The organism is Enterobacter sp. A103, from assembly GCF_034427535.1.
Taxonomy (GTDB): domain Bacteria; phylum Pseudomonadota; class Gammaproteobacteria; order Enterobacterales; family Enterobacteriaceae; genus Enterobacter; species Enterobacter asburiae_B.
This window is the reverse complement of the sequence record NZ_JAXQPQ010000014.1, coordinates 1-53,004: the sequence shown is the minus strand read 5'-3', so window position 1 is coordinate 53,004 and position 53,004 is coordinate 1. Positions and strand designations below refer to the sequence as shown.

At 53.8% G+C, this 53,004-nt stretch carries 58 protein-coding genes and 5 pseudogenes; 9 read left to right on the top strand and 54 right to left on the bottom strand.

All coding sequences use genetic code 11. The features are described 5' to 3' along the window. Positions 1-342 precede the first annotated feature (342 nt). A pseudogene (locus SPH27_RS21720) lies at positions 343-716 on the top strand (Rpn family recombination-promoting nuclease/putative transposase); the annotation flags it as partial. Here SPH27_RS21720 and SPH27_RS21715 read toward each other — a convergent pair. The 3 genes and pseudogenes from SPH27_RS21715 to SPH27_RS21705 all read right to left on the bottom strand — a co-directional run. After that, positions 717-924: pseudogene (locus SPH27_RS21715) on the bottom strand (AAA family ATPase); the annotation flags it as partial. Then, positions 878-1,051 (bottom strand): annotated as a pseudogene (locus SPH27_RS21710) (IS481 family transposase); the annotation flags it as partial. The pseudogenes SPH27_RS21710 and SPH27_RS21715, both read right to left, overlap by 47 nt. A 116-nt stretch (positions 1,052-1,167) precedes the next feature. Continuing rightward, positions 1,168-1,599, bottom strand: a complete 432-nt coding sequence (locus SPH27_RS21705) for a cupin domain-containing protein (RefSeq protein ID WP_322435828.1) — start codon at positions 1,597-1,599, stop codon at positions 1,168-1,170. 472 nt (positions 1,600-2,071) lie between these two features. Between SPH27_RS21705 and SPH27_RS21700 the strand changes: the two are divergent. The 3 genes and pseudogenes from SPH27_RS21700 to SPH27_RS21690 all read left to right on the top strand — a co-directional run bounded on the left by SPH27_RS21700 (position 2,072) and on the right by SPH27_RS21690 (position 4,681). Continuing rightward, positions 2,072-3,194, top strand: a pseudogene (locus SPH27_RS21700) (IS3 family transposase). Between the two features lie 32 nt (positions 3,195-3,226). Next, a pseudogene (locus SPH27_RS21695) lies at positions 3,227-3,355 on the top strand (Bor/Iss family lipoprotein); the annotation flags it as partial. A 211-nt stretch (positions 3,356-3,566) separates the two neighbouring features. Then, a protein-coding gene (locus SPH27_RS21690) for an IS3 family transposase (RefSeq protein WP_416208287.1) occupies positions 3,567-4,681 on the top strand; the annotation gives its coding sequence in 2 pieces (ribosomal slippage) (positions 3,567-3,780 and positions 3,780-4,681; 1,116 coding nt in all). A 15-nt stretch (positions 4,682-4,696) separates the two neighbouring features. Here the strand turns inward: SPH27_RS21690 and SPH27_RS21685 are convergent. From SPH27_RS21685 to SPH27_RS21675, 3 genes are read right to left on the bottom strand one after another with little or no spacing between them, the layout of a single operon-like run. Further along, on the bottom strand, positions 4,697-5,062 hold the full coding sequence (locus SPH27_RS21685; protein ID WP_322435827.1) for a molecular chaperone: 366 nt from the start codon (positions 5,060-5,062) through the stop codon (positions 4,697-4,699). 16 nt (positions 5,063-5,078) lie between these two features. Then, entirely contained in the window at positions 5,079-5,255 is a 177-nt protein-coding gene (locus SPH27_RS21680; protein WP_322435826.1) for a type II toxin-antitoxin system RelE/ParE family toxin, read from the bottom strand. Continuing rightward, positions 5,242-5,502 (bottom strand): type II toxin-antitoxin system ParD family antitoxin, encoded by a 261-nt coding sequence (locus SPH27_RS21675; protein ID WP_322435825.1) that lies wholly within the window; start codon positions 5,500-5,502, stop codon positions 5,242-5,244. Before SPH27_RS21675 ends, SPH27_RS21680 begins: the two co-directional genes overlap by 14 nt. A 141-nt stretch (positions 5,503-5,643) precedes the next feature. Here SPH27_RS21675 and SPH27_RS21670 point away from each other — a divergent pair, with 141 nt between their 5' ends. From SPH27_RS21670 to SPH27_RS21660, 3 genes are all read left to right on the top strand, one after another. Beyond that, complete coding sequence (locus tag SPH27_RS21670) at positions 5,644-6,162, top strand: hypothetical protein (protein ID WP_322435824.1); 519 nt, start codon at positions 5,644-5,646, stop codon at positions 6,160-6,162. Positions 6,163-6,534: 372 nt separating this feature from the next. Further along, on the top strand, positions 6,535-7,305 hold the full coding sequence (locus SPH27_RS21665) for a TraX family protein (protein ID WP_322435823.1): 771 nt from the start codon (positions 6,535-6,537) through the stop codon (positions 7,303-7,305). A gap of 14 nt (positions 7,306-7,319) precedes the next feature. Further along, positions 7,320-7,643: a hypothetical protein gene (locus SPH27_RS21660; RefSeq protein ID WP_322435822.1), complete on the top strand. Its 324-nt coding sequence runs from the start codon at positions 7,320-7,322 to the stop codon at positions 7,641-7,643. Here the strand turns inward: SPH27_RS21660 and SPH27_RS21655 are convergent. From SPH27_RS21655 to SPH27_RS21460, 40 genes are all read right to left on the bottom strand, one after another. Further along, positions 7,621-8,424 carry a DUF4225 domain-containing protein gene (locus SPH27_RS21655; RefSeq protein WP_154878200.1) on the bottom strand — a complete coding sequence of 268 codons (804 nt, stop codon included), beginning with the start codon at positions 8,422-8,424 and terminating at the stop codon, positions 7,621-7,623. The two genes, SPH27_RS21660 and SPH27_RS21655, sit on opposite strands and share 23 nt — an antisense overlap. A gap of 889 nt (positions 8,425-9,313) precedes the next feature. After that, positions 9,314-10,327: a plasmid replication initiator RepA gene (gene repA / locus SPH27_RS21650; protein WP_322435821.1), complete on the bottom strand. Its 1,014-nt coding sequence runs from the start codon at positions 10,325-10,327 to the stop codon at positions 9,314-9,316. 580 nt (positions 10,328-10,907) lie between these two features. Continuing rightward, on the bottom strand, positions 10,908-11,696 hold the full coding sequence (locus tag SPH27_RS21645) for a DsbA family protein (protein ID WP_322435820.1): 789 nt from the start codon (positions 11,694-11,696) through the stop codon (positions 10,908-10,910). Between the two features lie 28 nt (positions 11,697-11,724). Beyond that, positions 11,725-17,214 (bottom strand): conjugative transfer relaxase/helicase TraI, encoded by a 5,490-nt coding sequence (gene traI / locus SPH27_RS21640; protein ID WP_322435819.1) that lies wholly within the window; start codon positions 17,212-17,214, stop codon positions 11,725-11,727. Continuing rightward, entirely contained in the window at positions 17,211-19,811 is a 2,601-nt protein-coding gene (traD, locus tag SPH27_RS21635; RefSeq protein WP_322435818.1) for a type IV conjugative transfer system coupling protein TraD, read from the bottom strand. The genes traI and traD overlap by 4 nt, the downstream gene beginning before the upstream one ends. A 114-nt stretch (positions 19,812-19,925) precedes the next feature. Continuing rightward, on the bottom strand, positions 19,926-20,108 hold the full coding sequence (locus tag SPH27_RS21630) for a hypothetical protein (RefSeq protein ID WP_322435817.1): 183 nt from the start codon (positions 20,106-20,108) through the stop codon (positions 19,926-19,928). Positions 20,109-20,429: 321 nt separating this feature from the next. Beyond that, the gene (gene traT, locus SPH27_RS21625; protein WP_322435816.1) at positions 20,430-21,161 is read right to left on the bottom strand and encodes a conjugal transfer complement resistance protein TraT; all 732 of its coding nucleotides are present in this window, start codon (positions 21,159-21,161) and stop codon (positions 20,430-20,432) included. A 281-nt stretch (positions 21,162-21,442) separates the two neighbouring features. After that, the gene (locus tag SPH27_RS21620) at positions 21,443-22,015 is read right to left on the bottom strand and encodes a hypothetical protein (protein ID WP_322435815.1); all 573 of its coding nucleotides are present in this window, start codon (positions 22,013-22,015) and stop codon (positions 21,443-21,445) included. An 8-nt stretch (positions 22,016-22,023) separates the two neighbouring features. Beyond that, positions 22,024-25,335, bottom strand: coding sequence for a conjugal transfer mating-pair stabilization protein TraG (traG, locus tag SPH27_RS21615; RefSeq protein ID WP_322435814.1), 3,312 nt, complete (start codon positions 25,333-25,335; stop codon positions 22,024-22,026). Further along, positions 25,335-26,699, bottom strand: a complete 1,365-nt coding sequence (gene traH, locus SPH27_RS21610; RefSeq protein WP_148577026.1) for a conjugal transfer pilus assembly protein TraH — start codon at positions 26,697-26,699, stop codon at positions 25,335-25,337. Before traH ends, traG begins: the two co-directional genes overlap by 1 nt. Beyond that, complete coding sequence (locus SPH27_RS21605; protein WP_322435813.1) at positions 26,692-27,096, bottom strand: hypothetical protein; 405 nt, start codon at positions 27,094-27,096, stop codon at positions 26,692-26,694. Before SPH27_RS21605 ends, traH begins: the two co-directional genes overlap by 8 nt. Further along, positions 27,093-27,356: a hypothetical protein gene (locus SPH27_RS21600; RefSeq protein ID WP_032641305.1), complete on the bottom strand. Its 264-nt coding sequence runs from the start codon at positions 27,354-27,356 to the stop codon at positions 27,093-27,095. The genes SPH27_RS21605 and SPH27_RS21600 overlap by 4 nt, the downstream gene beginning before the upstream one ends. A 17-nt stretch (positions 27,357-27,373) precedes the next feature. Beyond that, positions 27,374-27,982, bottom strand: a complete 609-nt coding sequence (locus tag SPH27_RS21595) for a type-F conjugative transfer system pilin assembly thiol-disulfide isomerase TrbB (RefSeq protein WP_234651807.1) — start codon at positions 27,980-27,982, stop codon at positions 27,374-27,376. Beyond that, the gene (locus SPH27_RS21590; protein WP_149289624.1) at positions 27,972-28,190 is read right to left on the bottom strand and encodes a hypothetical protein; all 219 of its coding nucleotides are present in this window, start codon (positions 28,188-28,190) and stop codon (positions 27,972-27,974) included. The genes SPH27_RS21595 and SPH27_RS21590 overlap by 11 nt, the downstream gene beginning before the upstream one ends. Beyond that, a complete protein-coding gene (locus SPH27_RS21585; RefSeq protein WP_322435810.1) occupies positions 28,187-28,675 on the bottom strand; it encodes a hypothetical protein in 489 nt (162 codons plus the stop codon). The genes SPH27_RS21590 and SPH27_RS21585 overlap by 4 nt, the downstream gene beginning before the upstream one ends. A 9-nt stretch (positions 28,676-28,684) precedes the next feature. Further along, complete coding sequence (gene traF / locus SPH27_RS21580; RefSeq protein ID WP_063409494.1) at positions 28,685-29,467, bottom strand: type-F conjugative transfer system pilin assembly protein TraF; 783 nt, start codon at positions 29,465-29,467, stop codon at positions 28,685-28,687. Continuing rightward, complete coding sequence (traN, locus tag SPH27_RS21575) at positions 29,464-31,323, bottom strand: type-F conjugative transfer system mating-pair stabilization protein TraN (RefSeq protein ID WP_322435809.1); 1,860 nt, start codon at positions 31,321-31,323, stop codon at positions 29,464-29,466. The genes traF and traN overlap by 4 nt, the downstream gene beginning before the upstream one ends. Continuing rightward, positions 31,320-31,943, bottom strand: coding sequence for a type-F conjugative transfer system pilin assembly protein TrbC (trbC, locus tag SPH27_RS21570; RefSeq protein ID WP_322435808.1), 624 nt, complete (start codon positions 31,941-31,943; stop codon positions 31,320-31,322). Before trbC ends, traN begins: the two co-directional genes overlap by 4 nt. A 10-nt stretch (positions 31,944-31,953) precedes the next feature. Further along, complete coding sequence (traU, locus tag SPH27_RS21565; protein ID WP_032656090.1) at positions 31,954-32,952, bottom strand: conjugal transfer pilus assembly protein TraU; 999 nt, start codon at positions 32,950-32,952, stop codon at positions 31,954-31,956. Continuing rightward, positions 32,949-33,272: a hypothetical protein gene (locus SPH27_RS21560; protein ID WP_322435807.1), complete on the bottom strand. Its 324-nt coding sequence runs from the start codon at positions 33,270-33,272 to the stop codon at positions 32,949-32,951. Before SPH27_RS21560 ends, traU begins: the two co-directional genes overlap by 4 nt. A 54-nt stretch (positions 33,273-33,326) precedes the next feature. Then, positions 33,327-33,542 carry a hypothetical protein gene (locus tag SPH27_RS21555; protein ID WP_047650740.1) on the bottom strand — a complete coding sequence of 72 codons (216 nt, stop codon included), beginning with the start codon at positions 33,540-33,542 and terminating at the stop codon, positions 33,327-33,329. Positions 33,543-33,645: 103 nt separating this feature from the next. After that, positions 33,646-34,659, bottom strand: a complete 1,014-nt coding sequence (locus tag SPH27_RS21550) for a hypothetical protein (RefSeq protein ID WP_322435806.1) — start codon at positions 34,657-34,659, stop codon at positions 33,646-33,648. Further along, the gene (locus SPH27_RS21545) at positions 34,650-34,928 is read right to left on the bottom strand and encodes a hypothetical protein (RefSeq protein WP_181368458.1); all 279 of its coding nucleotides are present in this window, start codon (positions 34,926-34,928) and stop codon (positions 34,650-34,652) included. Before SPH27_RS21545 ends, SPH27_RS21550 begins: the two co-directional genes overlap by 10 nt. After that, on the bottom strand, positions 34,919-35,311 hold the full coding sequence (locus SPH27_RS21540; protein ID WP_032638128.1) for a hypothetical protein: 393 nt from the start codon (positions 35,309-35,311) through the stop codon (positions 34,919-34,921). Before SPH27_RS21540 ends, SPH27_RS21545 begins: the two co-directional genes overlap by 10 nt. Further along, positions 35,308-35,943 carry a type-F conjugative transfer system protein TraW gene (traW, locus tag SPH27_RS21535; protein ID WP_322435805.1) on the bottom strand — a complete coding sequence of 212 codons (636 nt, stop codon included), beginning with the start codon at positions 35,941-35,943 and terminating at the stop codon, positions 35,308-35,310. Before traW ends, SPH27_RS21540 begins: the two co-directional genes overlap by 4 nt. Beyond that, complete coding sequence (trbI, locus tag SPH27_RS21530; RefSeq protein ID WP_322435804.1) at positions 35,940-36,353, bottom strand: type-F conjugative transfer system protein TrbI; 414 nt, start codon at positions 36,351-36,353, stop codon at positions 35,940-35,942. The genes traW and trbI overlap by 4 nt, the downstream gene beginning before the upstream one ends. Continuing rightward, entirely contained in the window at positions 36,350-38,959 is a 2,610-nt protein-coding gene (gene traC, locus SPH27_RS21525) for a type IV secretion system protein TraC (protein ID WP_247825556.1), read from the bottom strand. The genes trbI and traC overlap by 4 nt, the downstream gene beginning before the upstream one ends. Further along, positions 38,956-39,210 (bottom strand): hypothetical protein, encoded by a 255-nt coding sequence (locus SPH27_RS21520; protein WP_247825555.1) that lies wholly within the window; start codon positions 39,208-39,210, stop codon positions 38,956-38,958. Before SPH27_RS21520 ends, traC begins: the two co-directional genes overlap by 4 nt. Further along, a complete protein-coding gene (traV, locus tag SPH27_RS21515) occupies positions 39,207-39,761 on the bottom strand; it encodes a type IV conjugative transfer system lipoprotein TraV (protein WP_322435803.1) in 555 nt (184 codons plus the stop codon). The genes SPH27_RS21520 and traV overlap by 4 nt, the downstream gene beginning before the upstream one ends. Before the next feature lie 58 nt (positions 39,762-39,819). Next, positions 39,820-40,215, bottom strand: a complete 396-nt coding sequence (locus tag SPH27_RS21510; protein ID WP_322435802.1) for a hypothetical protein — start codon at positions 40,213-40,215, stop codon at positions 39,820-39,822. Between the two features lie 165 nt (positions 40,216-40,380). Continuing rightward, positions 40,381-40,842, bottom strand: coding sequence for a hypothetical protein (locus SPH27_RS21505; protein ID WP_248223900.1), 462 nt, complete (start codon positions 40,840-40,842; stop codon positions 40,381-40,383). A gap of 10 nt (positions 40,843-40,852) precedes the next feature. Continuing rightward, positions 40,853-41,233 (bottom strand): hypothetical protein, encoded by a 381-nt coding sequence (locus SPH27_RS21500; RefSeq protein WP_149289612.1) that lies wholly within the window; start codon positions 41,231-41,233, stop codon positions 40,853-40,855. A 267-nt stretch (positions 41,234-41,500) separates the two neighbouring features. Continuing rightward, positions 41,501-41,980, bottom strand: coding sequence for a hypothetical protein (locus tag SPH27_RS21495; RefSeq protein WP_322435801.1), 480 nt, complete (start codon positions 41,978-41,980; stop codon positions 41,501-41,503). Positions 41,981-41,993: 13 nt separating this feature from the next. Next, positions 41,994-42,434, bottom strand: a complete 441-nt coding sequence (locus SPH27_RS21490; RefSeq protein WP_322435800.1) for a hypothetical protein — start codon at positions 42,432-42,434, stop codon at positions 41,994-41,996. Continuing rightward, positions 42,431-42,724, bottom strand: coding sequence for a hypothetical protein (locus tag SPH27_RS21485; protein WP_322435799.1), 294 nt, complete (start codon positions 42,722-42,724; stop codon positions 42,431-42,433). Before SPH27_RS21485 ends, SPH27_RS21490 begins: the two co-directional genes overlap by 4 nt. Before the next feature lie 13 nt (positions 42,725-42,737). Continuing rightward, entirely contained in the window at positions 42,738-44,141 is a 1,404-nt protein-coding gene (gene traB, locus SPH27_RS21480; protein WP_322435829.1) for an F-type conjugal transfer pilus assembly protein TraB, read from the bottom strand. 2 nt (positions 44,142-44,143) lie between these two features. After that, positions 44,144-44,884, bottom strand: a complete 741-nt coding sequence (gene traK, locus SPH27_RS21475) for a type-F conjugative transfer system secretin TraK (protein WP_322435798.1) — start codon at positions 44,882-44,884, stop codon at positions 44,144-44,146. A gap of 11 nt (positions 44,885-44,895) precedes the next feature. Continuing rightward, positions 44,896-45,477, bottom strand: a complete 582-nt coding sequence (locus SPH27_RS21470) for a TraE/TraK family type IV conjugative transfer system protein (RefSeq protein ID WP_322435797.1) — start codon at positions 45,475-45,477, stop codon at positions 44,896-44,898. Between the two features lie 6 nt (positions 45,478-45,483). Then, the gene (traL, locus tag SPH27_RS21465; RefSeq protein WP_322435796.1) at positions 45,484-45,786 is read right to left on the bottom strand and encodes a type IV conjugative transfer system protein TraL; all 303 of its coding nucleotides are present in this window, start codon (positions 45,784-45,786) and stop codon (positions 45,484-45,486) included. A gap of 2 nt (positions 45,787-45,788) precedes the next feature. Beyond that, complete coding sequence (locus SPH27_RS21460) at positions 45,789-46,142, bottom strand: type IV conjugative transfer system pilin TraA (RefSeq protein WP_029403783.1); 354 nt, start codon at positions 46,140-46,142, stop codon at positions 45,789-45,791. 196 nt (positions 46,143-46,338) lie between these two features. Between SPH27_RS21460 and SPH27_RS21455 the strand changes: the two genes are divergently transcribed. Beyond that, positions 46,339-46,980, top strand: coding sequence for an Arc family DNA-binding protein (locus SPH27_RS21455; RefSeq protein ID WP_322435795.1), 642 nt, complete (start codon positions 46,339-46,341; stop codon positions 46,978-46,980). Positions 46,981-47,018: 38 nt separating this feature from the next. Here SPH27_RS21455 and SPH27_RS21450 read toward each other — a convergent pair whose 3' ends face one another. Continuing rightward, on the bottom strand, positions 47,019-47,405 hold the full coding sequence (locus SPH27_RS21450) for a relaxosome protein TraM (RefSeq protein ID WP_322435794.1): 387 nt from the start codon (positions 47,403-47,405) through the stop codon (positions 47,019-47,021). 644 nt (positions 47,406-48,049) lie between these two features. On the opposite strand from SPH27_RS21450, the gene SPH27_RS21445 reads away from it, so the two are divergent. Then, positions 48,050-48,589, top strand: coding sequence for a lytic transglycosylase domain-containing protein (locus tag SPH27_RS21445; protein ID WP_063444073.1), 540 nt, complete (start codon positions 48,050-48,052; stop codon positions 48,587-48,589). Positions 48,590-48,617: 28 nt separating this feature from the next. Here SPH27_RS21445 and SPH27_RS21440 read toward each other — a convergent pair whose 3' ends face one another. From SPH27_RS21440 to SPH27_RS21410, 7 genes are all read right to left on the bottom strand, one after another. After that, positions 48,618-49,439: a DUF932 domain-containing protein gene (locus tag SPH27_RS21440; protein ID WP_322435793.1), complete on the bottom strand. Its 822-nt coding sequence runs from the start codon at positions 49,437-49,439 to the stop codon at positions 48,618-48,620. Positions 49,440-49,455: 16 nt separating this feature from the next. Further along, positions 49,456-49,749, bottom strand: coding sequence for a hypothetical protein (locus tag SPH27_RS21435; RefSeq protein WP_072049643.1), 294 nt, complete (start codon positions 49,747-49,749; stop codon positions 49,456-49,458). A 689-nt stretch (positions 49,750-50,438) separates the two neighbouring features. Next, a complete protein-coding gene (locus SPH27_RS21430; protein WP_045409790.1) occupies positions 50,439-50,774 on the bottom strand; it encodes a hypothetical protein in 336 nt (111 codons plus the stop codon). Between the two features lie 43 nt (positions 50,775-50,817). Next, a complete protein-coding gene (locus SPH27_RS21425) occupies positions 50,818-51,609 on the bottom strand; it encodes an N-6 DNA methylase (protein ID WP_322435792.1) in 792 nt (263 codons plus the stop codon). Positions 51,610-51,649: 40 nt separating this feature from the next. Continuing rightward, positions 51,650-51,850, bottom strand: a complete 201-nt coding sequence (locus SPH27_RS21420) for a hypothetical protein (RefSeq protein ID WP_031494497.1) — start codon at positions 51,848-51,850, stop codon at positions 51,650-51,652. Between the two features lie 89 nt (positions 51,851-51,939). After that, positions 51,940-52,401, bottom strand: coding sequence for a DUF1419 domain-containing protein (locus SPH27_RS21415; protein WP_232946125.1), 462 nt, complete (start codon positions 52,399-52,401; stop codon positions 51,940-51,942). Positions 52,402-52,461: 60 nt separating this feature from the next. Continuing rightward, positions 52,462-52,776 carry a hypothetical protein gene (locus SPH27_RS21410; protein ID WP_322435791.1) on the bottom strand — a complete coding sequence of 105 codons (315 nt, stop codon included), beginning with the start codon at positions 52,774-52,776 and terminating at the stop codon, positions 52,462-52,464. Positions 52,777-53,004 lie beyond the last annotated feature (228 nt).

Sequence of the window (53,004 nt, the reverse complement as noted above, 5' to 3'; positions counted from 1 at the left end):
AAATTCAGGAGTGTGCTGCTTGCGGATCTTTTTGATAGTTGATGCTGGTTTTGTCATGTGAGCTACCTCTGGTTGAGAGTTTACTCACTTAGCCGCGTGTCCACTATTGATGGGTATGATCAGACTGCTTCAATTTTAAACTCTTCGGGATAATGCTTACCACTCATGGGCACCTCTCTTTAAGCCATCTTAAATGACTCAACCCGTAGCGATTTGAAAGGAAAAAGGGGACAGAACCACCCCGGCACTGTCCCCTGAAGGAATTGCAATTCCATTCTCCGCCAATGTTAGCATTTTTTGTCTGTGATACTATGAACGAGTCATTTTTCAGAGCATGGACTGATGAAAAAGAAAAATACTACACCAACTCCCCACGACGCCACATTCCGGCAGTTTCTGACTCAGCCGGACATTGCATGTGATTTTATGGAGTTGCATCTGTCGGCAGAGTTGCGTGCCATCTGCGATCTCAGCACACTGAAACTTGAATCCGGTTCGTTTGTTGAGGATGATCTCCGCTAGTATTTCAGCGACGTACTCTACAGCCTTAAAACTACTGCTGGTGACGGTTACATACATATCCTGATTGAGCTCCAGTCAACGCCAGACAGACATATGGCCTTTCGCCTTATCCATTATGCGGTGGCTGCCATGCAGCGCCATCTGGAAGCTGGTCATAAAAAAATTTGCCACTGGTGATACCTGTGCTGTTCTATACCGACCACGCCATAGACGGCCTATCAGTCGTCCTTCGCGTATAGCCCCTTTAATATCTTTCATCAGCTGCTTATGGTGAGCTGTTACATAATACCCTGCCTGTTCAATAGACTGTGTCAGCCCATAATGCTCCATCACTTCAACCAGCATGGTCTTCTCCTTATTGTCTGTTAAGGAAATAGTCTCTGATGCGGGCGAGAACTTCACTACGGTTTAGCGTCTCAGCCAGAATACTGTCGATAAAGGCCCAGTCTTCATCCGGCATTCTGGCCAGCGGTATGGACAGATCGTCGGCAATTGCCAGTGTTGCCGCAATAACGGTGGGAAAGCGGTATAGTACAATAATTTTCGATATCCAAACTGACCCCTTAATGATCGAAACCCTGCCATTGAGCGGCAGGGTAGGTCTTATAAACTATTATTTTTTCATTGTAGTTCCCTTTAAGGTTTTTATTTAACCGGATTGCTTAGTGGTAAATTTTTTGCTCCTGCGTAAAATACAATGAGAGTAACTGGTTCATTTTCAGTAAAGCCGCGATGTATCGTACCAACTGTCTCAGCAAGCGTTTCGCCAGCATAAATTTTTTTTTTCGAACCGTCTGATTGTTTTTCTACCGTTAAATGTCCCGACAGCACATATGCAGCATTAGGTATTGGATGAGTGTGCCATCCAAAAGTGGTATGAGCAGGAACTGTGATTTTTAAGATCGACAGCTCAGGAACTCCTTGTGGATAGGAATTATAAGATACGCCATCCCATGAGGTACTTGTTTGCATCAGGAACTCAGATGATACTTTTTCGGCTTGTTGTGCATTACTCCTGTTTGACATCATCATTACCATTCCACCAAACAGGAGTGCTGCCACGAGTTGTGTTTTCAAAATTTTATTCACCCTTTGGAATTTTATAAATTATGTTGCGGGAAATACTTTATATAAGAAACAATGTGAAAAATTGATTTGCATCACAGATACTGAGTGAAAATATTTCAAATATATTCTTTTTTATGCATTTATAATATTCGNTGAAAAATTGATTTGCATCACAGATACTGAGTGAAAATATTTCAAATATATTCTTTTTTATGCATTTATAATATTCGTAATAATTTGTATGTAAAAATGAATATTTTTTATTGTTGCTGATGTTATCAGGTGAGATTAACGTCCCCCCCCCCCCCTTGAAACGGGGAGAGGATCACTTTTGCTTCTTCAGTACTGTTTTTACGCCGTAATGGTGTTCTTGTCCATTTTGCTAAAGAGCATGAAGAGCTGTAGAGGCTCTGACCTGCTCCCCGTGATTAATACACCGCGATGTTAGTAATGTCTTCATAAGCCACATGAGGATATGCCCATGAAGAAGCGTTTTTCCGACGAACAGATCATCAGTATCCTTCAGCGAAGCTGAAGCCGGGGTTTCTGCCCGTGAGCTCAGCCGCAAGCACGCCATTTCCGATGCCACCTTTATATACCTGCCGTAAGAAGTATGGCGGTATGGAGGTGCCCGAGGTTAAGCGCCTGAAGTCGCTTGAGGAAGAGAACGCCAGACTCAAGTAGCTGCTTGCCGAAGCCATGCTGGATAAGGAGGCACTTCAGGTGGCTCTGGGGCGAAAGTACTGACGACAGACCAGAAGTGGGAAACCGTTGAGTTTATGTGTGATGCGACCGGTCTGTCGCAACGTCGTGCCTGTCGGCTTACTGGTTTGTCCCTGTCGACCTGCCGCTATGAGGCTCAGCGTCCAGCAACTGATGCGCATTTATCAGGGCGCATCACTGAGCTGGCACTGGAACGCAGGCGTTTTGGCTACCGCCGCATCTGGCAGTTACTGCGCCGTGAAGGCCTTCATGTTAATCACAAGCGCGTGTACCGCCTTTATCATCTGAGAGGGCTGGACGTAAAACGTAGACGACGTCGTAAAGGGCTGGCAACAGAGCGTCTGCCACTGCTCCGCCCGGTGGCGCCCAACCTGACCTGGTCGATGGATTTTGTCATGGACGCGCTCGCCACCGGTCGCAGGATCAAGTGCCTGACCTGTGTGGACGGCTTCACGAAGGAGTGCCTGACAATTACCATCGCATTCGGGATTTCAGGCGTTCAGGTCACGCGTATTCTGGACAGCATTGCACTGTTTCGGGGCTATCCTGCGACGATAAGAACTGACCAAGGGCCGGAATTCACCTGCCGCGCACTGGATCAATGGGCCTTTGAGCATGGTGTTGAGTTGCGCTTAATCCCGCCGGGCAAGCCAACGCAGAACGGATTTATTGAGAGTTTTAACGGACGCTTTCGCGATGAGTGCCTGAATGAACACTGGTTCAGCGATATTCTTCATGCCCGGAAAACGATTAATGACTGGCGGCAGGATTATAACGAGTGCCGTCCACATTCAGCACTGAATTATCAGACGCCATCAGAGTTTGCAGCACGGTGGCGAAATGAAAAATGTGAAGGTAAACAAACCGACATTACTAACTGATAGTTGTATCAAATACTGGGGGCAGGTCACAGGTATGTGGTGGTGATGCTAAAAAAGTTGTTCGTACTGAAGTCCAGCAGACTTTTGTAAATGGCCTGCTGGGATTTTTCACCTTCGGTATTTATACCCCGCGTGAAGCGCGGGTTTATTGCGCGAAGTAATCGTCCGGTCAGCAGCCAAACTTCTGCTGACCTGTTCACCTGCACCAAGCTCTAACATGCCCGACAACAAGAGTTGGAGTTCGGTTTTTCCTATGCCCTGCAAACATACGGTCGCTGAATCACCACGGGTTTAACAGACACCTCAGAGTCATTTAAGATGACTTAAAGAGAGGTGCCCATGAGCGGTAAGCGTTATCCTGAATAGTTTAAAATTGAAGCAGTCAAACAGGTTGTTGATCGCGGTTATTCTGTTGCCAGCGTTGCAACACGTCTCGATATCACCACCCACAGCCTTTACGCCTGGATAAAGAAGTACGGTCCGGATTCTTCCACTCATAATGAACAGTCAGATGCTCCGGCCGAGATCCGCCGTCTCCAGAAAGAGCTGAAGCGGGTTACCGACGAACGGGACATATTAAAAAAAGCCGCGGCGTACTTCGCAAAGCTGTCCGACTGAGGTACGCCTTTATCCGTGACAACACCTGTTGCTGGCCTGTTCGCCTGCTCTGTCGGGTGCTGGATGTTCATCCCAGTGGTTTTTACGCCTGGCTTCAGCAGCCGCATTCACAACGCCATCAGGCAGAGCTGAGACTGACAGGACAGATTAAACAGTTCTGGCTGGAATCGGGATGCGTCTATGGTTATCGCAAAATCCATCTGGATCTGCGGGACAGCGGGCAACAGTGCGGAGTGAACAGAGTCTGGCGACTGATGAAACGTGTCGGGATAAAGGCTCAGGTCGGATACCGGAGTCCGCGGGCACGTAAAGGCGAGGCCAGTATCGTGTCGCCCAACAGGCTCCAGCGACAGTTCAATCCGGATGCTCCGGATGAGCGTTGGGTAACGGACATAACCTACATCAGGACCCACGAAGGCTGGCTGTATCTTGCCGTGGTGGTTGACCTGTTCTCACGCAAAATTATCGGCTGGTCAATGCAATCCCGGATGACAAAGGACATTGTCCTGAACGCACTGCTGATGGCTGTATGGCGGCGTAATCCCCAAAAACAGGTGCTGGTTCACTCGGACCAGGGCAGTCAGTACACAAGCCATGAGTGGCAGTCGTTCCTGAAATCACACGGCCTGGAGGGGAGCATGAGCCGTCGCGGTAACTGCCATGACAACGCGGTTGCGGAAAGCTTTTTCCAGCTTCTGAAACGCGAACGGATTAAGAAAAGGCTCTACGGAACGCGGGAAGAAGCCCGCAGCGATATTTTTGGTTATATCGGAATGTTTTATAACAGTAAGCATCGGCATGGTTCGAGCAATCAGATGTCACCGACAGAATATGAAAACCAGTATTATCAACGGCTCGGAAGTGTCTAGATTATCCGTGGCGATTCAGCTGTGACCGCTCTGTACCAGATGTACACCTGTTAAAGAGATATAATACGCAGTCGGGTTACTGAGAATTATATTCTCTCCGTCTGCATGCCAGGTTAATTTAGCTGGCGCATCAGTGGCACCATTTTTTAACGCTGCCGGACGCCAGAACAATTTAACCCGGTTACGGAACGCTACCATGAGCTGATTTTTACCGTCTTTATTTGTCGGTGGAATTTCCAGAACGTTTAACCAGAATACACTTTCGCGGTCTGCAGGCATGTTATTCGGTGTGGCAGTGATTCGGAGTGTCTGGCCATGCCTACCTTCAACGCGGGTTAAAGGCGGCGTCAGCACAAAAGGAACATGTAATTTCTCAGGCATAACCTCTGCATGGCCGTCATCTATCCAGCTCTGCGCGATGCGTGCCGATATCATGCATGGCCAGAACGTCAAACACTGCGGCTATACGTCCGATATACGCATCCGCCTGAACAATCCCAAACTGTCTGAAGCTGTAATCCCAGATAGCCTCCAGATGCTCTTCTGCTTTCGGTGTCAACTCAATCTCTTTCATTTGCCACCCTGGCCCTGGCGTTATTTAGGAATGCATCCTTGTTCCATGGTTTCGCCTCCCCGCTGCTGAGTCCTTCGGCCAGCAGATCGCGCAGTTCCTGAAGGCGGGATTCAGCCTGCTTCTCGCGCAGCAGACGCAGCGCGTCACGCATGACCTCGCTCTGGATTCGGTAATCACCGGCTTTAACCAGGGAATCGATAAATTCGCGCAGCTCTTCACCCACGTCCACCGTCATCGTACGGGCCATAACCCCTCCGTTTCTTAATGTAAGATTTGTTCTTACATTAGTATATCATTTTCGTATCAGGCTTCCATGCTCAGTGATAGAGACTATGGACTGCGTTTTTGAGATCAACAGGGATGCGAAACCAGATAGTTATCTAATAGAATGCTGAGTTATAGCCTTAAGCGAGAGCTGGAAATGAAATTAACAGAAAATCGAGTAGATACACTCATCGATACCCTGAACGACCTGATCTGCGATGAGCAAAGTATTACTCGCGAACAGCGAGAAAATTTAATTAAAACGGTTGCCACACTGGGTGGGCTTAAGGAGCGACTACGACTCGTTTCTGCAGAGAAAGAAGCCAGGCAGATCGCCAAAAACGAGAAGGTAAAGAAACCGCGCGAACCGGATCTGGTGTTTCCCCGTACAGGAAAGCCGTGGCTGCCAGAGGACCTCGATATTATCCATTCCATCATCGACGATATACCTGATGACAGAATTGATGATCACATCCTGTGGCTTTCAAAGCAGCAAGGGCGCACTCCCTATGCCGTCGCACTGAAGATTGTTGGTGTAGGAAGAATGGATGATGAGTGGGCTAAAGCCTGGAAACCCGCGGCAAAATCGCTTCGAGAAGATTATGCAAAGCTTCATCCTGCTCCCTCTTCGGATATCAGCTAGGTATAGTCGAGTTTTGGTTGAGATGTATATGAAATTATTTTGCAGCAGCATGTTTTATAATTATAAAAATTGGCCCTAAAAAATATGGTAAAATAATACACAATTACACTCCGTAATCTAAATATATCAATATATTTGCCGATATATATAGTAAGGAAGGGAGTGTCATGAACGATTATCATATTTTAAATATCTGTATTCAGAATAAGGATGTAGCAGGTGCAATGCGCGTGCTGCGTGATAAATCAGAATTTGCAGTGCGCAAGATTCTGGAGAAACTAAAGATCAGGGTCACAACGCAAACCGGCAGGGCATTCTGGCATTTTGTTCAGGGCTGGCTGTTAACCGCGTGTCGCCAGGGGAATCTACAGCATGAATCGTTCAGTACCCGACGTTCTTCCCACTATCCGGAACGCCAGCCAGCTCAGTCCCGCTGCTCTCGATATGGTCAAGCTTCTCGCACTTCTGGCCATGATTATCGACCACACCAATACGGTGTTTCTGTCGCCAGCCTGGCCGGTGATGTATGCGCTTGGCCGGATGGCCTTCCCCCTGTTCACGCTTATATGGGCGATGAACGTACAGCGCCCCCCGGAACGACTGCAGAAGAGAGCCAATCGCCTGTGGATCTGGGCAGTCATAACGCAGCCGGGGTTCAGCCTGGCCTTCTGGCATCACCAGCCCTGGTGGGCCCTGAACATTCTGTTCGTGTTCGCAGGCGTCACGCAGCTGATTGCCCTGCAGTACCAGCACGGCCTGAAAGGAATGTTTGCGGGATATCTGCTCCTGGCCCTCATGATTTGGCCACTGCAGCCGGCAAGCTACGGGCTGGCAGGAATAACGCTGGCCATCAGTATGGCAACCGTTTCTGGCAACGAAAACCCCGAAGTGCAGCGTCTGGCGGCCATCACTGCCGTGCTGTCACTGATTTGTTTAAACGGGTTATCGCATCTCTTGGATATGCCCGAAGAAACATTATTACTGGCCACGCTGCCTACTCTGGCATTCCCCCTGGCAGTGGTTTCATTCTGCAGGCAAATCTGTCCGGAGGGCCGCAGGCGTTTCATGCCGCGTAATTTCTTTTATTATGCTTACGCCGGTCACCTGGGGATTATTGGTCTGGTACAGTATACTTTCGCCTGATTAGGGAGGACGTGATGGCTATCAGTGAGAAAGAGCTGCTTGAGGCAGGTTTCAGCAAGAGCGAAGTGGACAATTTACAGGGCCGGCTTGCAGCAGGCGGAGGCACCATGCAGCATCTCATCGATGCGCTCTCACGGCGCTTCCGGGGGTCGGTATGGATCACTGTCGCGCTGGTTCTGGTTATGCTGGTCACCCTCATTGCCGGCAGCCGGACACACATTCTTTCCGGGGGCATGAGTTCCCTTGTTGTCCTGATCATTGCCTGGGTGACCTTCCCTCCTGTACTGGGCTGGAAAGCATTCCGCCTGCAGAAGACTATTTCCCGGAAGGCTCAATAGTCAGTAAATCAAGCGCCACTTTGGCTTTAACCCCCCATCCCGCAATTTTAAGCGCCATTGCGGGACGGGGGGTGCCGGATACTTTCCTGAAGAAATCGGGCCTGGTCCAGTACCACAGCCGTTGTGCTTCGGGTTTCAGCCTCAGGCCATACGCGCCGTAGACTTCGCTGAAGAGTGTGACAGCCTTATACGTCCCCAGCCCCTGCTGCCGGCTGAAGCCCAGAAATTCAGCGATCTCCATCGAGCCGTCAGCGAATATTCCCTCCGTCTGCTTATCACCGAGGAGGTTGTGCGCGGCTTCCCGTGAAATCGTGTTTAAGCCATTTACGACAATCACCGCGCCGGCCACCACGCCCACCGGTGTCATTGAGGACATCATGACGATCCCACCAAAGATAGCCGCACCGGCCACCACGACGTCGACCGCTGAAATGATGTAGCCCACAATTTTGTTCTCGTCCCGGACAACCTTCACCTCAGCATAGAGTTTTGCATAGCCGGTTTTGAGCGATCGTGACTGCTCCAGCAGGCTGGTATTTTCAGCCCGTAAGGCCCGCAGACAGGCCATACAGTCATCATCCGTTTTCGCCCGACGCGCGGCCTCAAACTGGGCCATGATGAATGCCCTGATCTCATCCACAAACTGAATCCGGATAAAACCATCCTGGAGATGCATGGCCGCCACCGTGTTGGCCGTATTCACCAGTTTCCTGGCCTCAAGGTTAATCATGGTTTCCGCCCAGGCACGGGGATTTTGGCCCGGTAAAAGCAACGTGTCCATTTTATCGCCTCGCTTATCAGTTTCTGAAAGCATATTCCCGAAACGAGTTTTGACAACAAAAAAAGGGCACGCTGCCCTGCAGAACTCACTGATGCCGCATCGCGGCATGGAGGCGCCAGCTGAAGCCAGACAGAGAGAGAAAGTCGATGGGCGCCGTGACCGGCGTAAGCCGCTGCGGTTTGAAAGGTTCTGCCTGTCCCATCCCTTAACCTGCAAAGCCATACCCGCGAACCGCCACGCCTGGTAGTGACGTGCGCGGTCGGAGTGAGCCCGTCGAGGCCAGAGGCCGCTGACGGGCTGTATCTCCGCGTTAGCGCCGTGAGGCGCTTACGAGCGTGTACAGCGGGCTTGCCGCGACGCTAACTGCAGCTGCTTTGATTTCTAGTTACAACATCCCTCTTAAAGCGAGGGTGTTCCGGCCCTTCAGGCCGGGGCGGCGTCGGTTTAGCAGGGGTCAGGTATATATGCGGTGTCTGGTTCTGGCGAGAACGGGGCCCGGCGCTTGCGACGGGAGGTACTTTTGATTTCCTTCTGAGCGCGCGGCCGTGAGGCCGCTGCATGCGAAGGCATTTTACGTTATCCACAGAGTGGCCGAAGACAAAGATCTACTCTGGAATGTAATGAACAGAGAGATAAAAAAGGTGAAGTAAGACTGTTTTGCGGAATGTCTTTTATTCATTTCCGGGTTACTCCACTTATTCGTTTGCGGATTTCTGTGAAAAAAAAAGAGACAGTGACCATTGCGGGCCATAACGACCGGCAGAACGTCATGGTGACCGGAAGAAGAAAGGAGTGAAGGATGAAAAATGAGCAGAATGGCCGAAAAAAACCAGCACGAAAAGCCCCGGCAAGGGGCCTGTAAACAGGAAGACTGCTGTGTCGTCTGTGACTAATCCGGTGGAGAAAGCGCCAGATCCAGCTGGTAAAGATGCTGGATGGCCAGCGCCTTCAGGCGCTCAGATGTGCTCCAGTACGCTTCGTCAGGCGGCAGGGTGCGGTAAATCCATTCAGACATTGCATGGAGTCGTTCATCTGCCGGCAGCTTAATCAGGTTGTTGGCACGTTTACGCTCCGCGCCTTTTTTGCGCCGGTAAACGAGTGCCTCCTGACGCTTACGGCCAGACCAGCATTTCCGCGCAGAGTGGGCCTGAACATCATCATGTTCGCTCATCACCCCTTCCCGGATCAGCTGCTCACGCTCGGCGCTCTGACGGAGCTTCTTCTCCTGCTCTTTAAACAGCTTGTCCATATCGACGCCCAGCATCTGGAATCCCACAGGAGTGATATAGACATACGTTGGCAGCCAGGTGCGGGATTCACGATCCCAGGCGCGTTCTTCCGCGAGACCCAGAACACCAAACCGTACCTGTTCCTCAATAAGCCGTGAAAGGCGTGACACCGTCACCTCCGTTTCAGAAATGACATTACCTTTTGCATCCTTTGCACTGAGCTCTTTTGCAAGACGGGAGATACACATGCCGACGGTATGCTTGCCGGCATCACAGAAGCTGATGAGCACTGGCCAGAGCGCATCGAGCAGGCGCTGACGTTCCGGACGGAAGCCATATTTACGCCCCGCCTTACGGCGGCCGGCGACATAGAGAGGGTGACGAGAAACATGCATGCGCAGGCTGACCTGTCCGGTTTCTTTATCTTTTTTCACCAGGCGATTGTAGGCATGACCGAGCTGTCCGGAGAGCTTTTTATAATGCTCCGGGCGATACCAGGCCGGGTTCTCACACTTGGCTTTTGTGGAATGCTCACCGCGTTTGCGGCGGGTGAGTTTTTTGACTGGTGCAATGAGGAAATTACCCTGAGTGCCGGCATCGACATCCTGCCAGAAACGGGTTAGCTCATCTTTCGGTAGATCTGACCAGTGAACAGAAATCTGATTGTCATTCACGGCGGCCTGTTCTTATGGCGGCCGGGTGTTGTTTTCTATGGTGCATGCGTTATAATCCTTCACAGGCAACGCGCCTGCTTTTGGACCCCCTGATATCTGACTCTTCCGCCAAGTTGATGACAGATTTCGGGGGGTTTGTGCATTCAGGCTCCGGGAAATCCCGTTACCTGCTCCTGAACGTTTTACTGGACACGTCCTGTCCCTGTTTGTTTCCGGAAGTCCGCATTTCTTCCGTAAAACCATCTTCTGCCACCCGTCAGCCTCACCACAAAGCTGTCAAACCGTCAGTTTGAGTTAGGTCACAAAAGTAATCTGAATCAACAATCTGTCCCACCACAAGACGATCGCTGACGATCCGAATACTACCTTCTCGTCAGTAATTTTTCCAGATGTTAGACCAGATAACCGTCCATAGTTTGCATGCTAATTGTCCTTAAGGGACTATAACCGGCAGCGCTCGCCGCAGTATCAGGCCGGCAGGCCTGATCGAGGAAGCGCAGGAGAACGGAACGGGAAGATGGCATTTACGCGCGGAACATGAAAAACAGTCTCTGGCGGGAGACGTTCTTCGGACTGAGGATCATTTCACTTTGGTGGCTTTCCGGATTGCTGCCTGAAGTCTTTCAGCGGTTACGGCTTCCGGGAACACCGTGATGGTGTCGGGAGTCGCCCCGCTAACGGGCATGACGATGATCCCCGGCGTTCCGGTGAGTCCCAGTTCCTCTGCCAGGTTACTGTTTTTCTCAAGGGACGCGGTATGGTCGCCCGGCACAGAGGCGGCCAGCCCTGCCTTTGACGCTGCCGCGAGTATATCCTCTGCCGTCAGCTTGCCTTCATTATGGCCGGTGGCGTAGATGGCATTGTGATAGGTGACATAGGCCTGAGGCCCTTTCTGTTGCCAGACCGTCAGCCCCTGCTGTGCAGCCTGAAGTGAAGCTTCCCAGCGACCACCAAATATTGGCCACTCCTTAAAGAGGTAGCGGACGTCCGGCTGCGCTTTCATGACCTTCTCCAGCTCCGGCACGAAGCGGCTGCAGAACACGCACTGGTAATCAAAGAATTCAATCACCGCGACCTTTGCATTATCAGGCCCGTAAGCCGGGGTGTCCGGATCATGCAGAAGGTTCGCCTGATTCTCCATCACGTTGAGTGCAAACATCTTCTGCTTACGTGCCTCCTGCTGTTCCTGCAGCTTATTACTGACGGTCACCAGAATCTCCGGGTGAGATACCAGATAGTTGGCAGCGATTTCGCCGATACGAGCCTCCTGCTCCGGGCTGAACACCGGCTGAGGTGCCGAAGCGTGTGCCGTTGAAATATAGCCAATGTATGTTGTAACTATTAATGCGGCTAATTTTTTTGCTTTCATTGTCTGATTCTCATGGTTAAAAGGGGGATTAACGTTCTTTCTGAATAGTTCTGGTGAGGGTCTGTTCTTCACGCTCCGGCATACGGCCGCGTTCACTACTGTCTGGCTGACGGACGATATCGCTCTCACTGTTGGCCAGTTGTCTGCCCATACGTAACGCCGTATGTTGCTCGCGGTCGTCCGCTACATTCTCGCGACCGTCCAGTCTTCCTGCTTCCTTCGCCATGCTACTGTCACTGTCCGCTATCTGTTTCACTATCCAGCTTTCGGGTTTATGTGGCTCTGTGCTCTCATTTTCAGCGATCATTTCAGGCCTGATGCGCACGGTATCCTCAACCGGAAGCGAGTATTTTTCCTGCTCATCTTTAGTAGCATTCTCCTGTATCAATGCCTTACTGATACCTGGTGCATCTTGCTGCCGTCTTTCTTCTTCCTGTGCCAGTGCAGCCTTAAGATCAGCAGTTCCCGCCTGGGATTCAGGCAACACGGATTTTGCGGGGAGTACAATTTCACTTTCTTTGGCGATAACTTGCTGAGCGAGTCCTTCTTTCTCTGCCCTGATAATTCCGCCACTGACTTTTAACAGATGTGTCGAGAGTGGCTCATTGCCCGTCTGCCAGACCACGCCGTCCTTTGGATGATTTCGTACTGCATCGAGTGCGGCCGTCAGGTCGCTGGCCACAATCGTGTTTCCGGACTGACTCCGCTGCAGCACGGCGCCACGGGCACGCTCTGTCATAACCATTCGTGTCTCCCCCTGCGTCATCCGTCCTTCCGGGCTGGCAACCAGGGAAACCAGGGCCAGGCCCGCACTCCTGCCGTTGTTGTCATACACCGGCAGTGCCAGCGCCGGTTCAGGAAAGCGCCGGGTGGCCGGGATGATTTTTGCCGTCAGTGACGCATCCTGCATGCCCTGATGGCGCACCCAGGCGCGACCGATGGCCGTTTTATTCACCGGCTGCCCCATTGCCCAGATGGCTTTCGCCTGTTTGCGCTGCGTTTCCGGTGCCAGCGCATCGTGCGCCGTTTTGATATCACGCTCCGGTGTTTTTATCGCCTTAACCCAGTCCGCTTTCATGTCGGTGTAAATCTGGACGTGCTCCTTGACGCGGGAAGTTGAAATGTAGAAGGCACGACGGGAAGCCAGTGCCTTACGCCCGTCTTTCGTGCCCTCAAGCGCAATGACATAATCGCTACTGGCCCCCTGTGCACCGTAGCCGGTGACGGCCCAGCCGTAGTCGATATGCTGCTGCGCCCGGACCTTCTCCGGATTGATTGTGACGCGACCGTTCTCCCCCTTCAGACGGATATTCCCCGCCTCGCTGACCGACTCCACCGTATAGCGCTGGTTGGCCATCTGCCCCTGTTCGCGATCGGTCGCCGTGAACTTAAGCAGATCGCCGGAACGGACTTCCATCTCGCTGCGGCGAAACAGCTGCACGTCACCGGTGATCAGCTCCTTCGGTGAAACCAGAGCAATTTTCCCTTCCTCATCACGTACCGTCACCGTTCTGCCGTTACGGTCAACGGCCACCACATCCTGGTAGCGGTCACCGCGTTTAACCACCATCCCTGCTTCCCAGGCCTCTGTTTTATTGAACGCATGGCGCGTATGGGTGATTTTATCGAGCACAGGCACCTTAATAGCCTTCTCTCCCAGTTCTCCCCGCTCAGCCAGCGTGGCATGAATGCCGGCATTTATCGCCTTACGGTCGGCGTTCAGCTGCGCAATGATGAGCGTACGGGACCGCGCCTCCGGTGTCCGGTCCTTCCAGTCAGCCACGATGTCGCTAACAGGCGTCTCCGTTTCCTGAATCGCACTTTCCGGAAGCGCGGCTGAAGCGCTACGCGCCACACGGTCAGCCGGCTGGGTTTCAATGCGCTGCAGGGCCGCATCGATACGGTTATCGATGATGTCGTGAACGGCGCCGCGCAGCTGCAGGTCTTTCTGGCGGACGATTTGCTTCATGATGGCCACATCCATCGGGCTGCGCTCCTGCATCAGCTTAAAGGGCGCGCCCACGTCGACCGCTTCAAACTGGTCGATATCCCCCATCGAGACCGCGCGACCACCGCCGCTGGCAATGGCCTGGAACAGCGCCGCCGTATCCTGGTTGCCTGCCATTGATGATTCATCGATAAGAAACACCTGGCCTTTATAGTCAGGTTTCCCGCCTGCGGCCGTCACCTGGTCATGCTCAACGACAAAAGATTTGATGGTCTGCGCCCGTACACCGACGTCGCTCATTTCTTTCACCGCCTGGTGCGTAGGAGCAAGCCCCGTCATCACCGGACGAACGTCCGCCGGCAGGGTCTCCAGTGCAGATATCACCGCCTTCAGCTGCGTGGTTTTCCCCACGCCGGCATAGCCCTGAATCCCGATAAACTGATCGGTGGTACCCAGCACCAGGGTGGTCGCCTTTTTCTGGCCATCGGTGAGTCCGTTCAGCACGGCCTCCGGTACCTGTTCCAGCAACGGCTGCTGCGTACCTTTCCCTTCCTCCACCACGCGCAGAATGGCTTTCTCCATCTCCCAGGTGGACCGGGACACCAGTACCGGCTCTCCCCCTGCGGATACGGACAACAGCTCGCCATTTTTAATCATCGCGCCAATTTCATTCCCGATGGCTTCGAGGTCGGGATGATATTTCTGCGCTTCCGTCGCCAGCTTAAGCTCGCTGATCGCCACGGTGCGCTGGTCGTTAATGGCACGCCACACGGCCAGACCCGCGTCCGTCCGGACGCTGTGATGCAGTGAATCAACCGCCTGACTGACGTCCTGGTGACCGCTCAGGTTTCTGACCAGTTGCACGGGAGAGGCATTGGTCTTCATGCGCTGCAGCCGGGCTTCAGCCCGGTCCTGCACTTCGGCGGTGAACACTTCCGCCCGGTGGCCACTCTGTGCCAGCGAGTTCATGGTCTGGGTCGAAATGTCGCGGCTGTTGAGCGCGGCCAGCACCACGCCGGTGTCGTTATCCCGTCCGCCCGGCGCGCTCACGTAAGCATGTGACAGATAGAGCGGCTGGTCTTTTGGCAGCGTCAGGGTGTCTTCCCCCCGTTTAACCTCAATCCCCTTTTCACTTATCCCGGTCACCTCAAGACGATCTTTGGCCTTCAGGCTGTGCTCGCGGTCGCCCGCCACGGACAGCAGTTTTTCGCCGGTGGCCACGCTGAGGGTTTCACGGCTGAAGAGACGCCAGTCAGCGCTGATATCCCCGATTTTCATCCGGGTCAGCACGCCGTCACCGTCGATGAGCGAGAGGACTCGCGTGTCCTCATGCACCCGGTCAATCACATAGGACTTACGCTCTTTTGCGTCCGTGCGATCTTCAAGCACCATGCCGGGACGGTACGAACCTGGCATGCGGCGCGTTTTGCTGTCGAGCCACACCGGCTGCCGGGCCTCTATCTCCACGCCGTCGCGCCCCAGCTGCCCTGCGTTCTGCAGCGCCTCACGTACCAGGCCCGTCAGCTGTGCCTGTTCACGTTTGCCGACCACGACGGCGGTGACGTTTTCACTGCCTCCGCTCAGTTCTGCATACCGGTTGGCCAGCGCCTCGTAACGGTCGCGTTTGTTCGGAATACTGACCACTTCGGCCTCCAGCCCGGGAGCCGGCTCAGTGCGGCGTGAGCGGGCAACCCCCGCGGACTCCAGCACGGACATGGCGTTACCGTTCGCCTGCCGTCCGGCACTGTCGAGAAAGACCAGCTGTGCGTCCTGCGCGCGCGCTTCGCCCAGCAGAACCAGGGTCTCCTTTAGCCCCAGACGCTCTGCCCCTTCGATAATCAGCGTGCTCTGGGGTTTAAGGTGGAAATCACCGCTCAGAACATGCTGCCGGCTGATAATCCGTTCACGCAAATCGTCGGATTTTGCCAGCGAAATGGCGCGCTCGGCAGAGCTGGCCAGCACCTGCACATCACGACCATTCGCGCCGGCAATACCGGCCAGCTGCGCGGTCAGGTCACGGATGCCCGCCACGCCTGACGGGGCATTCATCAGCACCAGGGCGTCCTTCTCCACAACTTCAAGCGCCGCCGGCGCGTACTGCGCCGGGCGGGTGAAACTGACGACTTTTGTGGATTTGAGATGCTCCTGACTCAGCGCCTGGATCGAGAGTTCATCCAGCAGGTGAATACGGGAGGTGAAGACCCCTTTCTCACTGTCCAGCGGCACAATCATGCCGTCCTTCAGCGCCGCATCGATGGCCACACGAATTTCCTGAATTTCCGGCAGCTGTTCGCTCAGCTCAGCGGTGGTCATCATCAGCTCGCCAAAGGTGAAGCGCGTTTTACTGTCGCTGAGCTGCGAGATGGCCAGCCGGACAGCCTCAGTCAGTTCCGGGCGGGGTATTTCAGTGTCCGGCTGCGCGGCAGGTAAGCGCCTGGTCGCCGGCGTCTTTTCGGGACCAGTCTGTGCCGGCTGACTCAGCGTGTCAGTTTGTTGTGGTACTGGCTGACGGGACAGGCTCTCCCGTTCTGCGGGTTGAGCAGGTGTGTCGACGCTCTTTTCTGCCGTGGACGACGTCTGCAGAGAAGCCTGTTCAGGCCCGGCAGGAACCGGCTTAGCCTGGTGACCTCGCTCCGGCTGAGGCGCAGTCTCACGAAGACCTGCATCACGCGGCACCACGCTCTCCTGATACGCCTTCAGGTCAAATCCCTTCTCCTTCATCTGGCCCAGCCAGCGCTCCATCAGGCGCATCCGTGAAGGGTCAACTTTCGCCCTGCGGGTGTCTTTGGCGGCCACATCCCGGCTGCGCAGCGTGGCTTCAGCCCCCACGGCCCCCTGAATTTCCCGGCCCCGTGATGAATATTCGTCCCTGACTTCTTCCGGAACGCCCTTGATCTCCCACATCCCATGCTTGCCTACTTCTTCCACTTCATGGCCGAGCGCTTCAACCCGCTCGCGCAGCGCACTGCGATAGATTTTCCCGAGGGTGACCTGGTGCTTCATGACGGTTTCGATAAAGCCGGCGTTATGGATATAGTCCGTGGCCAGAGCTTTCCATTTGCCCGCATACTCCGTCATGTTGGCAATCAGGAGATGGGTGTGCAGCTGCGGATCAAGATTGCGCGAGGTATCATGCGTATAGGCGGCCGCCACCATCTTGCCGGTGTGTACGATGGACGTAACGCCGTCTTTCGTGTCGCGGGCCGAGATGAGCTTCTCCACATAGCCAGCCGCCACGCGGACGGCATGGTTATGTGCTTCCACCATTTCTTTATCGTTGCCGATGAGTGCCAGAATGGACACGCTTTTGGGGGCGGAAAAAGTCAGGTCATGGCCGGGTCGGTGGACGTGCTGTCCGTTAACCTCCTTGCCAAGCCGTGAGCCGTCCGGCAGACGTCCCTCGAGCACGGCCGTCAGATCATCGCCACGGACATTGCCCTCAAGGCCCAGCTCTTTTGCACCTTCCCCCATCCAGAGGCTCTGCAGGCTGCCCAGAAAATAGTAGTTATCGGAATTGCTGTAGTAGTCTGCAGCCTCGCCGGCTGACGCTACTGGGGCGACTGACATCATAATTCAGGCTCTCTGTCGTAATAGTGATGGTCGTTTTCGTCGTAACCCGGGTCGTCCGCGTGACGGTGAAGTAAAATGTTCTCTTCTTCCTGCGCCAGCTGCCGGTGGGTGCTGTGGGGTTCATCCGGGGATTGCGGTGTCACTGACTTCCCAGCCGTCGTCAGACTCAGGCCGCCGTCAGGCAGTGCCGTTACCTTCATGTCGAGGTTCATGGACTCACCGCCGTTTTCCTCTGTCTGCGGATCGCTTTCCGAAGAGGCCGGGCGCTGGCGTGCCCTCTGCAGCATGCTTAGAGGTGAGGCGACGGGCGGTTCAGGTATGTGGTGACGGTTTCGCAAGGCTTTGAGGGCATCCGGCATCGGTTGCCCGGAGCCAGCCACAGATTTGCTACCGGATACCTCGGATAAGATCGGTGCTTTGTCCGGCGTTTGAGAGGTGCTTTTAGCCGGCCTGACAATACGCAGAGAAACCACGTTATCTTTTTTGTCTTCGGTGACAGGGTCTGTCACCGGATTGTTGTTCTCAGTGACTTCTTGCTGAACCACTGGTTCTGCCCGGGATGTGACGGGTTCCCTGGCTGGCACCGGCTTCCGCTCAGGTGCAGCGCTGCGCGAAGGTTTATTTTCTTCCGCCGGAGTACGCGCCACTTTTTCGACGGCCGGTGTTGCCGGCGAGCCGGATGCCCCTGCAGACGAAACCGGAGCAGGACCGTCATCTGCAGAGGATGTCTCGCTCCCCTTCTCCAGCACTTCATCGCCGGTCGGGAACGTCAGACCTGCAGCAGCCGCTGCGCGCTCATTCGCCTTAATAACCTTCTCCAGCTCCGGACTGAGCGCATCGCGGATATTGCGCTCGATCAGGCCAGCCTGACGCTTCTTCGGCGCGCGATACTTCAGCTTCAGACGGACGACCGGATACTCACCCGGGAGGCGCACATAAAAGTTGAGGTTTGGCAGACGCATGATCTGCTCGTAGTCGACAATCGGGTTATTGACCTCGTCTTTACCGAGAGACACACCGTCACGCACCTGGTCCAGACCGTAGCTGTTCTGCTCACGGATCTTGCGCTTACGCTGGTTGCCCAGTTCCTTTTCCACCACTTCGGCCATCTCCGCACTCGGTGAACGACCGTACATTCGGGTGTTCAACAGGTCGAAGATGCTTTTGGCCAGCTCGCGGCCATAGACGTGAACCAGCTGCGCCATGTTCTGCATCCCCAGCACGAAACAGCCGCCAAACTTACGCGCCTCGGCAAGCGTCTCAGCCAGCTCGGGGATGCGCTGCAGGCTGGGGGCTTCATCGATAATGAACCATACGCGGCGGTCGCTATTCTCCCCCATGCTCTGCAGCATCAGCGTGGCCAGAGATACCCACAGCGAGATCAGAGGGCGTACACTCTTGCGGTGACGGGCCTGTGTTGAAATAAACAGCCAGCTGCTGTCATAGCGTTCCTGCGTCATCCACTCTCTAATGGTGAACGGCGGCTTCGTTCCGTCATCCAGCCCCTGCAGATAGCGAAGGGCTTTGGCGTAGTTGGTTACCACTGAGCGAATGGAAATGGCCGTTTTCTCGATCTTCTCCTCAACCAGGTTGGCTGATGGCGTGTTGACCAGATAGTCACGCAGATTTTTCATGCTGAGGGACAGCAGGGTTTTGAGGAACTTCTCAATGCTGCGTTCCGGGTCCGTCGACATACGAATTGCAAGGTCGGCATAAATAGTTCGCGAACTGGATACCCAGAACGGATCGGACTCCCCCTCAACCGGAATGAGGCTGGCGGCCAGGTTGTCGTAATCGACCGCGTCAACGCACTCCCCCCACATCTGCCAGTTAGCACAGCGTTCGTCGTGGGCGTTAAGGATGATATCGGTAGACGGGTTATAGTGGGTTTCTGTGAAGGTACATCCGGAGTCGTAGATGATGGCCCGGTCACCACGTTTTCGGATGAAGTCGAGTAACCAGCGTATCAGCGTCGATTTCCCCACCCCGATAGTGCCATGCATCAGGAAATTGAGTACCTCCGCCATCCTGACCATATGCAGATCACCCACGCGCAGGTCAGAGAACTCACCGTTTTTACGCAGGAGCTTGTTCACTTCAGCTGGCTTATCAGTCAGCTGCATCCCGGAAATATATTCGTCTTCACTTTCCTTTCGACCGATTTTGGCGATAAACCATGTCACGGCCATAAACACCACCATACTGAACAACCCGCTGGCACCGGCCGCCCACTGCAGCTCAGTCAGGCACTGGTTGCCCATCTCCTGCATGTACAGGTCGGTATAGATCTGCGGCAGGGTCATTTTCAGCACCATTGCCGTCGCGGTAGGCGCATACCAGTAGTGAACGTCGTAGATTTTTGGCGTTCCCGATGCCGGCATCAGGTCGATAAAGCTGCTGTTGATACTGGCAAACCACCACAGGGAACCGTTATCCAGGGCTTCCTGAGGGATTCGCCAGAGAAAGATGGCGGTAGTCAGTACGGCGAACAGGATGAAGATCCAGAATCCTATCCAGTTGTTCACCTGAATGAACATGCGCCAGCGGTAGGCGGTCATCTGCCCGCCCTGGGTGAGATTTTTTCCTGCGAAACTCATAGAGTGTTGTCCAGCCGTTATCGCATCACCTGCGCGGTGATGTGTGTTATCAGAGAAGAAACGTTGAAAAGGTTGCTGTAAAAGGTGGTATCGCGAGGGTAAAGCGCCGGTTTATTACATCAGGCTCAGCTCATATCTGGCCTGCTGGCACCCGTCCTCCCAGTCCTGTTTATTAATGTATGCAGCCACAGAACGGACTGAAGTGGCCACATCCTTATAAGCCGCTGAGTGCCACTCCCGGGGTTCCAGACCATAAAGAGTGAATTCATAGCCAGCCCAGCAAGCAATGATGGTCATTCCCTGCCCCTCAGGAAGTGAACCAAATACATTAATCTAGGCCTTCGCTACCATCAGCTCGCTTTCAAGATGGATAAGCGACCAGAATTCAGCTGAGTAATCTGCACGTTCATATATCTGATGCATCATGATGGACGAACTCCTTTGAAGTTAAGGACGCAACGCTCGCCGCAGGCAGGGCTGCGCCTGGCGCAGTCATGCGAGGAAGCGTAATTACTGGTAACTGACAGAAAGCACTGACGCACCCTGCCCGAAATGCGCACGGTTAAAAATCAGCTTGGGAAGGAGAACGGCTGCGACGACCGCCGCAACCGCAGGGTATTACATGATGCCAGCGATGGACTTGGCCAGCTGCGCTTCCAGGACAGGTTTCGCCTCTTCAAACTTGAGATTCACCTTGTTGGCGTTGGATACCACGCGGGTCTGGTATTTAGCGCGGTTGCCCTGCTCAGTGCTGGTCTGCAGCTTAATGCCGGACGTTCCCTGCTTAAGGGCGGCAATATTGTCGGTCGTGACGGCCGCTTTGCTGCGCTCGGAGATTTGCAGATCGGTCACCATCGTGTAGTTCACGTCTTCAACCATTGCATCTGCAGCCATACCAATCAGCCCGGTGGCCAGCCCTACACCCAGCGTTGCGCCAGCTGACGACGAGTTATACGCCGTAATACCCGCGCCCAGTGCCGCACCCATTGCCGCACCTTCATACCCGGTCTTAAGGAACCCCTGGGCATCGCGCAGATCCATTTTTTCAGCTTTCAGTACGTTTGCCTGAATCCAGTAGTAGGCCGTGTCCGGAGAGCTGGAGACGCGGTAGCCTTTCGCGGCCAGTTCATTTGTAATTTGTGACTGCAGACCAGACATATCCTTGTCAGAGGTATTACGGATCTGCAAATAAACAGTCTTCTCTGATGATGGCTCCAGCCAGATGGTTTCACTCATCTGGGTTTTGACATCGAGATTACGTTTCTTCACCGCTGTGGACATGGCACCACAACCAGACAGAGCGAGAGTAGACGCGATCAGACCAACAACGGCTAATTGTTTTAATTTCATGAATTCATCCTGTGCATAGAAAAACGTCCCCGTTAGCGAGATATAGCTAACAGAGACGTTATCGGCTGATTTGAATTGAGATTTAGGTTAAGCGTAAGACTTATCGTCGATTACTACTAAATTTTAGAGGGGCATAACAATTATCTCTTCGAACAATGATGGTAGGAAATGAGATAATTTCTGATAGGTTTGCTCTTAAGCATGAGTCTTGAATTCAAAATAGTAGAATGAAAGTGCGAGCTATACCTATAAAGATAGAACCCGAACCACTATCCCTATGTTTAGATCTTTTTAGCCAATTTATTCAACTTGCCAAAAATTGCACTAATTCCATATCTGGAAACCTCAGCACCAACAACACCTTGCGTGATCAAAAATGACACAATAATTGAAAAAGGTGAAATGACTAAAACCGAAGGGAATTTAATTGAAAAAACCGCTATCCCTATGTTACAGACGAGGAAGAACATACCTAGCTTCATTGTGACTTTTTTTAATCGGCCTATGATTAGAGATTTGTCTCTAGCTTCTTTGCTTAGCGATAGGTATGCAAGCGCAGGTCCATAAAGTGACGCACCTATGAACAGACAAAATACAATAGCTAATGCACAGGCTGCAAGGACAAACCCGTACTCGCCTGTTAGGGTCGTCATATTGTCGAAATGATCAATATGTGGCGTAAAGTTATAAATAGCCCAAGAGACAGAAATTGCATAAACAGCAGCGCAACTTAATGGCCATAGCATACTAATCTTCAAAGCTTGTATAGGACTAACCAATGGCCGATTTTCATCTTCTATGCTAGAAGCCAACATACAAATATCTTTATTTACATCTGCCTGTGTAATTGTCATATAAACTCCTATGAACCTGTTTTCCTGCGAATTTCAGCAAGCCTAGATTTTACATCAGCATCGCTGGCCTCCTCAGGAATGAAATCTTGACGTCCTTTTTCACTTTCATATCCTTTTGCGAATTTTGACTGAGCATTCGCATGTTCTCCACTTAATATATCACTGGATACTTGAACAGTGGATTGTTTTTTGCCAATTTCCCCAGCAGATTCGTTGATTTTATGCTCATTTTCAGATCTTTGTTCCGCCACTCGGCGCTGTAACTCATTCTGAGGACCAAAACCCTGCGAGGAATGTTCGTGCAGTCTAGCCTGGTTTTCTTTGAAGGACTCCTGCATAGCATCACCACGAACTTTTTCGCCGCCAACATTAATTCCTGAAGTGCTATGAGTAATTTCACTCCCCTGGCTATGCGTGGTTCCTTGCTCCCTGACGGCTGCTGAATGATGGAACTCCGGCTGAGATTCGGTAATGTTGCCGGTTCTTTCATCTGCAGTGGTGCGTCCACCTGCAACAACCATGCCGGCTGACGAGGTGATATTACCCGAGCTGCTTCTCTGTCCGGCTGCCTGTCCTTGATGGACAGTTGAATGCTCAATACCCGGTGAAACAGAATCGTCTGTTCTGGAAGAATAATCCCCACCCTGCTGGCCTCCATATTCCGCGCCCTGAGTCGTTCCGTGAATCTGGGCACTGCCAACTCCTCCCCAGCTATGAGTACCGCCATCCTGAGAGCTGTAACTGACTCCAGCATCATGACCAGATGCACCAGATTCCTGTTGACTGCCATCCGCTGGCTGAACAATATGCTCACCGCTGAATGCAGCATGCTCATTACCGCTTTTAAGATCCGCTCTCCCCTGCTGATAGTCGCCCATAATTTCTGGTTTAAGACGCTCGTTAACGAATTCCATTGCTGCTTCTCGCGCCGACGGCGCACTTGTCAGCATGGACTGAGCCTTATCACCGTATTTATTCGCCGCCCAGTCCACAAACTCCTGCGTATAGTTCGTATCGAGGCTTGCACTCTGATTCTGCGCAACGGTGGCCATACGGCTGAACTCGTTACTCTGCGTCGAACTGGTGGTGTACTGATGGTACTGGCTTTCAGCATCATTGAGTGTTGCGGCAAGCTGCTGAACATTGCTGCTTGCAGCATTCTCAGAATGATTAGCGCCATCGGTTATACGGCTGCTTTTAACCATATCCATACCCTGGCGGAAGTCATTAACTGCCTGGCTATTTTTGTCGTGGCGCATATCTTGAGCAAGAGAGTTTGTATCTTGTGTTCCATGAGAGCTACCATCAGAGCCTTTATATTCAACTCCCATATGCCCCTCAATCCCTCCGCTAGCACCTACAGTCCATTTGCCAATTTTCCCTATTGCTGAATCGCCAGAATCAGCTTTAGCATAAATTTTGCCGCCAGTATTGAAGCTACCTTCCTGTGATTTTGACATCAGCTGGTTGTAAGCTTCCTGCGTAGAGATGTTATTCGCTTTCGCATAGCTTTCAGCGGCAGACATCATCATGCTGGCACCACGCGTCGCGTTTGTGGCCTGGCTGTTTTCGCTGCCTTTGATCAGGCTGTCGCTGGTACCGGTCTGATGAGACAGCTGTGAGAGCTGCGACCAGCCACTGGTAACGCTGTGGTTGTAGCCATCGAGAGCAGTCTGCGCCTGTACCTGCGACTGGCGAGCTGACTCCTGGAAACCACTGCTGGCCAACTGGCTGAGCTTCATGTTCACCGGCAGATTCGACATTGCACCCGAGCCGTCGATAACCGTATGGCCACCGGCCGTCTGAGTCTGCGTGGAGCCATTATCCGCCTGCCAGGTTTGCTGCCCCTGACGCTGCATCAGGTTGGTATCCATCTTGTTCTGGCTGACATTGTCCATCGACATGTTGTTAAACGACCAGTTTCCATCCGCTGTGGTCGCTGCCACACCTGCTGACGTGAAGGCGCCCGAGCTGAGTACGCTCCCTGCCACCTGAGAGCCCATCGCCGCAGCACCTTTGGTCAGATAGAACGACAGCACCGGAATGGAAAGGGACAGATACCCAGCCAGATTCGCCACGTCCGAATGCTGCAGCGCAACCACATCCTTATTGGCCAGCACCAGGGGCGTGCCCCCGGACTGACTCTGCAGCCAGTAGTTGGCGGCATAGTTAAGAATGGCGAACATAACCGGCCACATCTGGAAGTAGATAAACCCGGAAATGTATATTTTCAGGGTGTTCAGACCAAACATCGTGTGATTGGATGCGGCCAGCGCAATCATCAGCGGGAACAGGCACACAAGGATAAGCATCAGCAGGGACTGTGCGAACGGCAGCGTGCGGGTCGCCAGCTCGTTACCTGCAGCCCAGGCGAGGCGCTGTTTGGTTGCAGCGTTCTCGGTGGCCAGATTAAGCAGGTTAGCCGTATCGGATGAGCGAGCCGCAAACCCTTTAATACCCTGCCTAACTGCACTGTTCGTGATGTTGTTCTTCATGATCTGCGCAGCAGTCATACCACCGGCATAGAAGAACCCATAACTGTCCCCCATTGAGTTGGCCAGAAGCGACGCGCCATTCAGCTTGTTGCCGAAAACCTTTCTGGTCAGCCAGGTGAACGTCGCACTGCCCGGGTTAACGTCAGTATTGGCCAGCTTCTGGATCTCCGTTGCGGCCTGCTGGCAGGTCAGGAACTGGCGCGAGGTGGAGGTCATCTTAAAAATGCCCCGCAGCGGGCTTGGGTTACTGGTTATCAGCGTCAGCGGGTCAGTGGAATTGAGCAGCTGATTGATGGTGTATTTACCGTTAAGTAGAATGTCGCCGATCACGCAGTTTTCCACGTAATCCGGCAGCATCTGCGCCAGCTCCGGGTTTTGCGTGGAAAAGTCACTCGTCTCCGCCACAATCTGCGAGCCAAAAAGCATCCCGGTTTTGCTGTAGGTCACTGAGTCGGGTCTGGCCATCAGCATGTCGTAAACCGACGCCATCTTGTACCCGATACTGGTAGTAAGAGAAGCGATAGCCGCCAGGCCAACCGGTACGTTATCGGTGACCCAGACCGCCCCCGGATCAGAGAGGTCAATGACCTGCACTGAGCGTTTCGGTACCAGCAGGATGGATGTCAGGATCATGAAGACCGCCAGCCACTGGACGAAAACCATCGGGTTACGTTGTTTGATGAAGGTAAGCAGTACGGCCAGCACCCCAAAGGTGCTGGCAATACGCAGTAAGGTGTGGAAAGTATTCTGACCGACAAGGGTGACAACGGCGTCCAGCGCCGTTGTCCACATTCCCCCGCCATAAATGGTGTATATCTCAAGCATCAGCGATCACCCCAGTGATAGTTGCTTTGATAGGAGCCTGAAACAATGGTGGACACCTGCTGCTGCAGGTACTGCATGTTGCGGTCGATACCGTCCAGCGCGTTCTGGTCTGCCGCAGACTGCAGCTTCATGTCGGCCAGCAGTCCCTGCGCATGAATAATGTTGTCGCGTAGTTTTGCGGCAGCTTCTTCAGGGAAGTTCTTGCCAGCCAGAGACAGGCTTGCCTGTTTCACCAGCTCCTGGAGGTACTGAATCATCAGGTCCTGGGCAATGAAGTCGGAGACCTGCAGAAGGTACGTGGCGCTCATCCCCATACTCTGGGCGTTAGTCAGATACTTCAGCACCGGTACAGAGGTGGTGTTCACAAAGCCTTTTTCCTGATCGGTCAGCGCAGTATCGTCGACCAGCTTGTTCTGCATTGAGAGCATCAGGTTTTTAACCAGCGTAACCAGAGCGTTGGACTCGGAAATCGTCAGATTGGTGACAACAGGTCCCAGACACAGTGTGGATTCGTCACATCCGTAGACCTTCGCCGTTCCCCCGCGCATCAGGACTTTAATCAGGTCGCGGTTATCAACCAGTGGCGTCAGAATTGTCACATCGCCATTCTTGTTGAAAATGATGGAGCCGACGGTACTCATGACCAGCTCCTTCAGCGCGCGGTCGTTGCCGAGAAGGCCATTCTTACTGAGGGTGTCCCAGATAAGGTTTTTGTTCTTCAGCACCTGATCCTTCTCAGCATCACCGGCTTTAGCCGTGACTTTGTCGCCCTGTCCTCCGACGGTACAACCCTGACGGGAAGCCGCCCAGTCGGAGAACATGTTGGTTTCGCCGGCAATGTCCTGGCAGATTTTCTGCTGGGAGACCTGCGTCACTGGCCACAACCCGCCGATGATGCCCTGAGCAGCCTGGCATGAACTCATGTTCATGGAGTTAACATCACTGGCCAGTTTCTGCAGGAAATCTTTAGCCTGCTTCAGCTCCGGTACCATCGTCTGCAGGGCCAGATCGAAAGCATAGCCGGCGGCGTTGCTCATGATTTGCTTCACGAATCGCTGGATTTCCTCGCCGCTGATCATACTGAACGACCCGAGATAGGCATCGATACCGCCGCAGCCGGCGTTAAGGGAAGGCAGCTGCATCGAGATCAGCTGGACGTTTTTTACGGGGTTCCGGAGGTATACCGAGCCACCGGAGAAGTACCCTGCCGCCTGCCCCTGCCAGGCCTGCGCCTGAGTCACGTTGCCGCTGTAGCCCAGATTATTGAAGAAACCGTTCAGATCGCCGTTGACGTCCGCCTGAGCAGGCAGAGCAGCCAGGCCTGAGAAGAACACGATCCCTGCCGTAATAAGCGCCTTAATCATTTGGCACCTCCACAGCTTGCGTATTCTTGCCTGCCGGGCTGTCAGCACGGTTAATTTTGCGGCAAAGACATCTGGCCAGACTGAGCCAGCTGCAGACGAGTAAATTCACCGCAATGAGCGCGATAATCGCGGCCATAACGCCCCACAACAGGTACTGCGGATAGTGGATGAGAAGCGAGAGCGTGAACTGTTCGGCGCGGTCAACGGACATCGCACTGAGCGTTGTGATGGCGCGCGTCACGTATACCCTTTCGACTACGGCGGTAAAAATTAAGGCATAAAACAGTTTAAGGGTTAACAAATCCGTCCATTTTCGGGCTTCAGTATCCGCACTACAGTCTTTCACTATCGCGAAAGCCTGGTTCCGGATAAACGTCTTCAGTCTGGTAAGCCTCATGCAATCTCCTCCCGGGGTTTCCTGGCCAGGGTCTGCCGGCAGACGTAAAGCCCGGTGACGGTGAAAAAGAATCCGATGCTCAGCGAGATGAGCAGGAGCACCGGAAAGTCCTGCAGACAGGTTGTCAGTTCAGGGCGGTCCATAACGCTGACCACCCGGTGGGCGAGCACCCCGTAGAATGCTGCGGACACAAGCAGCGTCACGCTGAATAACAGCCACACGCGCTCGGTACGCGATAACGCATACGTGTTTGTCGTCATTTTGTAGTCCGTTTGTATTACTGAGGGGTGACCTGCGCGCTTGCCGGCATTGGCGGCAGCATCTTCGGATCGACGTTATCCATGTCTGCCTGAATCAGGCTGGCCATCCGACTTTCAAGTGCGGGGATGTCCATCACGCCCTGGGTGAGTGGATAGGCTTTCAGGGTGTTGACGTTGACCATAAAGGCCGTCGGTGTCGCAATTGGCAAACCGTTTCCGAAGAAGGTGACAATCTCGTCTGCGATAGGGGAGTTTGGGTCCGTCTTACGTGGGATCATTGGGGTCGGATAAGATACGTCCCCACCCCCGTCAAGGGTGTACGGGTACACCCTGATGGCATGTTCATCTGCCCAGCCCTTCAGCAGCGGGTCAAATTTAGCGCTGTACTGACAATGCGCCTGCATAAAGAGCACCACGGCATAATCTTTCATGTTAGCCCGACGTCCGTCCGGTAGCGCCATCAGGCTGGCTGGCGCGGGAACCGGAATGGTGGAGGCGGTGACGGTAGCAGCGTCAGCAGAGGCCATTTTTGTCGCTTCAAGCGCCTTTAACTCCTCGCGCGCCCCGGCGTTCGCCAGCAAGGGCAGGCACATCAGCAGAGCCGTGAGTCCGGTTTTAATGTTCATGGTCGCCTTCCTTATGCGTTTGCCCTCTTTCGTCACGGAACCAGCGATACACGGCATACACCACCATGCCAGCCGCCCCGGCCCACATACCATTGCAGAGCCATAAGAGCCCCTGCTGCGTATGCTCAACCGACCAGGTCATCAGCTCGCTCAGTACGCGCGCCATCGTGCCCCAGAAAATCAGTCCTGCGAGAATAGCGGGTTTCATTCGTGTGTCTCCTTGTTCTGCCGTGCCAAAATCGAATGCGTGTCTGGTGAAATTTTCTTTCGGGCGGCCAGGCTCGGGCCTCGGAGTACAAACCACACGCCAAAGCCAAGCATCACCGACATTAACCAGAAGTTGAGCAACGTTGCATCTGTCGCACGCGCCCACGAATCGCTGTCCACAGGGCCTCGCTGACACAACACTTCAGGCGGAGCTTTCTCCAGCGCAGGAGCTGGATTTAACTTCTCTCCGGGTTCTGGTGGCGAGAAACGTACTGTCATTACATTTTCATTCACACACCCCATTACCTTGCCAGCCGGTGCACCGTCAGTCAGGTCATGAAAGGTCGTCAGGAATTGCCGGGAAAGTGAGCCGTCTGACGCCGCCAGCATCACAAACACATACAGCGCCAGTGCCGGGCCGAGGACGAAGGAATACAGGGCCGCCCGCCCTGCATCGCGGATGAGGGTAAACAGTGTTTTTGTCATAAAAGGCTCTCAGGAATTGGGTTTAAAGCCGGTGGCCACGTTCAGGAATCGCTTCGACAGGTCATCCTGCGTCATGAAGCCGTAAGACAGCGCGCGGTAATTCTTGCTCCGTGGGTCAACAAGGTAGAGCGCCGGGAAGTGCGTAATATTCATCGACCGGGACTGCCCCGTATCCGGACGGCTCTGCGGCAGGGAGGCTGCCACCTGGCCATCAACCGATACCGGGATAAGCGAAATTCCGTTTGTTTTCGCAAAGTCCGCCACCACCCCCGCCATCTGAACGTCAATCGGGTCACTGCCCCGGTAGAAGTAGAACAGACCGTACTGCTGCGCCAGCTGCTCCACGGCGCTCTGCCGCGTCTGCTGGTCGCGGGTCTGCATAAACGGCGCCATGCTGTTGTAGTGCGGATACTCCAGGTTATAGTCGAGGTCCGGGTGGCTCAGCTGCGCCGCCGCAAAGGACTGGCTGAACATCGATGCCCGATCTGTCCAGAACTTCTGCCAGCGCAGGAACGTCGCCGTGTTTTCCCGCGAGGGGAACAGAATGGCGCGGTTAAGCGCCTCCTGGGTGTATCCTTTCAGCACCCGGGCCTGCTCCATCGGGGACATTTTGCTGAGATCCGGAATGGCCTGCGGTGCAGGCTGTTGTGGCTTTCTGGACTGCTCCGGCGGCTTTTTCGGCTCGTTGTACCAGGACCAGCCGGTGAACGGCTCTGCCGGCGTCACAATCTCCTCGGCCATCACCGTATGGCTCGTCAGCGCCATAAGCAGGCCACAGAGGACACGCTTCATTTACCACCTCCCTGCTGATTCACCTGCGCGGCAATGCGCTCTTTAATCTGCTGGACCTGCGTGCTGGTATCGGGGATTTTCTGGTTCTTCATCAAATCCTCGTAGAAGTCAGAGAAGTTGATTTTGTCGAAGTCGATACGCTGCAGCTCCGGGACAGTGATCCCCCGGCAGTTCGGGCTGTCGCCGCTGCCGAACTTAACGCCCAGCTGGTCGCGACGCCCCTGCTCCTGAATGATGCGGGCAAGCTTGCCGTCAAAGACGCAGTAGACCTGACTTTTCTGGATGCAGGCGCCCAGCACCTGGCGATCACACCGCTCGCCGACGCTGACGGTAATTTTCTTCGCCTTCGCCTTCCCTATAGCCTTTTCTTCATCATCACATGCGGCCAGCCCGGCGCTTTGTCCCCAGCCAGAGTCTTTGCAGCAGTTAGAGAATCCTGCAAAGGCCTTACGGCAGCGCATGGCTTTCCCCGTGAAGGCTTTAACCTCAATGGTACTGCTGGCGTCTTTTGCGTCTTCAGCTGCCGAGGCAAGACCGGCCAGTTTGGCCACCGCCGTATCAAAACCGCTGCTTCCGGCACCATTGGTGTCGTCACACTCTCCTGACTTACAGATGTAGTCGCCGCCGCAGACCAGGCCGCCCGACTGATGCGTGGTCTGACACTGGTAGGTGTAGCTCATGTGGGTACACTGCCCGTCGGTCGATTCGGTGCAGGTATTGCCTGCCGCCGTACAGGACGGGTTTGTCATCAACGTTCCGCAGGTTCCGGTGGAATCTGACGGCACGACATAGTTATCGGTGTACTGCCAGCAGTCGCTGTAAACGTTATAGCTCTGACCATTGTTAACAATGGTTTTATTTCCTCCCGGAGAGGTGCAGGTTGACGTCGTTTTCCGCGCCTTTGACATATCCAGGCCACAGGATGAAGTCCAGTTCACTTCCGGGACAAAGGTAGTCTCGACCGCATTCATAACGAGCACGAGCGTGAAGCCTGACGCGCCGGACTGAAAGTCAGCTATCTGCTCACGGATATGTTTTCTACAAACATCCTGCTTTCCGCTAACACACCCGGTGCTTTGATAGGAACCGGCAGGTAAGGCCCCCCCCTGCGACAACGGTGTCCCCGGAGCGCCCGGCATTTCCCAGTTAAAGGCTTTTCCGACAATCGTCTGACTGACGCCCCACCAGGAGATTTTCCCGGCATTGACATCGCGATCCGACCAGTAAAAATGCGCGCTGATCACCGGTCCTGATGCCGGCGCTTTAAAACTAAAACTGAGAGCAGTACCGTTATTCGTAAAAACAACATCACCATTGGCCGCCGTCAGTGTGAAAGTTTTCTGCACTGTCGTGGTGGAAGTATGTCCGCCAGGTGTTGCCGTTCTTGAACAGGCTTCCACTGATGCCACATCCTTATCGCAGGTATAATTTTCAAAGGTGGTTTTCGATACCGTCACCTCCTTACACTGGTTCGCAGTCCCGTTTAGAACACCGTCAGCGCCGGCTTCCGCATTTTTACCGATAGTGATGAAAGGTGCGTTCGGGTCGATGGCGGGCGTCGGGTTCGTTTTTCCGGAGTTGATAACCGACTGCGCTGCGTCATTGCCCTGCAGAGCGGCCTGCCCTTTGTTGGCGAGCCCACCGTCACCGCCATCCACGCCGCCGTAGTACCCTTTCTCCGGTGGGTTAGCGGTATAGCCTGGTATTGCCCCCGTGACGGTATCCGGATTTTTCAGGGCTCCCGTCCCGGCGGAAGCATTGCCTTTGCCAAAGCTCGATCCCGCCTCAAAGGCAGGATCAGCTGCGCCAGCCAAAAGCGGAAAAAGCATCAGCACCGTTGAAAGCATTTTTTTCATTTTCCGGCCTCCAGAAGATGGCGTGCCGTTGCCGCACAATCACCACTTTCAGCTACTTTTTCGAGAGCCTGCTGCAGGGGCAGACTTCCCCTGATGACGTCATAGTGGCCAGGGCAGGTCACCACCAGGGCGGGTACTGTGGTGATGTTGTACTGAGTGAACAACGTTGGATCGATTTGCACGCCAGCGTCCTTGTCCTCCTTACTCAGCTCAAACATTGCCGCCGCGGTCTGTCGCATGTCGTTATTAACCAGGCCGCGCAGCGTTGGCGGAATGTTGTAGCGGCGGGCATCCTTCAGCATGGGCAGCAGACCTTCACGTGGAATACCGAGGCTCACAAAGTAAATAGCCGGGAACGTGTCTTTTTCCCCCATCTTGCTGGTCCGGGCTGCGATATTGCCCTGCAGGCGGTTAATCAGGTCCAGTTGCTGCTGCGGCAGGACGGGTGCGGCAGCCGGATGCTCCTGCAGGTCTTCCTTCATCGCTGCCAGCGCATCCTGCTGACCTTTGATCCAGCTATGGTCGGAGACGGAGATATCGGTCTGGGCGCTCGCCAGGGCCAGCGGCGCGAAAGCAATCATGACGCTGATCGTCAGCGCCCGGAGATAAGCGTTTTTCATTGTCATGTCCTTAAAGGAATACGCAGTTACGTTTGCGCCAGAAGAGGTAGCCGAAGTTCTTTTTGGAGGATGGAGAGTTATGCGTTGTGCCCCAGAGCTGCGTGCTGGCCCCGAAGGGATGGCAGTTGCCCGGTTCGGGGTACATGTTTACCATCTGGTATCGCCATCGCTCTTTCGGGATGATCGGGGATGGATACTGGTTACATACGGCGACGTCCGCGCCCACGGAGTTCCATACCAGTCCCTCACGATGCATCTTGAAGGCCATTCGCTCTCCGACCAACAGAGAGGCCTCGAGCGGAGAAAATTCACCGCTGGTAAAACCTGTTAGCGGGTAGATAGAACCCTGACTACCTGCACACCAGAACAGCGGCGACAGAGGAAGGCCAGCTGATGATGCAGCTGCGTCAGCAGCACAGGCCCCCTGAGCGATCAGGTTGCCGAACAGCGCTGCCTCGGGGTTAATCAGCATCGAGAGGGTGCTGTCATTCCAGAGAGGATCAACTTCGGAGAGATAGGCAATATCCATGTCGCCGGTCTGCAGACACCCCAGGCTGGTGATGATGTTCAGCCAGAAAATCAGCGGGTATTTGTACCAGTGAACATGGTAGAACGTGCCGGCAGCGGGCCGGTCACTCTGCCCTGCGGTTCCCGTTCCCGTTCGTCCGAGATCGATTTTAAAGCCGCCCATGTTGACCATGACGCCAGGCTCACGGGTTACGTCCACCATCGCCATTGGCTCCCAGAACCCGATGGCCAGACCGATACGATAAAACACACCATATGGACAAATCTGGATCGGCGAAGCCGGGTTGTTGGTATCCTTTTGTGGACCGGCGGCCAGCTGAATATTGCCGAGCGTCATCGGAAACAGACACTTCCAGCAGACATCGCTTATCGGGTTAACCCAGCGGCCATCACCCGCGTTGCTGGCTGCGGCCGTTGCCTGAGCTGGCATCCAGGAAAGCAGGACCAGCATCACGCCGGCAAGCCATGAGAAACGCTTCATTTCACCTCCCGCAGCCACACACAGACCGGGCCGTCCTCAGTGTCATGAATGGAGCCAATGAACCAGCCATCGCCCTCTGGCGCGGAAGGGTGCCAGTCAATGATGTTTTGTTTCCCTTTCTCCCAGTCGGCGATCACCTGGGGAGGCGCGTCGTTTTCCATCCAGCGGGTGGCGCAGGTCAGATTGTGCTGGCGCATCCAGTCGCCAAATTCAGTCTGTGTGGCCTTATCACTGGCGGGTGCAAAATAATGAGGGTGCGTCCAGAAGCCGTTGCGGTCACGGGTAACCGTCACCGGCCTGACAGGTTCAGGGTGAGTCATGGGGTATCTCCGGGAGTGCCGCAACCACCGGACGGCGGAAGGGCTTAAAAGGGATCAGTGGTTATTGGCTTTACCGGCCGCTTTCATGATGATGGCCAGACGTTCTTCCTGGCTCATTTCGTACAGGGCAAGAATGGCGCCGCGCAGAACATGCGAGGGTTTGTACAGTGGATTATCGTTGAGGATTTCATCCATCTGTCGGGCCGAACCCTCATCGTGACGTACTGAGGTGACATTCCGGCCCTTTTCAGTAACAGGGTCTTTTTTCATGGCGTTACCTGGTCGGGGTTAATCGGAAACCGGGATGACATTCAGGCTGAGGCGGAGCGCAACGCAGTGAGCACCGAACATCCTGAAAGGCCGCGCGGTTGAGTCAGTGAGCTTTAATAGTACGAGTGACAATTAAGGCATAACCATTGTCATCATCGTACTCAGCAGTTTGCTCCTCCCCGACGGAAATACGGTCAGCGGCAGCATTCAGATACCGGACTAACATCTCTGTTGAATGTGGGGAGGTTATCTGCGCGAAGACAGCAACAACCCGCTTTTCTTCGTCCTGTGGTACAGCAATCAACTTCGCCAGCTCCTCTGGTACGTTCCGCCCGGCAAATTCAGGAAAGAACCCTGGAGGCGTACTGCACAACTGACGCAGCAGCGTTACCTGTAGATCCGGGGATGCTACGGGCACAGTGCAAAGACTGATAACATTATCGTTTTCAGGGAACGGTGCGCGACTCACCATTTGCACGGCCTCTTTCAATCCCCGAACCAGATCACGTGTGATTGTCGACGTATCAGACGTCACATTGATGATCACCTGCCTGACGGGCCACATCTGTTTTTGCCAGTCGGTCATCAGTCGGCTGATGTACCACCCTTCCCGCTCATTGCCCCGGATAAGTACGCTGAGCCATGTGCCGGCGTACCCATCGTTCACTGCCGCATCTTCGCTGTCCTGCATCGTCTGCTCAGTTACTCTCGGTGATGTATAACACTGTCGCGCCCTGAAAATCCGGCGGCTGATTTTTTGCCGATCGACCTCTGGCATCGTCACGCGCAGTGATTCATCACGCGTCAGTACATAGCCCTCTTCAGTCAATGCCTTTTCCAGTTCAGCCAGTAGCAACTGGTAGTATTCCCGGTTAGCAAATGCATGAACCGCTTCGGCATGTCGGGCACTGCCAAATTGCGCCAGAGGGACAGGTATTCCCGGTCTGCTCTCCCACGCACGGCGTTCACGGCGTGCATCTACAAGATGCTGAACAACAATCCAGCCAGCGAGTAGCGCAACGACGACCAGAATACCGGTCATGCCCTCAGTATCACGCAAACAGGTGAGCATCCCCTGCAGCCCCTGAGGGCCGGTGAAGCAGCTGATTAACGCCATGCGTTCATCTCCTCCATTCTGTTACGGATAAGCCTGACGAGGTACAGGGGAAACGCCTCATCTCGTTCTTCCGGCGCTATAGGCTGACGCTGGTTATTCGCGCACCACTGGTGCCAGGCACCGGCGATCAGCGCCGGTTGCCATGAAGCGATCTCAGGGTACAGCTGACAGAGTTGATTTACGGTTTCGTCACAGCTTTTGGTATCAGCATTGTGACCAGCCATATGCTGAGATGCTGGCGACACAGCGGTATTGTGTATCAGTGACATTCGGCGTTCTCCTGCCCTTCGCCTGCAAACAACCTGTCGAGACGCTCGGAAAGTGACAGCGTCGGGCCTTTTTTACGTTTCGCGCTGTCCTCGGCCCGCATGTTCTCCAGTAAGAGGTGAATGATGTAGTCGGGGAAACGTTCATCACGCCTGGACGGCTCCCGGCTGTCCTGCTGGTTCTGCTCACACCAGTGGAGCCAGGCTTTGGTCACCAGTACCGGATGCCAGGAGTCAATTTCGGGGTACAGCGTCTTCAGTCGTTCTGCTGTTCCCATGCGCGGCGTTATCTCAGCGGGTTTGCGCGGTTTTCTGCCGTAACGTCGATGGGATGTGACCGCCTGACGCATTTCGGGAAACAGGTCACCTAACGTTGTTGCACTCATTTTTTCGCTCCTGATACCGGAATCTCTTCCACTTTCATCACGTGGCCGTCGCGCGATATACGCGCAGGGATGTGTTCAAAACCGAATTTACGGGTCAGTACGCCAGACTGGTCGAAGTAGATACGTTCATTCAGCGCATCACTGGTTTCTTTGATGTTGCCGTTCACCAGGATGACCTTCACGCTGGTCTGGCCGGCGAGCTGCTGTCGTGCCCAGTTCACCTGCTCCTTATCATCGCCGTCGATAAAAAAGAGCACCTGGCTGAAGGGCACCTTATCCAGAGGATTGACCGTGTCACCCTTGCGAACGATCACGTTGCCCTGCATGTCTGTGATCGTCTCCTTCACGGTAAATGTCGGGTCCCAGGCAAAGCTGCGGTATTCCTTCGCTTTCGTGAGCCCTTCCACCGGCGTCGGACGTACCGCATGCTCCTTCACTCTTTCCGTTGCCTCTTTGCGAAGGCGGTCCAGCTCGCCCGTCTGCTCCATTCCCTTCAGGCGATTCTGGATAAACGCCAGCATGTCCTGCTCTGCAGGCTCGAAGACGTTGCCCCAGGTACCGAGATCTTTCGCCCCGCTGCCGGCGGAGAGCATCAGCAGCATCATGGCCGTCAGCTGCAGTCTTTTTTTCACTGGCCCCCCTGGGTGCGTCGTGCGATATCAACACGGATTTCATTCGTGATATCGCGCTGCGGGCTTATCACCGCCGGTTTCACCAGGATGATGGCGTTATGTGAAGCCTGCCATTCCGTGAGGCTGTCCGTTAGCGCCGCGTTGAACTGCACTGTCATCGCTTTTGCCCGACCTTCATCGAGCGGCAGCTGCGCGGACTGCTGCTTAAAGAGGTCCACCGTACCCTTCATGTCGAAGACCACCACCTCCGGGGTGACGGCTTTCGCCGTCACATATGCCACGCCTGTCATAACCAGAAGTCCCGCCAGCCTCAGCATGCTGGCTTTAACCCAGCGGGATGTTTTGCTGGCGATTGTTACACCGTCGCGGACGGTGTCGCCGTCATACGGCTTGTCCTGTTGCTCACTCATGCTGCTTTCACCCACTCTTCAAGTTCACGAAGTTCACTGCCGTATTTTTTCTCCGCCAGCATATACGCCGCTTCTTCCGCAGTTGCCCCCGCTTCTTTCTGCGCTTTCTGCATGAAAGCAAAGTCCTCGCCGCGCGAGCTGAACATGGCACGCGTCACGGGATCGACGAACAGGCGATGGAAGGAGCTGTATTCACCGGCATTTATCAGCAGGGAGCTGTAGCCGGTCTGCAGGGCTGGCTGGAAGCCACGGATAACTTCTTTTTCCATGTCCGAGAACTGATCCGGGTTATCGGCAAGGTACTGTTTAAACGCCTTCGCATCCTGCAAGAGGGTGATTTTGGTGGAGCTGTTGTTCCAGGCGGCTTCCGCTTCCTTACTGGCGCTGAAGTCCTTAATGCCCTGGGTGATGGTGATAAACGCGCCACGGTGACGACGTACGGTGCGGTAGCCTGTTTCGATAAACCGTGCCGCGTGCGGGTTGGAGCCACCCAGCAGGCGCCAGGCCTCGTCGATGATGCAGACTTTTTTGAGGTCGCGCGGGCTGTGGTACATCTTTTCCTGAATCGCCAGAATGAGTGAGAACAGGATGGACGAGAGCAGCTTCGGCTTGTCTTCCAGGCTCAGCAGCTCCAGCACCGCGAAGCGGGTTTCACCATCGAGCGTCGGGGTGTCGGCGTTGAAGTATTCTCCGTCGGGTCCCCAGGTGCAGTAGGTCTCGAGCAGCATGGCCAGCTCAGCAAGGCGCGCGATGATGGTCGGCTTATCTGCGGACGCCTGATTCACGTCCTCATTGGTCAGGTAATTATGAACGTCGTCGATACGGGCTTTGTTTGCCTTCTTCTCCCACGCATCCATTACCGCTTTCTGCAGGATTGCTTCACAGACGCCATCCAGCGGCTGCGTCGGACTGGCGAGTACCGTCAGCAGGCGCACAATCCCCTCCGCAGAATGTTTGATGTCCGTAACGTTGGCAAACGGGTTAAAGCGCAGCTTGGAGCCATCGAGGTAGACCCCGCCGGCCTGGTGACAGTAGTTCTTGTAGCTGTCCCCCATGTCGATAACCCAGCCGTAACCATCGGCGTTCAATACATCGCGCAGCACCCCCTGTATCAGAAACGATTTCCCTGCCCCTGAAGTGCCGGTGACCGCGATGTTAAAGTTGGTACTGCCGTTCTCCTCGCCAAACATGTCGTAGAACGCCACCTGGTTGCGGTAGGTCGGCAGCGGCATACCCACGTTGGACAGCTGACGTTCGGCGACGACCGGCATCAGACTCACCGCGTTCCATGACTTGGCGCGCAGCGTTGCCCCCGTCATCTTCAGGTCTTCCCACATCCCTTCCTGCATGACGAACGGGAAGCTGGCCAGCCAGTTACGCATCTGTTGGTACTGTATCGTCACCATTTCCAGCTCGTTCTTACGGAACACGTTGACGGCGGCAAGTTCACACTTCTGCGCCTCGGTATTATCGTCCGGCGCGAACAGGGTCAGGTTGAAGTAGGTGTTGCATAGCGCGATTTCATTGCTGTGCAGCTGTTCACGGGTACGTCGCCATTCTTCTGCCGCTTTTTTTGTACCGGGAAAGAGCGCTGCATAGGCTGAGTTGGCTTTTTTCGACAGGTCCTGGTCTTTACGGAAAGCCTCGCTCTGGCTTTTGGTCTGTTCTTCCAGGGCCGTCGTCCAGGTCAGCATGAAGGGACAGGGTATCCCAAGATCGGGAAAACGCAGGTTCTGGAGATTGTCAGCCCCCTGCCAGAGCGCGAATCGACGCGGGTTTTTAGCAAGCTGCATGTTGATGATGCGGCATGCCGATGCCGGAAGACGAGTCCCGCGCGCGTCAATGGTTTCCGGCAGCGCCATCCGGATATGCGATGGATGCACCCTCAGGTCAATCCCGGGATCAACCACCTGGCGGTTGAGTTTCTCATCCTCGTTGTAGTCCCCGGAGGACGTCAGCACCTGTTCCTGACGGTAGTTCATCTGCTCGCGTACCGCAGACAGGAAAGCGTGCACATCGGTGTTCATGCTGTCGATGCGCGCGGCCCCCAGAGAGACGCGGATGGTGTTGCGTATCTGAATCAGGTCATCCATCACCCGCTGAACCTGTGAAGCGCGCTTAATGGGCTGACCGTAGACAATAAAGATACGGTAGTTACGCAGGTAGAGCGGGTATTCACGTTCATTGGCCAGGCCGTGCAGCGCGGAACGCTGCCAGAACGCGCGGGTGATTTTATTGAGGTGTTCGGACATTCCCCCTTTCCACATGTCGTTACTCACGCCGCGATCGATGCGTTCCCCGACACACTTGCTGGCAAGCATAATGACGGTCACAGGGGTCTCGCGGGGAAGCTTCTTACGCAGCATGTCATCGAGAGCGGCCATCACCTGCTCGTTCGCGCCGGGAAGCGGGGCAGCCTCCATAATGAAGCCCGCAGAGCCGGCGTTGACGAAAATTTCATTCCTGTCGTCGTAATACCGGTAAGGCAGCGCAGCGACCAGGGACGGATAGTCCCAGGTCTGGGAAAGGTTGTTGCGGGCCGTTGCTGCACCGTCTTCCTCTTTCCCGTTTTTCAGCATATCCATCAGGCTGTCGACAAAACTCATTTTCGGCCCTCCGCAGCGGCCCGGATTAACTCCAGGCGACGCAGCTTCTCTTCGTTCATCTGGCCGGAGTGCGTTGCATCACCGGCAGTTTTAATCTGCCAGTCACAGCTCACGCTCAGAACGGCCAGCGTTTCATCGTCGGTATCGACTGACTGTGTGGCGGTGATTTGCGTCGTTCCTTTCCGTGAATGGACTAACGATTTCGCCAGATGATCGACGCCGTTCATGCCGGAAATGTAGTGGCTGCTCATTCTCCGCCCTCCCCGATGACGCGATAGCTCTCATCCCAGTGGGATTTGTTTTTCACGAACTCGACCACAGCCGGCTGATGAAAGTTGTCGTCCGTATCCACCCAGGGGGCAATCCACAGGCGCTGCGTGGCGTCAGGAATACGCTGAACCGGAACGCGGCCCGCCGTGTTAACCGGCACAGGGGTCGCATGACTGGATGTGGCCAACGGCGTGACCAGCGAGCCAGACGATTTCGCCGGCGCAGAGGTCAGAGGGCGCGATGCTGCAGGCTTAGCGGCGTTGGTTCCGATTGCTGCGGCGGAGACAGGACGGAAGGGATTCACAACCGGTGCTGAATTGCGCAGTGCCGGCAGGGTTTCACCCGCAGGCTTTTTTGCGGTTTTCTCTGCCGTCAGGTCATCCAGACTTTTACCCTGAGCGGCCAGCTTGTTGGCCTCACCGGTAGTCAGGCACTGGTCGGTCGCGGTCTTGTTGCAGTCGAAATCAGAATTGAGACCGGCGCAGCCGGTCAGTGCGCTGCACAGCAGTGCAGCACCCAGTAGATTTTTCATGGGGTAACTCCGGTTTTAATTTAAGGGGTATTCAGGGAGGGGTAATACTCAGTTTCGATTATTTGCAGTTGCACTGAAGCACAGTGAAAACCAGCTGCACAACAAGGCTGCCAAACACGCCGGCATAAAACATATCCAGCGTCAGGAAGTTCAGGTCCATCTGGATAAAGCCATAAATACTCGCCACTATCTGCATTCCGCCCCACGGAACGACTGAACCATACATAAAGTACCAGTCATCGCGTTTGTTAAAGGCGGTGCCGCTAAAGTATACGAGGAACACGCTTAAGAGCAGGGACACTCGCCAGGAGACCCAGCCCATATCACCCACGCCTTTGATATTGAGCACTGCCCACACTGTGAGTTCGATAGTGAATACCAGTGCAGGAATGAGGATATAGCGGTAATTTTGCAGGATTTTGAGTAATGGGTAGCGTGCCATGCTGGCAGACATAAACACTCCAGTGAAATGAATTACAGGAAGACGTTGAGACATGAGCAAGCGCGCCTATGGTCACCAGGGTGAGTAATACAGTGAGCCCTCCGGTATGGTTGTAAACAGAAACACCGGTCGCGCCGGCAGTTATCACCAGTAATGCGATGGCTCTGGTACTCTTCATTACTCTCCGATTTCCTCGTTACCGTCAGTGGCTTTATGAAGGAACTTCAGGTGAAGTTTCTTTTCTGGCCAGACGGTCCTCACTTCTTCCTGATACCAGTTGCTGACAATACTGACCGTCAGCCCCTCCGTTTCGGCCTGTTGCTTAAGGTGTTCCCAGGCGGAAAGGTTCAGGGGATCATAAGCAGAAAGCTTCCTGTCAAATACCTCCGCCCAGCTTTCGTTGTAGCGGGGGACAATTCGCCTGCATATCCATTGACTCGGAAAGAACCAGATAACCAGGAAACCCAGTGCCCATAGTAGTTGGCAGTACGCGAGAGCTGGCCACGCGGTCCCAAGGTACATGACAAGCCAGATAAACATGAATCGGCTTCCTTCCGGAGTGGCGCGTCCCGACTCCCATTCAGCAATATGCATCCGCATGCTCCTGAGCAGGCTGTTATTACGCTCTTCATCACGCATTCCAACCTCCTTATTTAGCGGTCCTACAGGCTGATACTAACGATGAACGGAGTACGCGAAACTCAATCACATCGTTACGCTCAAGGAGCTTCAGGGCTTCTGGAGAACAGGTCATTGCGGCCTTAATTGCCAGTGAGACAGCGAGACTGCGGTAGCGATTTTGCAGTTCGGTAGGTGCATCCCCTGGGACTGAGTCAGACACCTGCTGATACGCTTTCCAGGCATCAGGAAGGGCCAGTGCTTCGCGTTCCAGAGCTTCAAACCGGGCTGCGCGGGCAATTTGCTTTTGCGCTGCCATCTGGTTTAGAACCACCACTGTCGCGGCAGCTTTCACCGCATCAGGTGTTGTCAGGGAAAGCACCATTAATAAAACTGAGGCAATGCGTTTCATTTGCGCTCCTTTTTCTTATCGTCGTTCAATCCCGTCAGGGGGACGGCGGAGCCACCTGGCCAGGGTAATAAAATAAGGATGATGGCTATCAGCTGTGCTCCCAAACGACGGTAGTCATACACCTCCTCTAACCCTTTTATATTTAGCCATATTGCCGCTATCCACCCGAACCACCAAAGGATCGAATACAACCAGTTAATGGTTATCCTTACTCGACGGTTCACATCCTTTGCTTTGCAGTCTGGCCCGCCCCCTGCGCTGTTGTTTTCATTTGCCCTCTTCATTACTTTCGGCCTTCAGGTCAGACTCCCGTTTATCCAGCCATTTAGTGAAGCTGTAGCGTTGCTGCTCATCTCGTTGACGCTCGAAAAGCGCACGCGCTTCTTTTTCGTCTTTGAGCCATGCAGCAATGTCATCAGGCTCTATTGCCCTCTTCTCTTTCACTGTGCGGCACAGTTTTTCGAACGCGTCTTTATCTCTCGGGCTAACCGACTGCAATGCCTGATTGATTCGGCCTTCCCAGCTATCGGGAGCGTCCATTTTGCCTGACGCTGCCAGGAACAAGAGGAAACCGAGGACCACGCCCATAATGATAAATCCAGGCTGTTGATAAAAAACACCGCAGAGAAACATGCTGCCCGGGAGGGCTGCTGCGCACCAAAATATCCGGTACTTATGTAGCCTTTTCCCGGCACGCCATTTCTTCAGGTCTTCTTCGATGACATCCAGCTCAGTTTTAAACGACATATGCAGCTTCTCCTCAATTGATTATGTCGCCGGAATGTGGCTTGCGCCCATCACGAAGAACGGCATCCGAAATGGCGCTGAACTCCGCATCCAGCCACTTTCTGAGTTCTTCCGGCATCAACTCATCCTTATGAAAAACAGAGACGGCCAGGGTACGCATGGCATCAATATCAAGCGGCTCATATGCCCGAATTTTCTTCTGTATTTTTTCTTCCCATGTTTCACCAGCCTGTAACAATCCGGCGAGAATAAATGCTATTCCAATAGCAAAGGAAGCCACGGTAAGCCTCTGATTGCCTGACCAGAAGCTAAAAATCAGCCCCCCTGTAGCGGTTAATACCCCTACCAAAAATATCCAGTGGGGTTTTGTGTTTTTCCCTGCAGACCAGTCTTTCCAGTCCCGTTCAATACCCCTCAGAAAATTGATACGGTCATCTATGCGTGCTCCCTTCATTTGCACTCCCTTTTGTCATCGTCGGTCGGCCCCGGGAGGGGTTCGGCGGTGTCATCTGGCCAGACGGGTGGTCGTATTCGAATCAAGATGGTGGCAAAAAGTAATGCGCCAAGGATGCGGAATGCATATTCCTCCCGAACTCCTTTGATAATGAGCGCAATAAAGCCCACCCACCCGAGGACCCAGCAAATCGAATACAGCCAGTTAACGGTCATCCTTAACCGACGGTTCACATCATTTGCTTTGCGGTCTGGCTTGCCTCTCAGCGATGTTTTTTTACGTGCAAACATCTTCATACCCTCATCAGTTTATGGTGTCACCGAGGCGCAGCTGGCTGGCCTGGCGGAGAACGTCATCCGGGTTGATGTTGCCGACTGAGGTGGTACTGGATGCCGTGGTCTGGCTCGCAGGTTGTGGAGTCACGGCGTTCTGAGCGGCGTTGCCGGCTTTCTGCAGTTCCTCTTTCGCTTTCGCGTCCTCGGCGTCCTCGATGGTTTCAAGGCGGAAGCCCTTCTGGAATACAACGGTCACCTGGTTGCCGGCACCGATATCAATTACCGGATGGTACTGCTCGGCGCGCTTAATCCAGTACTGGCTCAGCGTGTCGGCCGCCTTACTGGCTCCGCCTCCGAAGCCCTGCTTAAACACATCACCTGCGCCAACACTTGCAGTGGCACCGAGGCCGACGGATGGTGTGGCGGCAGATTTGATGCCTTCTCCAAAGCCTGACAGGAGACCGGAAGCGCCGGCATAGCCGACAATCATGCCGTTTCGCATAACGGGCTTGCCGCGAATGCCGCCTTTACCCTGGAAGCTGACGTGCCCCTGAAACTCCATGTCCACGTGCTTGCCGTTTTTCAGGATGCAGCTGATGGACTGGGTGCGGACGTTTCCGCGTTCGCTGGAAATATCGCCCCACATCTCACCCACAATAAAGCAGCCGTCAGCGTTGAACTCCTTGTTGTTGGGCATCTGAATGTTGCCCTGCAGGCGGATGGTTACAGGACTGGTATTCTGCTGACCGGTGACGCTTGCGTTCGCGTCGGCCCCCTCAATCAGAACAGCATCAGAGAATGAGCCAGACGGAATCCAGGGGAGTTTGGTTGGCTTTTTCATCAGGCTGTCGTATTTGAACTTTGTAGTCGACAGACCGCCTGTCATACGCTGGCCGGAGCCGCCCGGGTAGAACGCTGCACCCTGCCCCATATTCACACCAGTGGCGGCCGGTGCACCTGTGGGGGTTACATTGTATTCCGGTGGTCGGGCCTGACCGGCAGCAACGGGACCGGGGAGTGGTGTTCCGTTCTGTCCAGCAGGTGGTGTCTGCTGGCCAGTGGTCTGGTTGCTGCCGGGGGTTTTCGTAAGCTGGTCGTTCAGGCGCTGAATTTCAGCGTCCTTTTCGGCCAGCTTTTGTTCGGTGCTGAGCTTGTTATGCGCGAACTGCTGAGTAAGCATGGCGAGGTTTTGCTCAAGGGCGGAGGTCTTTGCCTGCTGCTGCGCCAGCGCTGCATCGTTGACTTGTTCGTTAAACGTCGCGGTCACAACGCCGGTCAGGTTTGGTGTTGCAACCGGTGCGGGTTGCTTTTGTTTTTGCTGGTATTGCCCGTACCACATTACGCCGCCTGCTGCAGCTGCGCCGCCAATGATGACGGCGGCCAGGATAGCCAGCTGCTTGCGGCGGGTTTTCAGGTTTTCATTCAGGCTTATGGTCATGGGCGGGCGTCTCCGTCATCTGAAAACACAATCCAGGCATAGCCTTCGCCGCCAGCGTAGAGCTGATTCTGCGACAGCATTACGGCCCGGACACCCTTGCGCCAGAAATCGCGCTCGCGGAGGCTGCGGGTGATGCTGCCCGGATTGCTCATCCGGAAGCGAACAACCCGCAGGTGGTTGCCCACAAACTGGCGTTCAGGCGTCAGGCGTACATCACTGGCGGGTGTGTAAGCCGGCATGCGGCTGACCGGGTATTCCCGGTAGTCATCCGGCACCTGGCCATTGACTACGGTGCGGGATAGCGCAACCAGCGTTTTTTCATAGGTCTGCCCTTCTTCCCATGCCTTCGCATCGTCGTTCTTGCGAAGTGGTGGTGACATTGGGGTGAAGCGCAGTGTTTTGCCGTTACCCGGCTGCGGCCTGACGTTCAGGCTCAGCGATGAACCGTGGTCAGTCTGGATAAACAGGGTGAAGTTCTGGCCGACAAGCGGAGACAGGATAAGCGCTCCGTCCTCGGTCTGGCTCTGGTCATACGCACCGGTTGGTCCGCTGATGCTGGTAATGAGTTCTCCGTCTACAACAACCTTGCTCGGGTTGGTGTTGCTGAGGGTGACGTTAAAGGCGGCGTCGTTCTCAAACGGAATGGCTGCGGGTGCGGAAGCGGCCCGGAGGCCGCTTGTGAATAATCCCGCTGCCAGAAACACAGCAGCAGCTGCCGGTGAAATGCGAAATTTCATGGGCAGTCCTGTCAGTTAGTGGAAGGTACTGGCTTGAGTTCTTCAAAGCTGTGGAGGTTAATCACACCATTGTCATAACTCAGTTTCAGTCGGTAGGTTTTTTCCTGGTCTTTCAGTGGCGTGGTGATTGCGCCGTTGGTGGTGGATGGTTTCAGAACCCCGCTGTACTGCACGGTGTCATCGTCAATAACCCGAATTTCTTTCGTGTCGAATCGGGTGGTGATGCCCCCGTTCTTGATTCGCTCAGCTTCAATATCCAGGGCTTTCTTGAGTGCGTCCCTCTCGGCGGAGGGGACGAATCCAAGAACCATTTTATGGTTAGTGTCGACGTTTTCCGGAGTAACATTCAGTCGCCAGTAAATAAAGGAAGCGGCGAATTGTGTCAGGCCGGTGGCATCGACACTTTTTGAATCTGATGCGAATGGGCGGTTAAACGTTAATGGCGTGGTGATGGTTTTCTGGGTTGTGGCGAAATACCACGCCAGTGACCCTGTCAGTACATTCCCTGCGCCCATGAGTAAAGTTAAAGCTGAAAGACCAATAAACGCATAGCGGAGTTGTTTATCGCGCTCTCCTTTAATATTCAGTTTCATGAAAAACTATGCCCTCCAGTGTCGGAAACTTGAATCAGGTATCTGGCGAAAGGTTACTTTGAATAAAATTGATGGCAGGTGCCAGTAACAGAAATTAAGTAACCAGTATGACCCCTGCCCTTTTTTCAGATACCTGACGATAAACCAGAGCAGGCCCGCGATAATGGAGAGTTCAATAGACATGTTATTGAGGATGCCCAATATAGCCAGGGGGGCAACAATAATAATCTCATCTAATGGTAAACCAAAATAACGGTCCTGTTGGTTTAGTGTTTCCGGGAAGTAGTATTTATCTTCTTCCCCGCCCATTGTCAGCTCGCAATCGCAAAACCAATGCGTGTTGCAATGATTACCAATGGAACGCCCAGGAACGTAAGGGGTGAGCGGGTTTTCATATAAATGAACACGCCGAAGAGAATTTCACCGAGATAAAACCACTTAACAATAGATGAGCCAGAGCCGAAAGTGGAGTTTACCGTAGTGTTCTGAGATGCGAGAAGGTCAGTACCAGATGCGAATGCCGGGTGAGTGACCATAAGTGCAATTAAAAAAGCGCCTGCTGACTTTAAGTAAAATTTAGCTTTGCGATTTTCGCGTGCTTTACGGAATAAAGACGCTACCGCCCATCCCTTACCGACGTTAAGGGCACTGCCTTTGGTTAACATGTATGTTTTCTCCGAAGTAAACAAAAGTGAATCGCGTAAGTGCTTGTTTACGCGGGCGCAATTGTCCCATGACCCTAAAAAAAAAAAACTGTGACGCGTGTCACACTTTTCGGAATCATTCAGATTTATCCGAATATGTAAGTGAGTAGGCTTTGTTGACCAGTAAGTTAGGAAACGGCCTCCGGGATCTATAGCTATGAAAGTAAAAGAGAAAATGTGGAATGGTCGCGGCCGTCCACGCAAGTTCCAGCCAGGTGAAGCGGTGGAGTGGCGATTGCGTGCTCCGGATAATCTGCTTATGGAGCTGAGAATATGTGCCAGGGCTGGCAACAGAAGTGTGAATGAGGAAATTATTGCCAGGCTTTTGTTGTCGCTGAATTATCAGCCTGGGAAACCTGTCATTAAAACTGCGGAGGGTGAGCGGCTTATTGCACTGGCGGTGAGATTTGAAGAATGGCTAGGGCAATTGCTTGATAGTGAATCTGTTGATGTTGCTAATGAAATTAAACCCTCGCCCAAACAAGAGCAATTATGGATGTGGCGTGAGGGTGAGCGGATTTTGCTTCCAGGGAAAACGACCGGATATAGCATGCGTATTCCCGAGAATCTTGCTGATGAAATCAGGGCAATGGCGAAGGTGCATAACCGTAGTCTGAATGACGAAATGCTCACCCGCCTGATGAATACGCTGGGTTATTTTACGGAAAGGTTGCTTGACCAGAACGAGGATGCGCAGGCACTTAAAGTTCTCTGTATGGAGTTTGAAGTTTTCCTGAAGGAGAGAATAAAGGAGGTGGAGAAAAGTGACCTTCCGTGGGACGAAAAGTCGTCTCAGTGATCGATTCTGGCCGGAGCTTTCCGGCCAGTTGTGCTGATTTACTCTGTGAGGAAGTGGTCCTTTTCAGCTTTATCTTCCGCATCATTAATCGCACTGATGTTCGTGTTTATAAGTTCTTCCAGTTTCACTCCAGAGTCGGGGCCTTTGAGTGTTACGAAGATATCTGAAACCAAGGCAGTTAGAATCATAATACCTTCACGTGACCCGGATACTTTTTTAATGAGGTCGCGCCTAAAACCTTCAAGGTCGAAAGAGCTGCCTTCTTCTTTCGATTTATACACCATCAGTCCCAGTCTGACTAGTTCGTTCACAATGGACGAATAATTCATGTCTGAGGTTGTGGCTCCCTTCTGAAGTTCTATTTCCAGAATATCCTGTATCTCACGGTCGATTTTGTCTTTGAAGTATATGTTTTTTCTTGTCATGTTATTTTCTCGTGAATTTCATACAGTGCCTGATGCGGCACTACAAATGAGTTCTGTGGCGACTGTAAGTGTTTTGTTTCTGTATCAAGCTATTGAATTTCTGTATAAATATCTTGTATGAATGTGTGCTAATCCAGCACCTTAGGGTGTGCTAGTCCGGCACCATTATGTGTGTTAATCCGGCACCATCATGTGTGCTGATTAGGCACTGCTTATATTTAAGTTACTCTATTTATTATGTACACACAATCCCCACACAGAGCAGTGCTTGATTAGCACACATGACAGTGCCTAATTAAGCACTGTCATGTGTGGGGTAAAGGCACTGTAGTGTGTGTTAATCAACACACCTTAAAAGCTTACATTTAAGAATCCCGAAATCTAACGCCTTTCATTCAATTGAATTTAAAGGAAAAATCTGCAAGACGAAGTCTTGCGTGGGGTGTGATGTTTTAAAGGGTTAGTAAAGAGCGGCATGTTAATACCGGCTACTGCTCTGACATGTTTATTTCGGGCAGGTGTTAAATCCCCGCAGGAAAGCGCTCACGCGCGTTTGTAGTGAATTTACTTGATTACGACGATCCGCCGGGGTATTTTTTAAAGCGCCTCTCCAGGGCCCGTTTATTTCGCTAAAAGGCCAAACCATGAAAATATCGTTACTGCCTGCTGCTTTGCTGACTCTTTCACTATCTGCTGGCGCAGCTCCGCAGATGTGCTTTGATCAGGCCGGCAAAGATTATCAAATTGATCCGCTTCTGCTTATGTCAATTTCGATTAAAGAGAGCCATCTGGTACCAGATGCGATAAATGGATCAAACAGGAATGGGACAGAAGATGTCTGTGGGATGCAGGTGAACAGCTCTCATTACGGTAAACTTAAAAACTTCAATATTACCCGTGAGCGCCTGTTAAATGATCCATGTATCTGCGTTTATACGGGTGCATGGGTACTGGCGCACAACTTCAGGTCATACGGAAAAAACTGGGACAGCGTGGGGATGTATAATACGGGGCCGAGCAAAAAGCTCATTACGCAGCGCAAGGCCTATGCACAGGATATTAAAAATATATATCGCGTATTACTGGCCAGAAAAAAGTTACTTTCTGAACGTCTCGCGCCAGCTGCGGGTAAGGAGCATGAGATAAAAACTACAGAAACAGCATCGCTTAACAGCGGGCAGTAAAAAGCCGCTCTGTTGAGCGGCTTAATTTTCAGGCCTTCAGTTTTGCAAACTCTTCAGCCATTTTCCAGAGCACCTGATTTAATTTGATGTCACCATCTATTCCGTTGACTTCCCGCGTTCTGGTCATCTTCCCTTTTTCCGTTCTGCCACGAATTCCCCCACGGATCACATTTTCCTGCACCACGTTAAACGTGGTCCATAAATCCTGGCCTCTGTCGAGCACACGGCGAGGGTTAATAATTTGCTCCGGTGTAATCGGCGCTGGTTTTCCATCGTATTTAAGTTCCAGGGCGGTCGCACCAAAAAGGCGCTGCTCAGGCAAAGTGAGCTGAATGCTTTTCATGAGGTCAATATTTTCATCAACCGCGTCAAATGTTTTCAGCACCGTGTAAGCGCCTTCAATAACCTGCCCGACAATATCCCCTTTGTGGGGTACGCGGATTTCACCAAAATCCTTCCATGCAACCAGACCATTACTGCAAACCTGACGAAACATGCCTGGGATCATTTTATAGCTGCTTGAACCATCATGGCTATTCAGCAGAATAATTTCCGGTACTTCTTTTCCGTTAATCTGGTCATGACGGCGCAGGCGAAGCATATGCTTTGTAAAGTCGCGTTTATCCTGGTCACGTGTACGTGACTGAGTTGCATAATATGGCTGAAAACCTTCATCACGTAAGCGATCAAGAATGTTAATGGTCGGGATATACGTATAACGTTCAGAGCGTGAATCGTGTTTATCCGATGAGAACGCGCTCGGAACGATGAGCTGTAATTCATCATTCGTCAGCGGACGGTCTTTGCGGATCGAGGTAGGCATACGATAGCGGCTTGCTAAACTGACCATTTTTATTTACTCCTGATTATTTAGTTAGAGATGAAGAAATAACGCGGTGAAAATTATCCAGCGGCATTGCAGCTGCCACAGGGCGACCATCTACAACCCAGACAGAGATATAATCCGGGCATTCGTCATTAATTAACGTCAGCTCAGTGGCATTCACTGGAGGCGTAAAAATTAACGGTTGTGGCTCCCCTTCCGATGCTGCCAGGACCCAGCAAAACAGATCCGTGAACTGAGACCTGGTGAGGTTCGAATCACATCTTCCGGTAGATTCTTGAGCGGCGGTTTTGACGTTGACGTTTCGTGTGTGCATCCTGGTTTTCTCCTGTGGTGATGGTTGTCCATCTCCCTGGTGAGTTCTCTCGCGGCAAAGGGCAAAGGAGCAACAGCGAAGGGCGGAAGGAAAGGGGCGGAGACAAAAGTTTTTGCGGCACGCAAAAAGTTTTGGCGGAGTGCATTTCACCCCTTGGATGACGACCCGACGGTGCTACGACAAGCCCTCCGCGTGAGGACGCACGGGGGATGGCTTCACCGGGGGAACAGGATGCACACACCCGACACGTCGGAACGGCGTGGCGACCTTAAAGCGACGGCATCAGCCGGCGCGGTGAAGGCGTTCCGGACGGCACGGCCGGAGAAGCCGCAGCCCTTGACCTTCGCCATCAGACCCTAGCGTCAGCCCGAAACCCGGAGGGGTTCGGCGGAGCCCGGCGGGTGCGCAGCAGCCGCCCTGGCGGAGTGGGGCTCGACGACCGGACAGCGGCGCTGGCCGGGAGCCGAAGGGGGCCATCGCCCTGCCCTGTTTTTCGGTTATGGCCATAACTGAGCTGCAGCTGAGAAAGTTAACCAGCAGGACGCCGGTTATGACCGCCGATGAGGAGAGCATCACTGCAACGGGGAAAGACAGGAGCGCCGGAGGCGCTTTCGCTCTCCCCGTTTCCCCGAAGGGGTAGCGTTTTTTGCGGTTGCCCCGATGATATGCACCGGGGCCAGGATTTCCGCTCAGATCGGTTCTTCGCTGTCACCTCCGTTTTCCTGTTCATAGTGCATCATGGCCATATTCAGCAGGGCATTAAATCCCTCGATGCCAGCCCCGTCCGGCTCGCACTGTTCGCACAGGTGCAGCAGATTGGCCAGAAAATCCGTGATGACAGTTTGCACGCTTTCGCTTTCCCTGTTCAGCCCGGTTTTACGGGCAAATTTCCAGAGCACATCTGCAGCCAGCGCGGCGTGATCATCGTTGCTGCGGATTTTTATCGGTTCAGCCTGGCCTTGCAGGCGTTCTGCCATCGTCTCCAGCACGGTGGCCGGAACAGCGTTCAGTGTGTTGCTCATCATTTTTCTCTCTCCCTGCGGCAGGTCTGCCCTGCCGCTCTGTCAGTCAGGCGGCCACGGTGGCCAGAAAGTTTTTCATAGCTTCGAAACGGCTGCGGAACTCCAGACGTCCCTTCCAGTCATTGAAGTAATAAACGGGGGTATAACGCACGCGATTTGCTTTCAGGGTCAGCGTGTTACCGGTCACGACTTTCGCAGGGATACCCAGCAGTGACAGCTGGATAAAGGCCATATCAGCCACCATCGGATCGATATCTGTGCAGGTGGCATACAGCTGTTCTGACGGGTTATATCCCGCATCAGCCATCCAGTATGCAAAGGCAATGACCATACTGGCGCTACCACAGGCAGGCTCATCTAGCGTCATCCAACCCTCACGCTTTATCGTCTCCTGAGCGCCGGGCATGAGTAGTCCGGCCATCAGGCGGGAGACGGAGGACGGAGAGAAATACTGCCCCATTTCATCCGCGCCCAGCTCCTGCTCCATATACAGCGCGCCGAGGAAATCATGAGTTTCACCCGCCAGTCCCTCCACCAACAGGCAGAACAGCTGGTTCATGGCGTCTAAATCGGACGGTTCATAACGTTTGCAGATCAGATAGTTACTTTCCATACCCTCTGGCGTGCGCAGCCGAGCCACATCCAGCTGGCTGGCAGCAAGCTGGATAAAGTCGCGGAACACTTCGGAACGGCGCATATGTTTCGCAGTCTGACGGAAGACACTGGCGAACTCTCTACGCGCCTCAGCTGGCGACAACATTCGGGCAGGAGCAGAAGCCCGCGGCAGCGCCTCTGCCTGGTCAGACAGGAACAGGGATTCAAAACTCAGTTGTGACATGGTTTCTCCTTACCGGCCGCCCGCGGGCGGCCGTCTCCTGTTAAGCCAGTCCAAGCGCCGGGTAGACGCTGACAGCCAGACCGCAGTCAGCATCGGCGGCGTAGCCCGTTTCGGCATTTACCACGGACAGGAACGGCTGCCACTGTGAGAAGCGCAGCGCGGGTACGCGTGCGCGTTTTCCGGCGCGGAGGGCATTTACAAATGCCTTCGCCTGTGCGACAGTTTGCGGGTCAAATTTCACGATCAATCTCCTTACTTTGGTTGTGATTGCCGTATCTCGTTTTGGTAGGCCAGATACGGCGTTGAGAAAGCAGGGGCAACCCTGCTTTTTTAATGCGCGGAATTCAGCGGCGCATCGAGACAGAAACGTGCGATCACGTCGCCAATCAGCTCACGGTGATGGCGGGTGTGCAGGTCATGGCACTCAAAGAAACGCGCGCCGTACCGGACAAAAATTGCGGTCACATCCCCGCCCGTAAACTCCATTGATTTGAACGACTCCCCGCCAAACCCCCTGCACCAGTCCACTGGCGGCAGTGTTTCCAGCTGGTCGATATACCGGGCCTCGGTGATTTCCGCCCAGGGACGGCGATAGCCGTCATTCTGCTTTTCCTGTACCAGAGTCGCGGGGATCAGCTCCGCATCCGGATAGAGACGGCGAAGGGATTCCAGCGTTTTCGCTTCACGCTGAGTCACCCACTGCCCGTCCAGTTGTGTTGCGCAGTCATAAACGGCGTTATGAGACGGAACAAAAAATGCCATTGGTGCAGCGGTCGGGGTGTTAACGCTCATGTTTCTGGCTCCTGTCTGATGAGGTTCCGTGCGGCGGCTGCCGCACGGGGTGAATCGGATTTAAATGTCGATACCTTCGCGCTCGATCAGGCGCACAAACTGTTTGAAGTGGTCAGCTTCAGCCACATGGATATGGCGGAACTGTTTATCGACGCCGCTGGTGAGGGCGTAGAAATAGGTGCAGCGCATTGTTTCGGGGCAGCGTCTGCGCAGTTTCTTCAGATCTGCAAGGCTGCTGAACTCCAGAACGTCCGATTCCTCCTCAGAGTTTTTTTTCGTCTCAGCGACGAGGATCGTGTACGACACGGTTTTTCCCCCTATCTTCCTGGAAGATTCGGGAGCGGCGGTTTTGACGTTGACGTTTCGTGTGTGCATCCTGGTTTTCTCCTGTGGTGATGGTTGTCCATCTCCCTGGTGAGTTCTCTCGCGGCAAAGGGCAAAGGAGCAACGGCGAAGGGCGGAAGGAAAGGGGCGGAGACTAAAGTTTTTGCGGCACGCAAAAAGTTTTGGCGGAGTGCATTTCACCCCTTGGATGACGACCCGACGGTGCTACGACAAGCCCTCCGCGTGAGGACGCACGGGGGATGGCTTCACCGGGGGAAC

Coding starts and splice junctions, on each gene's coding strand:
- SPH27_RS21685 (WP_322435827.1), bottom strand. CDS start 5,062: ATGCCTGAGAAATTACATGTTCCTTTTGTGCTGACGCCGCCTTTAACC.
- SPH27_RS21680 (WP_322435826.1), bottom strand. CDS start 5,255: ATGAAAGAGATTGAGTTGACACCGAAAGCAGAAGAGCATCTGGAGGCT.
- SPH27_RS21675 (WP_322435825.1), bottom strand. CDS start 5,502: ATGGCCCGTACGATGACGGTGGACGTGGGTGAAGAGCTGCGCGAATTT.
- SPH27_RS21670 (WP_322435824.1), top strand. CDS start 5,644: ATGCTGAGTTATAGCCTTAAGCGAGAGCTGGAAATGAAATTAACAGAA.
- SPH27_RS21665 (WP_322435823.1), top strand. CDS start 6,535: ATGAATCGTTCAGTACCCGACGTTCTTCCCACTATCCGGAACGCCAGC.
- SPH27_RS21660 (WP_322435822.1), top strand. CDS start 7,320: ATGGCTATCAGTGAGAAAGAGCTGCTTGAGGCAGGTTTCAGCAAGAGC.
- SPH27_RS21655 (WP_154878200.1), bottom strand. CDS start 8,424: ATGGACACGTTGCTTTTACCGGGCCAAAATCCCCGTGCCTGGGCGGAA.
- SPH27_RS21645 (WP_322435820.1), bottom strand. CDS start 11,696: ATGAAAGCAAAAAAATTAGCCGCATTAATAGTTACAACATACATTGGC.
- traI (WP_322435819.1), bottom strand. CDS start 17,214: ATGATGTCAGTCGCCCCAGTAGCGTCAGCCGGCGAGGCTGCAGACTAC.
- traD (WP_322435818.1), bottom strand. CDS start 19,811: ATGAGTTTCGCAGGAAAAAATCTCACCCAGGGCGGGCAGATGACCGCC.
- SPH27_RS21630 (WP_322435817.1), bottom strand. CDS start 20,108: ATGACCATCATTGCTTGCTGGGCTGGCTATGAATTCACTCTTTATGGT.
- traT (WP_322435816.1), bottom strand. CDS start 21,161: ATGAAATTAAAACAATTAGCCGTTGTTGGTCTGATCGCGTCTACTCTC.
- SPH27_RS21620 (WP_322435815.1), bottom strand. CDS start 22,015: ATGACAATTACACAGGCAGATGTAAATAAAGATATTTGTATGTTGGCT.
- traG (WP_322435814.1), bottom strand. CDS start 25,335: ATGCTTGAGATATACACCATTTATGGCGGGGGAATGTGGACAACGGCG.
- traH (WP_148577026.1), bottom strand. CDS start 26,699: ATGATTAAGGCGCTTATTACGGCAGGGATCGTGTTCTTCTCAGGCCTG.
- SPH27_RS21605 (WP_322435813.1), bottom strand. CDS start 27,096: ATGAGGCTTACCAGACTGAAGACGTTTATCCGGAACCAGGCTTTCGCG.
- SPH27_RS21600 (WP_032641305.1), bottom strand. CDS start 27,356: ATGACGACAAACACGTATGCGTTATCGCGTACCGAGCGCGTGTGGCTG.
- SPH27_RS21595 (WP_234651807.1), bottom strand. CDS start 27,982: ATGAACATTAAAACCGGACTCACGGCTCTGCTGATGTGCCTGCCCTTG.
- SPH27_RS21590 (WP_149289624.1), bottom strand. CDS start 28,190: ATGAAACCCGCTATTCTCGCAGGACTGATTTTCTGGGGCACGATGGCG.
- SPH27_RS21585 (WP_322435810.1), bottom strand. CDS start 28,675: ATGACAAAAACACTGTTTACCCTCATCCGCGATGCAGGGCGGGCGGCC.
- traF (WP_063409494.1), bottom strand. CDS start 29,467: ATGAAGCGTGTCCTCTGTGGCCTGCTTATGGCGCTGACGAGCCATACG.
- traN (WP_322435809.1), bottom strand. CDS start 31,323: ATGAAAAAAATGCTTTCAACGGTGCTGATGCTTTTTCCGCTTTTGGCT.
- trbC (WP_322435808.1), bottom strand. CDS start 31,943: ATGAAAAACGCTTATCTCCGGGCGCTGACGATCAGCGTCATGATTGCT.
- traU (WP_032656090.1), bottom strand. CDS start 32,952: ATGAAGCGTTTCTCATGGCTTGCCGGCGTGATGCTGGTCCTGCTTTCC.
- SPH27_RS21560 (WP_322435807.1), bottom strand. CDS start 33,272: ATGACTCACCCTGAACCTGTCAGGCCGGTGACGGTTACCCGTGACCGC.
- SPH27_RS21555 (WP_047650740.1), bottom strand. CDS start 33,542: ATGAAAAAAGACCCTGTTACTGAAAAGGGCCGGAATGTCACCTCAGTA.
- SPH27_RS21550 (WP_322435806.1), bottom strand. CDS start 34,659: ATGGCGTTAATCAGCTGCTTCACCGGCCCTCAGGGGCTGCAGGGGATG.
- SPH27_RS21545 (WP_181368458.1), bottom strand. CDS start 34,928: ATGTCACTGATACACAATACCGCTGTGTCGCCAGCATCTCAGCATATG.
- SPH27_RS21540 (WP_032638128.1), bottom strand. CDS start 35,311: ATGAGTGCAACAACGTTAGGTGACCTGTTTCCCGAAATGCGTCAGGCG.
- trbI (WP_322435804.1), bottom strand. CDS start 36,353: ATGAGTGAGCAACAGGACAAGCCGTATGACGGCGACACCGTCCGCGAC.
- traC (WP_247825556.1), bottom strand. CDS start 38,959: ATGAGTTTTGTCGACAGCCTGATGGATATGCTGAAAAACGGGAAAGAG.
- SPH27_RS21520 (WP_247825555.1), bottom strand. CDS start 39,210: ATGAGCAGCCACTACATTTCCGGCATGAACGGCGTCGATCATCTGGCG.
- traV (WP_322435803.1), bottom strand. CDS start 39,761: ATGAAAAATCTACTGGGTGCTGCACTGCTGTGCAGCGCACTGACCGGC.
- SPH27_RS21510 (WP_322435802.1), bottom strand. CDS start 40,215: ATGTCTGCCAGCATGGCACGCTACCCATTACTCAAAATCCTGCAAAAT.
- SPH27_RS21505 (WP_248223900.1), bottom strand. CDS start 40,842: ATGCGTGATGAAGAGCGTAATAACAGCCTGCTCAGGAGCATGCGGATG.
- SPH27_RS21500 (WP_149289612.1), bottom strand. CDS start 41,233: ATGAAACGCATTGCCTCAGTTTTATTAATGGTGCTTTCCCTGACAACA.
- SPH27_RS21495 (WP_322435801.1), bottom strand. CDS start 41,980: ATGTCGTTTAAAACTGAGCTGGATGTCATCGAAGAAGACCTGAAGAAA.
- SPH27_RS21490 (WP_322435800.1), bottom strand. CDS start 42,434: ATGAAGGGAGCACGCATAGATGACCGTATCAATTTTCTGAGGGGTATT.
- SPH27_RS21485 (WP_322435799.1), bottom strand. CDS start 42,724: ATGTTTGCACGTAAAAAAACATCGCTGAGAGGCAAGCCAGACCGCAAA.
- traK (WP_322435798.1), bottom strand. CDS start 44,884: ATGAAATTTCGCATTTCACCGGCAGCTGCTGCTGTGTTTCTGGCAGCG.
- SPH27_RS21470 (WP_322435797.1), bottom strand. CDS start 45,477: ATGAAACTGAATATTAAAGGAGAGCGCGATAAACAACTCCGCTATGCG.
- traL (WP_322435796.1), bottom strand. CDS start 45,786: ATGGGCGGGGAAGAAGATAAATACTACTTCCCGGAAACACTAAACCAA.
- SPH27_RS21460 (WP_029403783.1), bottom strand. CDS start 46,142: ATGTTAACCAAAGGCAGTGCCCTTAACGTCGGTAAGGGATGGGCGGTA.
- SPH27_RS21455 (WP_322435795.1), top strand. CDS start 46,339: ATGAAAGTAAAAGAGAAAATGTGGAATGGTCGCGGCCGTCCACGCAAG.
- SPH27_RS21450 (WP_322435794.1), bottom strand. CDS start 47,405: ATGACAAGAAAAAACATATACTTCAAAGACAAAATCGACCGTGAGATA.
- SPH27_RS21445 (WP_063444073.1), top strand. CDS start 48,050: ATGAAAATATCGTTACTGCCTGCTGCTTTGCTGACTCTTTCACTATCT.
- SPH27_RS21440 (WP_322435793.1), bottom strand. CDS start 49,439: ATGGTCAGTTTAGCAAGCCGCTATCGTATGCCTACCTCGATCCGCAAA.
- SPH27_RS21435 (WP_072049643.1), bottom strand. CDS start 49,749: ATGCACACACGAAACGTCAACGTCAAAACCGCCGCTCAAGAATCTACC.
- SPH27_RS21430 (WP_045409790.1), bottom strand. CDS start 50,774: ATGATGAGCAACACACTGAACGCTGTTCCGGCCACCGTGCTGGAGACG.
- SPH27_RS21425 (WP_322435792.1), bottom strand. CDS start 51,609: ATGTCACAACTGAGTTTTGAATCCCTGTTCCTGTCTGACCAGGCAGAG.
- SPH27_RS21415 (WP_232946125.1), bottom strand. CDS start 52,401: ATGAGCGTTAACACCCCGACCGCTGCACCAATGGCATTTTTTGTTCCG.
- SPH27_RS21410 (WP_322435791.1), bottom strand. CDS start 52,776: ATGCACACACGAAACGTCAACGTCAAAACCGCCGCTCCCGAATCTTCC.